This is a genomic window from Acinetobacter sp. ANC 4558, assembly GCF_002135375.1.
Lineage (GTDB): Bacteria > Pseudomonadota > Gammaproteobacteria > Pseudomonadales > Moraxellaceae > Acinetobacter.
Genome location: NZ_NEGH01000006.1, coordinates 57,672 through 115,342 on the forward strand (window position 1 = coordinate 57,672; position 57,671 = coordinate 115,342).

Annotated in this window: 53 protein-coding genes (2 of these 53 cut by a window edge); 41 read left to right on the forward strand and 12 right to left on the reverse strand. The window is 35.5% G+C overall.

What is annotated here, in order from left to right:
- Positions 1 to 252, forward strand: partial view of a transporter gene (locus B9T31_RS08755; protein WP_086181580.1) — the 3' portion only. It extends 657 nt beyond the left edge of the window; 252 of the gene's 909 nt are visible here — the last part of the coding sequence; its start codon lies beyond the left edge, outside the window; the stop codon is at positions 250 to 252.
- An 862-nt stretch (positions 253 to 1,114) separates the two neighbouring features.
- A complete protein-coding gene (locus B9T31_RS08760) occupies positions 1,115 to 1,816 on the forward strand; it encodes a VIT1/CCC1 transporter family protein (RefSeq protein WP_086181581.1) in 702 nt (233 codons plus the stop codon).
- Positions 1,817 to 2,667: 851 nt separating this feature from the next.
- Here B9T31_RS08760 and B9T31_RS08765 read toward each other — a convergent pair.
- Entirely contained in the window at positions 2,668 to 3,150 is a 483-nt protein-coding gene (locus tag B9T31_RS08765; RefSeq protein WP_086181582.1) for an AmiS/UreI family transporter, read from the reverse strand.
- Positions 3,151 to 3,606: 456 nt separating this feature from the next.
- Between B9T31_RS08765 and hutU the strand changes: the two genes are divergently transcribed.
- The 5 genes from hutU to B9T31_RS08790 all read left to right on the forward strand — a co-directional run bounded on the left by hutU (position 3,607) and on the right by B9T31_RS08790 (position 10,841).
- The gene (gene hutU / locus B9T31_RS08770) at positions 3,607 to 5,274 is read left to right on the forward strand and encodes a urocanate hydratase (RefSeq protein ID WP_171264722.1); all 1,668 of its coding nucleotides are present in this window, start codon (positions 3,607 to 3,609) and stop codon (positions 5,272 to 5,274) included.
- A gap of 254 nt (positions 5,275 to 5,528) precedes the next feature.
- Positions 5,529 to 6,740 (forward strand): imidazolonepropionase, encoded by a 1,212-nt coding sequence (hutI, locus tag B9T31_RS08775; protein WP_086181584.1) that lies wholly within the window; start codon positions 5,529 to 5,531, stop codon positions 6,738 to 6,740.
- Positions 6,741 to 6,815: 75 nt separating this feature from the next.
- A complete protein-coding gene (gene hutG / locus B9T31_RS08780) occupies positions 6,816 to 7,736 on the forward strand; it encodes a formimidoylglutamase (RefSeq protein WP_086181585.1) in 921 nt (306 codons plus the stop codon).
- A gap of 107 nt (positions 7,737 to 7,843) precedes the next feature.
- Positions 7,844 to 9,115, forward strand: a complete 1,272-nt coding sequence (locus tag B9T31_RS08785) for a Glu/Leu/Phe/Val family dehydrogenase (protein ID WP_086181586.1) — start codon at positions 7,844 to 7,846, stop codon at positions 9,113 to 9,115.
- A gap of 205 nt (positions 9,116 to 9,320) precedes the next feature.
- Positions 9,321 to 10,841 carry an HAL/PAL/TAL family ammonia-lyase gene (locus B9T31_RS08790; protein WP_086181587.1) on the forward strand — a complete coding sequence of 507 codons (1,521 nt, stop codon included), beginning with the start codon at positions 9,321 to 9,323 and terminating at the stop codon, positions 10,839 to 10,841.
- 183 nt (positions 10,842 to 11,024) lie between these two features.
- On the opposite strand, the gene B9T31_RS08795 is transcribed toward B9T31_RS08790, so the two are convergent.
- On the reverse strand, positions 11,025 to 11,819 hold the full coding sequence (locus tag B9T31_RS08795; RefSeq protein ID WP_086181588.1) for an AraC family transcriptional regulator: 795 nt from the start codon (positions 11,817 to 11,819) through the stop codon (positions 11,025 to 11,027).
- Between the two features lie 100 nt (positions 11,820 to 11,919).
- On the opposite strand from B9T31_RS08795, the gene B9T31_RS08800 reads away from it, so the two are divergent.
- Positions 11,920 to 13,110, forward strand: coding sequence for an MFS transporter (locus tag B9T31_RS08800; protein WP_086181711.1), 1,191 nt, complete (start codon positions 11,920 to 11,922; stop codon positions 13,108 to 13,110).
- Positions 13,111 to 13,319: 209 nt separating this feature from the next.
- On the opposite strand, the gene B9T31_RS08805 is transcribed toward B9T31_RS08800, so the two are convergent.
- Positions 13,320 to 14,192, reverse strand: a complete 873-nt coding sequence (locus B9T31_RS08805; RefSeq protein WP_086181589.1) for a LysR family transcriptional regulator — start codon at positions 14,190 to 14,192, stop codon at positions 13,320 to 13,322.
- A gap of 142 nt (positions 14,193 to 14,334) precedes the next feature.
- Here B9T31_RS08805 and B9T31_RS08810 point away from each other — a divergent pair, with 142 nt between their 5' ends.
- A complete protein-coding gene (locus B9T31_RS08810; protein WP_086181712.1) occupies positions 14,335 to 15,741 on the forward strand; it encodes an aspartate ammonia-lyase in 1,407 nt (468 codons plus the stop codon).
- A gap of 206 nt (positions 15,742 to 15,947) precedes the next feature.
- On the opposite strand, the gene B9T31_RS08815 is transcribed toward B9T31_RS08810, so the two are convergent.
- From B9T31_RS08815 to B9T31_RS08825, 3 genes are all read right to left on the reverse strand, one after another.
- Positions 15,948 to 16,355 (reverse strand): DUF2000 domain-containing protein, encoded by a 408-nt coding sequence (locus B9T31_RS08815; RefSeq protein WP_086181590.1) that lies wholly within the window; start codon positions 16,353 to 16,355, stop codon positions 15,948 to 15,950.
- A gap of 86 nt (positions 16,356 to 16,441) precedes the next feature.
- Positions 16,442 to 17,053 carry a LysE family translocator gene (locus B9T31_RS08820; RefSeq protein ID WP_086181591.1) on the reverse strand — a complete coding sequence of 204 codons (612 nt, stop codon included), beginning with the start codon at positions 17,051 to 17,053 and terminating at the stop codon, positions 16,442 to 16,444.
- 43 nt (positions 17,054 to 17,096) lie between these two features.
- Positions 17,097 to 17,933 carry a helix-turn-helix domain-containing protein gene (locus tag B9T31_RS08825; protein ID WP_086181592.1) on the reverse strand — a complete coding sequence of 279 codons (837 nt, stop codon included), beginning with the start codon at positions 17,931 to 17,933 and terminating at the stop codon, positions 17,097 to 17,099.
- Positions 17,934 to 18,205: 272 nt separating this feature from the next.
- Here B9T31_RS08825 and B9T31_RS08830 point away from each other — a divergent pair, with 272 nt between their 5' ends.
- From B9T31_RS08830 to B9T31_RS08845, 4 genes are all read left to right on the forward strand, one after another.
- Positions 18,206 to 19,036 carry an aldo/keto reductase gene (locus tag B9T31_RS08830; RefSeq protein WP_086181593.1) on the forward strand — a complete coding sequence of 277 codons (831 nt, stop codon included), beginning with the start codon at positions 18,206 to 18,208 and terminating at the stop codon, positions 19,034 to 19,036.
- A 292-nt stretch (positions 19,037 to 19,328) separates the two neighbouring features.
- On the forward strand, positions 19,329 to 19,808 hold the full coding sequence (locus B9T31_RS08835; RefSeq protein ID WP_086181594.1) for a PaaI family thioesterase: 480 nt from the start codon (positions 19,329 to 19,331) through the stop codon (positions 19,806 to 19,808).
- A 397-nt stretch (positions 19,809 to 20,205) separates the two neighbouring features.
- A complete protein-coding gene (mhpT, locus tag B9T31_RS08840) occupies positions 20,206 to 21,453 on the forward strand; it encodes a 3-(3-hydroxy-phenyl)propionate transporter MhpT (protein ID WP_086181595.1) in 1,248 nt (415 codons plus the stop codon).
- 96 nt (positions 21,454 to 21,549) lie between these two features.
- Positions 21,550 to 22,437 carry a LysR substrate-binding domain-containing protein gene (locus B9T31_RS08845; RefSeq protein WP_086181596.1) on the forward strand — a complete coding sequence of 296 codons (888 nt, stop codon included), beginning with the start codon at positions 21,550 to 21,552 and terminating at the stop codon, positions 22,435 to 22,437.
- Between the two features lie 23 nt (positions 22,438 to 22,460).
- Here B9T31_RS08845 and B9T31_RS08850 read toward each other — a convergent pair whose 3' ends face one another.
- From B9T31_RS08850 to hcaR, 3 genes are all read right to left on the reverse strand, one after another.
- The gene (locus tag B9T31_RS08850) at positions 22,461 to 23,714 is read right to left on the reverse strand and encodes an OprD family outer membrane porin (RefSeq protein WP_086181597.1); all 1,254 of its coding nucleotides are present in this window, start codon (positions 23,712 to 23,714) and stop codon (positions 22,461 to 22,463) included.
- A gap of 182 nt (positions 23,715 to 23,896) precedes the next feature.
- The gene (locus tag B9T31_RS08855) at positions 23,897 to 24,757 is read right to left on the reverse strand and encodes an alpha/beta fold hydrolase (RefSeq protein WP_086181598.1); all 861 of its coding nucleotides are present in this window, start codon (positions 24,755 to 24,757) and stop codon (positions 23,897 to 23,899) included.
- Between the two features lie 318 nt (positions 24,758 to 25,075).
- On the reverse strand, positions 25,076 to 25,963 hold the full coding sequence (hcaR, locus tag B9T31_RS08860; protein ID WP_086181599.1) for a DNA-binding transcriptional regulator HcaR: 888 nt from the start codon (positions 25,961 to 25,963) through the stop codon (positions 25,076 to 25,078).
- 298 nt (positions 25,964 to 26,261) lie between these two features.
- On the opposite strand from hcaR, the gene hcaE reads away from it, so the two are divergent.
- The 17 genes from hcaE (at position 26,262) to B9T31_RS08945 (ending at position 43,175) form a co-directional block, all read left to right on the forward strand.
- A complete protein-coding gene (gene hcaE / locus B9T31_RS08865) occupies positions 26,262 to 27,629 on the forward strand; it encodes a 3-phenylpropionate/cinnamic acid dioxygenase subunit alpha (protein WP_086181600.1) in 1,368 nt (455 codons plus the stop codon).
- Positions 27,626 to 28,183 (forward strand): 3-phenylpropionate/cinnamic acid dioxygenase subunit beta, encoded by a 558-nt coding sequence (gene hcaF, locus B9T31_RS08870; protein WP_086181601.1) that lies wholly within the window; start codon positions 27,626 to 27,628, stop codon positions 28,181 to 28,183. Before hcaE ends, hcaF begins: the two co-directional genes overlap by 4 nt.
- Positions 28,183 to 28,500, forward strand: a complete 318-nt coding sequence (gene hcaC / locus B9T31_RS08875) for a 3-phenylpropionate/cinnamic acid dioxygenase ferredoxin subunit (RefSeq protein ID WP_086181602.1) — start codon at positions 28,183 to 28,185, stop codon at positions 28,498 to 28,500. The genes hcaF and hcaC overlap by 1 nt, the downstream gene beginning before the upstream one ends.
- Positions 28,501 to 28,511: 11 nt before the next feature.
- Positions 28,512 to 29,327 (forward strand): 3-phenylpropionate-dihydrodiol/cinnamic acid-dihydrodiol dehydrogenase, encoded by an 816-nt coding sequence (gene hcaB / locus B9T31_RS08880; RefSeq protein ID WP_086181603.1) that lies wholly within the window; start codon positions 28,512 to 28,514, stop codon positions 29,325 to 29,327.
- 36 nt (positions 29,328 to 29,363) lie between these two features.
- Positions 29,364 to 30,338 carry a 3-carboxyethylcatechol 2,3-dioxygenase gene (locus B9T31_RS08885; protein ID WP_086181604.1) on the forward strand — a complete coding sequence of 325 codons (975 nt, stop codon included), beginning with the start codon at positions 29,364 to 29,366 and terminating at the stop codon, positions 30,336 to 30,338.
- Positions 30,335 to 31,528, forward strand: a complete 1,194-nt coding sequence (hcaD, locus tag B9T31_RS08890) for a 3-phenylpropionate/cinnamic acid dioxygenase ferredoxin--NAD(+) reductase subunit (protein WP_086181605.1) — start codon at positions 30,335 to 30,337, stop codon at positions 31,526 to 31,528. Before B9T31_RS08885 ends, hcaD begins: the two co-directional genes overlap by 4 nt.
- A 45-nt stretch (positions 31,529 to 31,573) precedes the next feature.
- Positions 31,574 to 32,368 (forward strand): 2-keto-4-pentenoate hydratase, encoded by a 795-nt coding sequence (locus B9T31_RS08895; RefSeq protein WP_086181606.1) that lies wholly within the window; start codon positions 31,574 to 31,576, stop codon positions 32,366 to 32,368.
- 9 nt (positions 32,369 to 32,377) lie between these two features.
- On the forward strand, positions 32,378 to 33,322 hold the full coding sequence (locus B9T31_RS08900) for an acetaldehyde dehydrogenase (acetylating) (protein WP_322853500.1): 945 nt from the start codon (positions 32,378 to 32,380) through the stop codon (positions 33,320 to 33,322).
- Positions 33,323 to 33,333: 11 nt separating this feature from the next.
- Positions 33,334 to 34,359, forward strand: a complete 1,026-nt coding sequence (gene dmpG, locus B9T31_RS08905) for a 4-hydroxy-2-oxovalerate aldolase (protein ID WP_086181608.1) — start codon at positions 33,334 to 33,336, stop codon at positions 34,357 to 34,359.
- A 506-nt stretch (positions 34,360 to 34,865) separates the two neighbouring features.
- Positions 34,866 to 36,008: an amidase gene (locus B9T31_RS08910; RefSeq protein WP_086181609.1), complete on the forward strand. Its 1,143-nt coding sequence runs from the start codon at positions 34,866 to 34,868 to the stop codon at positions 36,006 to 36,008.
- The gene (locus tag B9T31_RS08915) at positions 36,005 to 36,535 is read left to right on the forward strand and encodes a nuclear transport factor 2 family protein (RefSeq protein ID WP_171264723.1); all 531 of its coding nucleotides are present in this window, start codon (positions 36,005 to 36,007) and stop codon (positions 36,533 to 36,535) included. Before B9T31_RS08910 ends, B9T31_RS08915 begins: the two co-directional genes overlap by 4 nt.
- A gap of 19 nt (positions 36,536 to 36,554) precedes the next feature.
- Positions 36,555 to 37,832: an aromatic ring-hydroxylating oxygenase subunit alpha gene (locus tag B9T31_RS08920; RefSeq protein WP_086181610.1), complete on the forward strand. Its 1,278-nt coding sequence runs from the start codon at positions 36,555 to 36,557 to the stop codon at positions 37,830 to 37,832.
- Positions 37,833 to 37,842: 10 nt separating this feature from the next.
- The gene (locus B9T31_RS08925) at positions 37,843 to 38,328 is read left to right on the forward strand and encodes an aromatic-ring-hydroxylating dioxygenase subunit beta (RefSeq protein WP_086181611.1); all 486 of its coding nucleotides are present in this window, start codon (positions 37,843 to 37,845) and stop codon (positions 38,326 to 38,328) included.
- A gap of 53 nt (positions 38,329 to 38,381) precedes the next feature.
- Positions 38,382 to 39,335, forward strand: a complete 954-nt coding sequence (locus tag B9T31_RS08930) for a PDR/VanB family oxidoreductase (protein ID WP_086181612.1) — start codon at positions 38,382 to 38,384, stop codon at positions 39,333 to 39,335.
- A gap of 98 nt (positions 39,336 to 39,433) precedes the next feature.
- A complete protein-coding gene (locus B9T31_RS08935; protein ID WP_086181613.1) occupies positions 39,434 to 40,690 on the forward strand; it encodes an OprD family outer membrane porin in 1,257 nt (418 codons plus the stop codon).
- Positions 40,691 to 40,721: 31 nt separating this feature from the next.
- Complete coding sequence (locus B9T31_RS08940) at positions 40,722 to 42,128, forward strand: MFS transporter (RefSeq protein WP_086181614.1); 1,407 nt, start codon at positions 40,722 to 40,724, stop codon at positions 42,126 to 42,128.
- A gap of 138 nt (positions 42,129 to 42,266) precedes the next feature.
- The gene (locus tag B9T31_RS08945) at positions 42,267 to 43,175 is read left to right on the forward strand and encodes a LysR family transcriptional regulator (RefSeq protein ID WP_086181615.1); all 909 of its coding nucleotides are present in this window, start codon (positions 42,267 to 42,269) and stop codon (positions 43,173 to 43,175) included.
- Between the two features lie 117 nt (positions 43,176 to 43,292).
- Here B9T31_RS08945 and B9T31_RS08950 read toward each other — a convergent pair whose 3' ends face one another.
- Positions 43,293 to 44,219: a carbon-nitrogen hydrolase family protein gene (locus B9T31_RS08950; protein WP_086181616.1), complete on the reverse strand. Its 927-nt coding sequence runs from the start codon at positions 44,217 to 44,219 to the stop codon at positions 43,293 to 43,295.
- Positions 44,220 to 44,228: 9 nt separating this feature from the next.
- Positions 44,229 to 45,560 carry an MFS transporter gene (locus B9T31_RS08955; RefSeq protein WP_086181617.1) on the reverse strand — a complete coding sequence of 444 codons (1,332 nt, stop codon included), beginning with the start codon at positions 45,558 to 45,560 and terminating at the stop codon, positions 44,229 to 44,231.
- 70 nt (positions 45,561 to 45,630) lie between these two features.
- On the opposite strand from B9T31_RS08955, the gene B9T31_RS08960 reads away from it, so the two are divergent.
- On the forward strand, positions 45,631 to 46,548 hold the full coding sequence (locus B9T31_RS08960) for a LysR family transcriptional regulator (protein WP_086181618.1): 918 nt from the start codon (positions 45,631 to 45,633) through the stop codon (positions 46,546 to 46,548).
- Positions 46,549 to 46,666: 118 nt separating this feature from the next.
- Here B9T31_RS08960 and B9T31_RS08965 read toward each other — a convergent pair whose 3' ends face one another.
- Positions 46,667 to 47,260 carry a CGNR zinc finger domain-containing protein gene (locus B9T31_RS08965; protein WP_171264724.1) on the reverse strand — a complete coding sequence of 198 codons (594 nt, stop codon included), beginning with the start codon at positions 47,258 to 47,260 and terminating at the stop codon, positions 46,667 to 46,669.
- 274 nt (positions 47,261 to 47,534) lie between these two features.
- Between B9T31_RS08965 and B9T31_RS08970 the strand changes: the two genes are divergently transcribed.
- The 10 genes from B9T31_RS08970 to B9T31_RS09015 all read left to right on the forward strand — a co-directional run.
- Entirely contained in the window at positions 47,535 to 48,128 is a 594-nt protein-coding gene (locus B9T31_RS08970) for a biotin transporter BioY (RefSeq protein WP_213033230.1), read from the forward strand.
- A gap of 30 nt (positions 48,129 to 48,158) precedes the next feature.
- Positions 48,159 to 48,869: an energy-coupling factor ABC transporter ATP-binding protein gene (locus B9T31_RS08975; RefSeq protein WP_086181620.1), complete on the forward strand. Its 711-nt coding sequence runs from the start codon at positions 48,159 to 48,161 to the stop codon at positions 48,867 to 48,869.
- Complete coding sequence (locus tag B9T31_RS08980) at positions 48,866 to 49,525, forward strand: energy-coupling factor transporter transmembrane component T family protein (RefSeq protein WP_086181621.1); 660 nt, start codon at positions 48,866 to 48,868, stop codon at positions 49,523 to 49,525. Before B9T31_RS08975 ends, B9T31_RS08980 begins: the two co-directional genes overlap by 4 nt.
- A complete protein-coding gene (locus B9T31_RS08985) occupies positions 49,522 to 50,739 on the forward strand; it encodes an acyl-CoA dehydrogenase family protein (protein ID WP_086181622.1) in 1,218 nt (405 codons plus the stop codon). The genes B9T31_RS08980 and B9T31_RS08985 overlap by 4 nt, the downstream gene beginning before the upstream one ends.
- A 59-nt stretch (positions 50,740 to 50,798) precedes the next feature.
- Positions 50,799 to 51,638 carry an SDR family oxidoreductase gene (locus B9T31_RS08990; protein WP_086181623.1) on the forward strand — a complete coding sequence of 280 codons (840 nt, stop codon included), beginning with the start codon at positions 50,799 to 50,801 and terminating at the stop codon, positions 51,636 to 51,638.
- Entirely contained in the window at positions 51,635 to 52,936 is a 1,302-nt protein-coding gene (locus tag B9T31_RS08995; protein WP_086181624.1) for an NtaA/DmoA family FMN-dependent monooxygenase, read from the forward strand. Before B9T31_RS08990 ends, B9T31_RS08995 begins: the two co-directional genes overlap by 4 nt.
- Before the next feature lie 19 nt (positions 52,937 to 52,955).
- Positions 52,956 to 54,332 (forward strand): LLM class flavin-dependent oxidoreductase, encoded by a 1,377-nt coding sequence (locus tag B9T31_RS09000; RefSeq protein WP_171264725.1) that lies wholly within the window; start codon positions 52,956 to 52,958, stop codon positions 54,330 to 54,332.
- A gap of 15 nt (positions 54,333 to 54,347) precedes the next feature.
- Entirely contained in the window at positions 54,348 to 56,492 is a 2,145-nt protein-coding gene (locus B9T31_RS09005; protein ID WP_086181626.1) for a TonB-dependent receptor family protein, read from the forward strand.
- A gap of 288 nt (positions 56,493 to 56,780) precedes the next feature.
- The gene (locus tag B9T31_RS09010) at positions 56,781 to 57,569 is read left to right on the forward strand and encodes an energy transducer TonB (protein WP_086181627.1); all 789 of its coding nucleotides are present in this window, start codon (positions 56,781 to 56,783) and stop codon (positions 57,567 to 57,569) included.
- A 35-nt stretch (positions 57,570 to 57,604) separates the two neighbouring features.
- Positions 57,605 to 57,671 carry the 5' portion of a MotA/TolQ/ExbB proton channel family protein gene (locus tag B9T31_RS09015; protein WP_086181628.1) on the forward strand. 647 nt of this gene lie beyond the right edge of the window, so the window shows 67 of its 714 coding nt (coding positions 1-67); its start codon is at positions 57,605 to 57,607; the stop codon falls past the right edge of the window.

The following is a 57,671-nucleotide window of genomic DNA, read 5'->3' on the forward strand; positions in this document are numbered from 1 at the left end:
GGGCATTTAACTTATAAAGCAACGGAAAAAACCTCTTTATCTGTTTCGTACTATCATACTTTAGGAGGAGAAACGAAAGTAGATGGGATAAAACAAGATGATAGTAAAAATACCAATCGTTGGTTAGCAACGGCTTCTACTTGGTTTGCACCCGGTTGGAATTTTCAAGTTCAATATGGTCAAGACATCGATGTGAAGAATGGTATTAAGGAAGATCATCGTGTGAATTTAAGATTAGCAAAACTATTTTAATTATTGTTGCTCAATTTTCGCTTATATTTGTCTTTTAAATATAGGCGATTTTTTTGTGGTGAATCATTTTTTGATCGATATTTTATCGAATTACTTTTATAAAATTATAAGATAGGTTTTCACTCTTTACGTAACGTAAATTTCACTTCATTGTAATGTATAGATCATATTGGTATTTTTATTGAAAATTACATATATTTTTCTTTTAATTATGTTGGCAAAATTTTTACAAAAATCTCGAAGGTTAGAATTTCTTTTTTTTCCGATGTATAAAAAACTCGACCAATGTCCAAATTACAATAACAGTCAAAAGCGCAACTGCCACCAATAAGGCAGAAATATAAGTCATTTGTTCACCCCAAATAGATAATATATGTCTTAAAAATATTTAATTTTATAAGACTAAAGTCTAACGTTTTTTATATTTTTTGAATAGCAGTAACAAGTAATTTCATCCATGTTTTATATATAAATAAACTTTTCCCTGAATAGTTGAAGTAAAAATATTGCACATATTATAGATGAATATATACGCATTTTGCAAGTATATTACTGTATTTGCAGGTAAAATTAATGAGTTTGAATGGAGTGAAATAAAATACTAGTTTTTATAATTTGAAATTAAATTTATGATATTTCATCTAAAACATATAACTTTTGGGGGCTGTGTAAATTTAAGTCATAAGTTGTATTTTATGGGGGAGCTTTGTGACAGAGTTTGTTTAATCCTCGATATTTTAAGATATAGAGTGTGAATAATAAATGAAAAAAATAAAGATGAGCATTTTGTATAAAAATAAGTTTATGAAAGATATTGAATCCTTTATATTTTAATTTTTCATAATGATAAAGCGATTTGAACATGCCTCATTCATATCATGTAGAAAAGCATTATACGGAACGTTCTGGGTGGCTACGTGCCGCGGTACTTGGTGCAAATGATGGAATTATTTCAGTGACGAGTCTGGTTGTTGGAATGGCAGCCAGTGGTGCTTCGTCTCAAACTCTTCTTATTGCTTGCGTTGCGGGACTGATCTCTGGTGCAGCATCTATGGCAGCAGGCGAGTATATTTCTGTTAAGTCTCAACAAGATATTGAGAAAAGTGATTTAAAAATGGAAGCTCGTGAATTAAAACTTCATCCTGAGCATGAGTTAAATGAACTTAAACATATTTATATGAAAAGAGGTCTAGAGCCTGATTTAGCAGAAAAAGTTGCGGAGCAACTGACAAAACACAATGCACTAGATGCACATGCACGAGATGAGATTGGTATATTTGCACATACTTCTGCACAACCATTTACGGCAGCATTTTCTTCAGCGCTGGCTTTCACCGTTGGTTCTTTATTTCCATTACTTTCAATTTTATTACTTCCTCAGCCATTCTTAAATCAAGGCGTCATGCTTGTTGGCATTATCAGTTTAGGGATTATGGGAGCTTTAGCAGGTTATGTTGGTGGTGCAAATATTTGGAAAGGTGCATTAAGAGTTATGCTTTGGGGCATTTTAGCCATGTTATTTAGTACATGGATTGGCTCATTATTTCATGTTGCATTGAATTGAAATTAAATTTATTAAAATAATTCAATTTGTTAGTTGTTATATCTAAAATAAACTTTATTTTGGCTTACTATTTGCTTATTTATATTTAGCATAGATTTTATATTTTCAAAAACGGTTCAAATAGCAACGTATATGAGCGTTAAAATAAAATTATTTATATGCTCAGTGTTGAGTTTTTTTATTTGGTTGTGGTCAAAATGATCATTATACGGGTCCTTTGAATGCTAGTGTAAAACGAGACAAGAGGAATGAAGAAATACCACGTTTAGTCTTAATCTCAGAAAAGAGATCCACTTGAGTTCAGTTGTATAAAATACTTTACAGCGCTTTCATCACGTGTTTTAGAAGATGTTCAGTATATTTCTTCTCCAGTGATTTAGGATAACGTTGGACATACATGCTAAAACGAGTCAGGTGATTACAGTGATGTCTTATATAAAGTACCGCATCTAAAGGCAAAAGAATTCCGTTTAGACCTTTTGAAGGAAGGGAGTTTTAAAGGATAAAATCGAAGAATTATTAAATAAGATAAGTATTTCATCAGACGCATTTAAAGGTATTGATTCATTACTACATTAGTAAAATAGTATTTAAGTTTTCTAAGGAATCATGGTTTATAATTATAAATACTAATTTTTATAATCATATTGTGGTTATTTAGAGATAATTGAAATCTAAAATTTATAATTTCGCGATATGAGTTTTAAAATAATCTATATTAATTTTGTTAATATATTTTTTTGTTTTTATTTTAATTTAATTAACTTTATTTTGTATTTATAAAATAATAAAAAACCATTTATAAAGAAGTGGTTTTTTATTTAATAATGAGTTTTTAATTTTATTAATTACTACCAGTAACTTGTTAGCATTAATAATCCTGGAAGCCAACAAGTGGAAACTCCAATGAGAATCGTATAGTATGCTAAAGATTTAATGTTTTTATTAAAACTTAATGAAATAAAGAAAAGAAACCATAAGCTTGACCACAATAACCACATTATGATTAAGCGATAATCATCTGATAATGTTGCAAAGACCAATGCACTAAGCGCTACAAATAAGCAATACCAGCCTAAACCATCACCTTTTAGTTTATACCATTGAATAATAGATAAATATAAATAGGTGAAACAAAATAAAAAACCACCCGCAACTGAAAAATAATCATTAATATTTTCTGCTCGATATAAGCCGATTAAATTTATGATTAAAACTAATAATCCAACTATTAAGTTTAAAGGGGCAGTTTCTTTACTCTCAAGACGCCCTGTTAAACCGATGCCATTTACTAAAAGTACTGAACCGATAAATAAAAGTGAAATTCCAAACATAATATGACTCATTGTTTATATTTTTGAGTTTTTAAGTTATATAATAATAATTATAAACTCAAGTAATAGTTTTTGTAGTCGGATGTATTTATGTAACATGATTATTAAATATTAATGATTTTTACTTTTTAGGTTATGGTTGGGTTTTATTAAATTAATATTTTTTAAATAAATTTAATCAACAATTGAATCTTTATAATATTTAATTAATTTTATTTAAATATTTTAGTGTTTGTTTTATGTTGAAAGTTACATCACTTTATTATTCCAAATTTTAAATTAATTTTGTTCTAATTCAGATGTTTAGATTTATTTTTCATTTTTATTGCAAAGAACTCTTTTCAAATTGAATAAACAGTGCTTAATATGTATATACAAGAATATGTGTGTTTATACATATACTAACTTTCAGTTAGTTGTAATTAAAAAAATATGTGGATTGGAAGGAACCCAATAGTGAAAAAAAGAATTCGTGATATCGAAATCCGTGCACCTCGTGGTACAACATTGAATGCGAAAAGTTGGTTAACTGAAGCACCACTTCGTATGCTAATGAACAATTTAGATCCAGATGTTGCAGAAAACCCAAAAGAATTGGTTGTCTATGGTGGTATTGGCCGTGCAGCACGTGATTGGCAATGTTTTGATAAAATTGTTGAAACATTAAAAAACTTAGAAGATGATGAAACATTATTAGTGCAATCCGGTAAACCTGTGGGTGTATTTAAAACTCATAAAGATGCACCACGCGTTTTAATTGCTAACTCAAATCTTGTACCACATTGGGCAACGTGGGAGCATTTCAACGAACTTGATGCAAAAGGTTTGGCAATGTATGGTCAAATGACTGCAGGCTCTTGGATCTATATTGGGAGCCAAGGCATTGTACAAGGAACATTTGAAACCTTCGTTGAAGCAGGTCGCCAACACTATAATGGCGATTTAACTGGTCGTTGGGTGTTAACTGCGGGTTTAGGTGGTATGGGCGGCGCACAACCATTGGCTGCAACACTTGCAGGTGCATGTTCATTAAATATTGAATGCCAACAAGCCAGCATTGATTTTCGTTTACGCACACGTTATGTCGATGAACAAGCGGATGATTTAGATGATGCTTTAGCGCGGATTGATCAATATACAAAAGAAGGTAAAGCGATTTCGATTGCGCTTCATGGCAACGCAGCTGAAATTCTACCAGAACTTGTACGTCGTGGTGTACGCCCTGATATGGTGACAGACCAGACGAGTGCACATGATCCATTAAATGGTTACTTACCGATTGATTGGACATGGGAAGAGTACAAAGAGCGTGCTAAAACAGAACCACAAGTGGTGGTAAAAGCGGCTAAACAATCCATGGCACAGCACGTACAAGCGATGCTTGACTTCCAAGCACAAGGCATTCCAACATTTGACTATGGAAATAACATTCGTCAAATGGCGCAGGAAGAAGGTGTAGAAAATGCCTTTGATTTCCCTGGCTTTGTTCCTGCTTATATCCGTCCATTGTTCTGTCGTGGTATCGGTCCATTCCGTTGGGTTGCATTGTCTGGTGACCCAGAAGATATTTATAAAACTGATGCAAAAGTTAAAGAGTTAATTCCAGATGATGCACACTTACATCATTGGTTAGATATGGCACGTGAACGAATTAGCTTCCAAGGTTTACCAGCACGTATTTGTTGGGTTGGTTTAGGTTTACGTGCAAAACTTGGCTTGGCCTTTAATGAAATGGTGCGTAGTGGTGAATTATCTGCACCGATTGTAATTGGTCGTGATCACTTAGATTCAGGTTCAGTATCAAGTCCAAACCGTGAAACAGAATCTATGCAAGATGGTTCAGATGCTGTATCTGATTGGCCATTATTGAATGCGTTGCTTAACACGGCTGGTGGAGCAACATGGGTATCTTTACATCATGGCGGTGGTGTAGGCATGGGCTTCTCACAACATTCAGGTGTGGTGATTGTTTGTGATGGTACAGATGAAGCAGCTGCACGTATTGCACGTGTATTAACCAATGATCCAGCAACAGGTGTGATGCGCCATGCGGATGCAGGTTATGAAATTGCAATTGACTGTGCAAAAGAACAAGGTTTGAACTTGCCAATGATTACAGGTTAATTTGGGTTTGAAAAGCAATAATGTTCTGATATGAAGAAAGTGTCATCTGAATTCTATACCTCAGCTCTGAATGCAGACTCACGAAATTCATATTGCTAAAATGCATTGAACATGAATTGTGGAAATACCTAAATAAATAGGCTGCTGTTGATTTATTCAGCAGTAGCCTATTGCAATGAAGAAGCATACTGTTTCTTATAGTGAATAAAGAAAACATATAAAACAAAGTTAGGTGTGAGCCTAAGGTGGATGTTATGAAAAAACTTTGGCACAACTGTCATGTTGCAACGATGCAAAATGGGAAATATTCCATCATAGCGAATGCTGCAATTGTGACCTTAGGAAATATTATTCACTGGATTGGACCAGAGCAGGATTTAGTTTTAGAACAATATGACGAAACTACAGATTTAAATCAAGCTTGGGTAAGCCCTGGTTTTATAGATTGTCATACACATAGTGTATTTGGTGGTAATCGTAGTATTGAATTTGAAAAACGGTTACAAGGCGTGAGTTATGCTGAAATTGCAGCCCAAGGGGGTGGAATTGCCAGTACGGTTAAGGCAACGCGTGAAGCATCTGAAGAAGAATTATTAAAAAGTGCATTAAAACGTGTTAAAAATTTACTTCGTGATGGTGTTACGACCATTGAAATCAAATCGGGTTACGGCTTAGATTATGAAAATGAACGTAAGATGCTACGCGTTATACGTCAAATTTCACAACATTTGCCGATTACAGTAAAAAGTACATGTTTAGCAGCACATGCACTTCCAGCAGAATATGAAGAACAAAGTGATGCTTATATTGAGCATATATGTACGGAAATGTTGCCGAAATTACATCAAGAAGGTTTGATTGATGCGGTTGATGCATTTTGTGAATATTTAGCATTTTCACCTGCACAAGTTGAACGTGTATTTCAGGCTGCAAATAATTTAGGGCTTCCTGTTAAAATTCATGCGGAACAACTTTCTGCCTTGGCAGGTTCAAGCCTTGCCGCACGCTATCATGCATTATCTGCAGATCATTTAGAATATATTACAGAAGACGATGTGAAGGCGATGGCTGCTGCAGGAACGGTTGCAGTGATTTTACCAGGCGCATTTTATTTCTTAAGAGAAACTAAGTTTCCATTGATTGAAGCTTTAAAACAGCATCAAGTTCCGATTGCACTTTCTACAGACTTAAATCCTGGAACATCTCCATGTTTATCCTTACGTTTAGTGTTAAACATGGGGAGTACAATTTTCCGCTTAACCCCAGAGGAAACGCTAGCGGGTGCAACCATTCATGCAGCAAAGGCATTGGGTTTACAACAATCACATGGCAGCTTGGAAGTGGGTAAAGTTGCAGATTTCATTGCTTGGGAAATTGAACATCCATCTGAAATTACCTATTGGTTAGGTGGAGATTTATCCAAACGCATTATTTATCAAGCGCAAGAATTGAAGTTCCTAGGATGAGAAATGTCATGTTGTATTTAGATTAAAACATGACATTTCTTTGAGTTTCATCATTATTTTATATAGAGAATTAAAATGGCTCATTCATTTCATTGGGATGGACGTCATGATGGTACAGCAGCCAATCATCAACGTATTTTCCAAATTATTAATCAGGCTGAAACAACTGAATATGCCTTGATTGGTTTTAGTTCTGATGAAGGTGTACAGCGAAATAAAGGTCGTATTGGTGCAGCAGAGGCACCTAATGCAATACGTAAGCAACTTGCAAACTTGCCAGTCCATCATGCAGTAACGATTGCTGATCGTGGAGATGTAGTTTGTGATGATACTTTGCTCGAGCAAGCACAGGCGGAACTTGCAAATCGTGTTGCTCAATCATTAGTACAAGGTGAAAAACCGATTGTATTAGGGGGAGGGCATGAAGTTGCTTATGGAAGTTTTAGCGGATTATTTCAATATTTACAGGCAAATGAACCTGATAAAAATATTGGTATTATCAACTTTGACGCACATTTTGATTTGAGACAAGCAGATCAAGCATCATCTGGAACTCCTTTTTTACAAGCAGCTCAAACTTCTGAAGAGCATGGGAAACCTTTTCATTATTTATGTATTGGTGTTGCAAAACATTCAAATACCAAAATTTTATTTGAAACGGCAGACCGCTTAAACAGTCAGTATATTTATGACCGAGATGTGCATATTTCACAACTTGAAAGTCTAAAGCAACAGGTACAAAAATTTATAGATCAAGTTGATTATCTTTATGTCACGATTGATATCGATGTTTTTGCATCAAGTATTGCCCCAGGCGTGAGTGCACCTGCAGTAAAAGGAATTGATTTGGCAGTATTTGACCCACTCATTCAATTCATTAAAAATACTGGAAAAATCAGAGTTTTTGATGTTGCTGAGTGTAATCCTAAATATGATTTGGACAATAAAACTGCCAAATTAGCTGCGTATATTATTTTTAACTATATTTTTGACTAAACCATGCAATAAAGTATTTTACATCATGGTTTAGGTCTAGAAATATTGAAAAAAATAGATGAAACATTGGTGTAAAAATCTGCATGAAATGATTGTAAGGATGAATCATGTCTAATTTATCTTATGTTCCAGAAACTAATGGTGCATGGCAAACTTATTTAGCTCAAGTTGATCGTGTTGCCCCCTATCTTGAACATCTAAAAGAGTATATTGATACTTTAAAACGTCCTAAACGTGCGTTAATTGTGGATGTTCCGATTGTCATGGATGATGGTACGATTCGTCATTTTGAAGGCTATCGCGTACAACATAATTTATCACGTGGACCAGGTAAAGGCGGGATTCGTTATCATCCAGATGTAGATTTAAATGAAGTAATGGCTTTATCTGCGTGGATGACGATTAAAACTGCTGCATTAAATTTGCCATTTGGTGGTGCAAAAGGTGGTATTCGTGTAGATCCTCGATCATTATCAAATCGTGAGTTAGAACGTTTAACTCGTCGTTATACCAGTGAAATCGGTCATATTATTGGACCACAAAAAGATATTCCTGCGCCAGATGTTGGTACCAATCCGAATGTTATGGGGTGGATTATGGACACCTATTCATCTGGTCAAGGTTATACTGTCACTGGAGTTGTTACAGGAAAACCAGTTCATTTAGGCGGTTCATTAGGTCGTATTAAAGCCACTGGTCGTGGTGTGTTTATTACAGGTCAGCAAGTTGCCGAAAAAATTAAACTTCCTTTAAATGGTGCAAAAGTTGCAGTACAGGGCTTTGGTAATGTCGGTAGTGAAGCTGCCTATTTATTTGCTGAAGCAAAAGCTAAAATTGTTGCAATTCAAGATCATACGGGTACAATTTTCAACCCTGATGGTATGGATGTAGAGGCTTTAAAGTTACATTTAGCAGAACATCAGGGTGTTGCTGGATTTGCAGGTGCAGTTTCGATAAGTAATGATGACTTTTGGAATGTTGAGATGGATATTTTTATTCCAGCAGCATTAGAAGGTCAAATTACAGAGGAGAGAGCACAAAAACTTTCTGCAAAACTGGTTTTGGAAGGAGCAAATGGTCCAACCTATTTGGCAGCAGATGACATTTTAACAGAACGTGGCATTACCGTGGTTCCAGATGTGATTTGTAATGCTGGTGGTGTGACGGTGAGTTATTTTGAATGGGTTCAAGATATGGCCAGTTACTTCTGGTCTGAAGACGAAATCAATCAACGATTAGATAAGCTGATGGTACAAGCTGTCAATGATGTTTGGCAAACTGCGCATGATAAAAACTGTAGTCTAAGAACGGCCGCATATATTTTGGCGTGTGAGCGAATTTTACGCGCTCGTAAAGAACGTGGAATTTACCCAGGTTAATGGGTGATGTGAATTTATCACGCTAATAACAAATGGAAATATAAAATATTTCCATTTGTTTTTCTGATTTTGTAGTGACTTAAATATGGGTGTTTTACACGATTGGAAATGAGTGAATAACATTAAAAAACTCTTTTTTTAACAGCACATTTAAATCGAAAAAATGAATTTTCTAGACTTAAAATCTGAATATCAGGATGAAGATATGGACATACAATTAGGCGATAAAATTGATATAAATGCATTTATTCAAATTGCTCGCTTTAAAAAAGCGGTCAAATTTTCTGAACAGTATGTGAGCCGTGTTAAAAAATCACGTTCAGTTCTTGAAGAAATGATGGCCAGTGATGAATTAATGTATGGAATAACGACTGGTTTTGGATCATTATGTTCTGAGAAAATTTCATCACAACAAACGGCTGAATTACAAGAAAATTTAATTTTATCACATGCTGTTTCAGTGGGTGATCCACTGAATGAAGAACAAGCACGTGCTTGTATGCTCATGATATTACAAAATTTAGGGCAAGGTTATAGTGGTGTCCGTTTTGAAATTTTAGACAAAATTCGCGAGTTTTTAAATTTAAATCTTATTCCGTGGATGCCAAAAGAAGGTTCAGTGGGCTATTTGGCACCTGAAGCTCACTTAGCGCTAACACTCACTGGGCGAGGGCAACTTTATTATCATGGTGAATTACGGGCGACAGCAGAAGTTTTATTGGCAGAAAATATTCAACCCATTCAACTACAAGCCAAAGAAGGGTTGGCATTAATTTCAGGAACTACTTCAACGACTGCATTGGCGGCATTAGCATTGTATGATATGCAAAATGCGGCAAAATCTGCTGATATTATTGCGGCTTTAACGCTTGAATCTTTAGAGGGAATTTTAGTTGCATTTGATGAACGAGTAATGCATGTTCGACCTCATTCAGATCAAGCAAAAACTGCATCTAATGTTCGTCGTTTACTACAAAATTCTGAATTGGCTTTGCAGCGTCATCCTACAAAATTACAAGATGCATTATCTTTAAGATGTATTCCGCAATTACATGGCGCTGTTAAAAAGATCTTAAATGATGCGCTGGTAACGATTGAAATAGAAATGAATTCTTGTTGTGATAATCCGATTGTTTGGCATGATCAAGATTTACAAGAAATTATTTCTGCCTGTAATCCAGACTCATCTTATGTGGGGCTAGCAATGGATAGTGCAGCAATTGCTGCAACGAATTTAGCTAAAATGTCAGAACGTAGAAACAATCGTTTAATTGATGGAAACTTATCAGGATTTCCATCCTTTTTAATTCAACAACCAGGTCTGAATTCGGGTTTAATGATTCCACAATATACGCAAGCAGCATTATTAAATGATATGCGTATTTTGTCTCATCCTGCTACGGTCGATAATACACCAACATGTGGCAATCAAGAAGATTACGTGGCAATGGGTTATAATGCTTCGAAGAAAGCCATTTCAATCGTTGATAAATTAGAATATATTTTAGCAATAGAATTACTTTCTGCGTATTCAAGTCATCAATTTATTACAACGGATAAACAACGTAGTCCTGCGGTACAAGAAGTAATTCTTGAATTAAAAAAACGTATTCCATTATCAGATAAAGATACTTATATATTTGCATTTATTAATGAAATGAAAGCATTAATACATCGTGGTGAACTTGTAAGTATTATTGAAAATAAAATTGGTCAGTTGGACTAATTGAATTAAAGCGATAGGGTAGAGTAAATTATAGATTGGTATCACCACGTATTTATAGTGTTTTATTTGCAATCAATATTTTCTTTATTTTATCGTTTTTATTGATGATCGATATAGTTTTAAATTTCTCAATATTTTACCCATCTCCAGCACATATAAATGATATAAAACTTGGTTTAATCTTTAATGTAACTTAGCAAAATACTGTGTTGGTGTACATCCAAGAGATTTCTTAAACATGGTAATAAATGCGGTTACTGAGTCATAACCAAGATTTCCAGCCACTTGTTGAACATTTAATCCTGTTGAAAGTTGGTTAAGCGCAATAAGAATATGTAATTGTTGTCTCCAACGACCAAATGTTAAGCCTGTTTCATGTTTAATTAAACGTGCAAGTGTTCGCTCAGTCATTGCTAAAAATGTGGCCCATTGACGAAGGGTAAAACGATTTGACGGATCTTGCGTGAGTTCATCTGCAATATAACGAATTTTAGGATGCTCAGACATTGGAAGAGATAACGCTTGTATGGGCGCAATAGTGAGTTGTTCTAATAAAACATTGACTAATCTAGAGATTGGGGTATTACATTCATATCTTTGATCTTGTTTAGCTAAATATTGAATGAGTTCTCGCAATAATGGACTAATCGCTAAAGTACAACATTTCTTTGGTAAATCAATTACATTTTCGTCAATAAATAAAAAATAGAGTTGCGCATTATCTGTAGCACGATTGCTGTGAAACATTTGACTTGGGATCCAAATTGCGTGTTGAGGTGGAGCAATCCAAACAGCATCTGTCACTTTACATACAACACCACCTGTCATGGCAATTAACAATTGTCCTTTTTCATGTTGATGAACGGGCTGTTCAACATTATTGTCTTGAACATTTATTTTAAGGGCGATTGCAGGCTGTTCAAACTGATCGGGATTAAAGTCTAGTACTGAACAACTTAATGCGGTGTGATTTGTCATAATTTAGAGATTAACTGTCATTATAGATATATTGTACACAAATTATTCTGATTAGAATAAATGCCATGGTCTGTACTGAGTAAAAAATATGGTATTTGCAATGAATGGTAAAAGTAAAAAAAGCATGATTTTTTTAATCATTGGAATTTTACTGATCGCCGCTAATTTACGCGCTCCTTTTACTGGATTACCACCATTATTAGGTATTTTAAGTCATGACTATGATTTAACTACGGTTGCAGCAGGCGTGTTAACAATTGTACCGTTATTGGCTTTTGCAATTATTTCACCATTTGGTGGTTTTTTTGCTCAAAAATATGGTTTAGAACGCAGTCTATTTGGCGCTTTAATTATTATCGCCTTAGGCATTCTTTTTAGGTCTTTAGAAAGTATTTGGTGTTTATATTTAGGTAGCTGGTTGATTGGCATGGGAATCGCTATTGGAAATGTGCTATTACCAAGTTTAGTAAAGCGCGATTTTCCCGATAAAATTGCTTTAGTGACCAGTGCTTATGCCTTGACAATGGGAATTGCAGCAGCCATATGTTCAGCCATTGCGATTCCTTTAGCTAATAGTTTTGGGTGGCGTGGTGCTTTAGGTATTTTTCTTATTTTACCTGTAGTGGCAATGCTTTTTTGGTTCCAACAGTTGGGTTCGAAAACTCAACCGATAACGACCACTGTGAACTCATCTTATGAAGGGAAAATTTGGCGTTCAAGTATTGCATGGCAAGTGACATCATTTGTCGGATTAATTTCTGCAATTTACTATATTATTATAGGATGGCTTCCGATGATTCTAATCGAAGCAGGAATGACCCCAGTCGAAGCAGGCACACAACATGGTATTTTGCAACTGGCGACCGCAATACCAGGTTTAATTCTAGCTCCAATTATCTCAAAAATGGATAACCAACGCCTGCCAGCGGCAATGAGCTGCATACTTTCAGGGATTGCCTTATTGGGTATCTTATGGTTTCCAGCATTAAGTTTTGTTTGGTCTATTTTATTTGGAATAGGCATTGGTGCAGGATTTATTCTTGGTTTAACATTTATTGGATTACGAACTCAAAATGCTCAGCAAGCTGTTGCGCTTTCTGGAATGTCTCAATGTATTGGATATTTGTTAGCAGCAATAGGTCCAATTGCTATGGGGGCTTTACATGATGTGTTAAATAGCTGGACAATTCCATTGTATATTGCAATTTTATTGACAGTTATTGCGGCAATTATGGGCACATTTGCTGGACGAAATATTCATATTAATTATGAAAATAATTCAAAAAATTAAAAAAGTATTCATGAATAAATTATTTCAATGATCAACAATTAAGAAAATTGCGAGAATAAATACATTTGTGGATTTGAAAAAAATCCACAGATTATTATGCTGTATAAGCAACTTGAATGAGGTCTATTCAAGTTGAAAAATAGATCATTTATTATTAAATTTTAATATTTGGTGATAGTTAAGCCTTTTTCATTAGATTCTAATTTAAATTAATGTATGAGGAAGTTCCAAATATTATTAATTCGTTCTGATAAGATAACTTTACTTCGAATTAAATAAACATCCTGAAAAAAATTATAGCCATCTAATATTTTTAATTTTTTTTCTGATAATTCATCTTCAACAAGTAAACGGGGAAGCCAAGCAACACCTAAGCCTTGTAAAACCAATGCTTTTAAATCTCCAGCATTATCTGTTTCATAAAGTGTTCTATAATTGAGTTTTTCCTCAATGATGGCATCAACACACTTTCTTAAATAAGCTTGTTTACTATATGCCAAGAGAGGGAAAAATTGTTCTAGCGTATATTGGGGATATTTATCGAATGCTGTTGTAACGGGTAATATTTCCATACGGGTAATTTTATGAAATGCAAAATATGCATGATCTAACTGTTGTAGAGTTTGTTGATCGCAGTAACAAATCAAAAAATCACAAGAACCATCTTTGAGTAAACGCATGCCATGCTGTAAATTTGATGCAATTATTTCTAATTTTAGGTCTTCGTAATGTGTTGAGAGTTCATGAATATATTGTGGAAAAAATTGACTGACCAATGAATGAGAAACTGCAAATTTTATAGATAGCTCATTGTTCTTAATATTTTTTTCTAAATACTTGATGGTCATATCAAGTTGATTTTGAATATTTTTGCATGATGCAATTAACACCTGTCCTGCATCAGTAAAATCGATACTTTTACTATATCTTTTTAAAATCTGAAATCCGAGTGCCTCTTCAATATTTTGAACTCTGCGAGTAAATGCAGATTGCGTGATATGACGTATTTCCGCAGCTTTTGAAATTGATTTTTCATGTTCTAGCGCGAGCAAGTCTTCGATCCATCGAATTTCTAACGTCATTGTGCTTTCTCAGCCAAGATTTAATTTAAGTATTATAACAAGTGATATGCAAAAAATGCATACAGATATATTTTTTTACATTAGCCAATGATGTTTCCTTTACCTAAGATAAATTCACTCTCTAGCTTGAATGACATGGCAAATGAATATTGAAATTAAGACACGGACTGAAAAAGATTTATTAGGATTTAAGGAAATTCCATTTCATTGTTATTATGGGGTTCAGACACTACGTGCACTGGAAAATTTTAATTTAAGTCCAAATAAGCTAAGTCATTTTCCAACATTTATTCAAGCGCTGGCAATGGTGAAATTAGCGTGTGCTGAGGCAAACTTTAAATTAGAAAAATTAGATGAAAATAAATATCAGGCAATACAATATGCTTGTCAGCAATTAATGCAAAAACAATATCATGAACAATTTCCTATTGATATGATTCAAGGGGGTGCTGGTACCTCAACCAATATGAATGCCAATGAAGTGATTGCAAATATTGGTTTAGAATTTTTAAATCATGCTAAGGGCGAATATCAATATTTACACCCAAATAATGATGTTAATATGTCGCAGTCAACCAATGATGTGTATCCAAGCGCGATAAAAATTGGTTTGTTATTTGCACTTGATCAGCTCAATTTACCATTTCAAAGTCTGATTCAAAGTTTTAATCATAAAAAAGATGAATTTTCTGATATTTTAAAAATGGGGCGTACTCAATTACAAGATGCAGTTCCAATGACTTTAGGGCAAGAGTTTGGCGCATTTGCCAATACTCTACAAAATGATTTAGATAAGTTAAATCAAATTATGCCAGATGCCTTAAATGTTATAAATTTAGGTGGAACAGCAATTGGGACTGGAATAAACACAGAAGTTGCATATCGTATTCATGCAATTCAAGCATTATCTGAAATTACAAATAAAACAATCAAAAGTTCACCCGATTTAATTGAAGCGACGTCTGATATGGGAGACTTTGTTCTTTTATCAAGCTTATTAAAACGCACTGCTACTAAATTATCTAAAATCGCAAATGATTTACGTTTATTATCAAGTGGACCACGGACTGGGATTAATGAAATTCACTTAGAAGCGCGCCAACCAGGCAGTTCAATTATGCCAGGTAAAGTAAATCCTGTAATACCTGAAGCAATGAATTTAGCATGCTATCAGATTATTGCGAACGATTTAGCCATTACTTTAGCTGCAGAAGCAGGACAATTACAGTTGAATGCGATGGAACCTCTTATCGCATTTAAATTGTTTGAATCTATTGATTTATTAGGTAAAGCAATGCAAATGTTTGAACAAAAATGCATTCAAACAATTCGTGCTAATGCAGACCATTGCCAACATTTAGTTGATCATTCTATTGGTATTATTACCGTTTTAAATCCATATTTAGGCTATGAAGCAACAACTCGAATTGCAAAACAAGCAAATGAAACAGGTGAAAGTATTTTAAGCTTAATTAAAGTTGAACAATTACTGTCTGATGAGGTTTTAGCAGATGTTCTTTCTGTAAAGAACATGGTTCACCCTAAGTAAATCAATGGATTGATGAATAGAAAAGATGGATATTTTTGAAAGATCTTTTCTATGGGGTAATGAACTTATGTTTACTTGTTTCTTTTAAAAAGAGCAGGACAATCATCATACGGATGATCGTCCTGCTATTCTATTGCACAATTCAAATAATTATTTAAGTTTTTATATTCGATATATCAATATGACAGAATAAAACTACACGTTTATTAAGGATGAAGCTTTAGATTTTTAATGGCTTTATCTACAGACTTTTTGTGACCAACCAGTGCTAAACCAACTAAATTAAGCTTATTTGCATCTTCTGCAAAAAATACTTGACGGTTGTCTACGTCATTTTTTGTTGTAAACATTGCTTCTACATATGGAATGATGGTGAGTTCGAGCTCCAAAGCTTTTCGATGTGATTTTTGAAGCTCCATTAAATTTGCTGTAAATATTAACATTGGCAATCCCAGTATTTTGCCATAATGCTGATGGTTTGAATCAATATAAGTTTCACCTATTGCTTCAGGCGTTTCAGAAGCAATACCAGTTGCTAAAAATGCGACAACATTCAGTTTTTGCCACATTGCAAGATCATGACGAACAATTAACGCAATTTTAGTGTCTGACATAAATTTACTTTCCATGGATTAAAATGGCATCATCATGCATTCATTGGTGTTGATTCTAGAAGATTTGTGAATTTGAACTTTATCGCTTAATTCATTTGCATTGCGAATATTGGATACCATACACAGATGAATAGGCTCATGGCTAATATCCGATTGAATATGATGATTTGCTGATTTGAGTTTAATAATTGTTTTGTGACAATACCTAACCAAGCCCAAGCAAATAAACAAGGAATGGAAATAAGCATGAATATTCCAGAAAGCATAAATAAAAAGTGAAGATAATTGGGGGTATTTGATAAATATATCGTAATGACAGACATTGCCATAATCCAAGATTTTGGATTGATGAGCTGTAATAAAAAACCATGAAGAAAACCAATTTTTTGTGATTTTTTTTCTAGATTGACTTGAATATTCGGCTGATATTTATATATTTTCCATGCTAAAGATGAAAGCCATACTCCACCAATAATACTTAAAAATAGCTTTAAAGTCGGGTGATGATTGATGCTTTGACCTAAACCAACACCAAGTAGTAAGACGAGTAACGCTGCTCCAATGCTTGCTCCTAAAATAATAGAAAAAGATTTATTTAATCCATATTGATGACTTGTACTTAAAATAAGAAAATTTGTCGGCCCAGGAGTGATGGATGCAACAAATGCAAAAATACAAAATGCCCAAATACTTTCCATAACATTTCTCAAAAAATAGACAACGCTATTTTTAAAAAAATGGCTAATCTAAATATAGAATATTTGTGCAGGATTTTTGGTATTGATATAAAGTCATACCATAGCAACGTCTAAACCAACGGCCCAAATGACTTTGATCTGAAAAGCATAAATTTGTTGCAATTGTAGCCAATGAAAAACCTTGTTTAATGAGTTCTTTTGCTTTATCTAAGCGTAATCGAATGAGATATTGATGTGGTGCTGAATTAAAAGATTGTTTAAAAACACGATTAATATAAAAGCGGTCTATGCCTACCATTTGGGCTAATTCATCTAAACTAATTTCCTTAAATATATTCTCATGTAAAATATCACGTATTTCTAAAGCAATATCGGGTAAGGATTGAATGGCATTTTCACGAAATTTAATAGATTGAGTATCAACTAATTTTTCTAATAAAAAATCAAGTTTAGTATCAATTAAAAGTTGTGGCTCTTTATGCTGAATTGCATGAAAAGTTGTGAGTACGAGGTTCGCAATTTGATGATCAGATTTTAGTGTCGACTCAATAGATAGTTCATATGTTTTAGACTTTTTCTCAAATAAACCATCATAGCGATGTTTAATCCACTGAGGATCAATATGTAACATTTTATACGTAAAACCAAAAGGTTCTGGTGCATATCCATCGTGAACTTCGCCAGGTTCAAGCATAAAAACTTGACCTTGATGGCTTTGGATGAGTTTTTTTCGACAATGAAATTGTTGAATACCTGATTCAGTGACACCCATTAAATAGCTTGAGTGAAAATGAGGATCGTAAGCATGACCTTTGAAATGAGCGTGAATGAGCTCTATTCCAGTTTTTTTATCTTGCTCAACATTGACCCAATTACTCATTGAAACCTAACATGAACACTAAATGAATTTATATGATTTTATTTTACATAAAAAGATCATACGTAACGAAAGTTTATTTATATTTAATGTGTTTTATATAATTATTGTTTCATTACGCTTCATCATACTGATAAAAAGGAATGAACTCCATCTATAGAAATAATGCTAAATTAATCAAAATTTATTACTTGATTGATGATTATATTCTTTGCAATATCATGAAGAGAAAGAATAAATATCTTGATGACGATAAAATGATTTAGGAGTTGCAGATGAGTAAACAATTCAAAGAGCAAGTTACATTAAATGATGGTTATCATATTCCAAAGCTTGGTTTAGGCGTTTGGCAAGCAACAAATGAACAAGCAAGTGTTTCTGTAAGAGAAGCGTTACTTCATGGTTACCGCTTAATTGATACAGCATCTATTTATGGTAATGAAGAAGGTGTCGGTTTAGGGATTAAAGACAGTGGTTTAGATCGCAAAAAGATTTTTATTACCACAAAAGTTTGGAATGATGCTCAAGGTGAAAAGGCAACAACTTTAGCATTGGAGCAAAGTTTGGAGCGATTAAATTTAAATTATATTGATTTATATTTAATTCATTGGCCTGCTGCACAAAAGGACAAATATGTTGAAACGTGGAATACATTAATTCAATTAAAGGCACAAGGATTGATTCGTTCTATTGGCGTTGCAAATTTTCATGAAGAACATCTAAAAAAACTCATACATGAAACCAATGTTGTGCCCACAATTAATCAAATAGAAGTCCATCCATATTTGCAACAGCATGAATTACGCAAAGTAAATCAAGCATTAAATATACAAACACAGTCTTGGAGTCCATTGGCACAAAATAAAGCAATTAACGATGGTGTTATTGAAGAAATTGCAAAGAAACATCATAAAACTCCAGCACAAATTATCATTCGTTGGCATTTACAAAATGATCTCATCTTAATTCCAAAGACGACGAACACCTTAAGAATTAAAGAAAACTTTGATGTCTTTAATTTTGAATTAGATCAAAATGATTTGGTGAAAATTACATCGTTAGATAGAGGGGAGCGTTTGGGTCCAGATCCAGACAGCTTTGAATAATCGTTGCGACTTACAAAGCTATATATCGAGTTAAATATAGCTTTGTAATAAATTATTTTTAGAAGAATAATTTAAATAATCAGGTTATATCTGTTTTATTACTGGTTGATCAAACTTGAGTATATTGGCTAAATAAAAAAGATTAAGTCGGTTTTACTATTAAAATAATAATGAACTAAAGTCTATATAAAATAAACCTTGTTTTGATTTATGATTTTCTTTTCTAAATGTTGAATAAGTCGTTCAACTGATTCAGTTAGCTTAGTCTATTCATATAAAAACAAGGGGTAATATGCAAAAACAATACTTATCAATTTTAGAGTATCTTCAACGTCAATTAAAGGGTACATTAAGTGAATATGAATATACACATATGAATTATCCGACACCTGTTTCTCAATTATTAGGATTTAAATTAGTCGAAATTGAGCGAGGAATGGCGGTGCTTGAATTTCATGCTAACGCTGAAATTCATGGAAATCAACAAGGGACGGTTCATGGCGGAATGCTTTGTGAGCTTGCAGATGCAACCATTGGAACAGCACATTCTACCGTAATGAATGAGGGTGAAAGTTTTACCAGTATAGATCTGAAAATGACATTCTTGCGTCCTGTTTGGAAATCAATCTTAACAGCATCTGCATATCCAACTCATTCGGGTAGAACGATCAGTCATTATTGTTGCGAAATAAAAAATGAAGAGGGAAAGGTTGTTGCGGTTGCGCACAGTGCTGTTATGACATTACGTGGAGATCAAGCGAAAGGACGTTGATCAAATAAGTGGCGTTGGTGTTTGGATCACGTAGAGCCAAATATGTAATATGTTTTGCGCTAAAAATATGTGATGAGTGTAATAGCGTAAAGTTCATTGGTAAAACAGCCAATTAAGTTATCAGTTGATTGTCACATTTCTATCTTACATTCATACATTTTTTAGATACTAATAATGTAATTATGATAATTAGGTGACAGTCAAAATTTGAATTAATATTTTTTATAGATCAAAAACAGCATAAAAAAGAATAAATACAATTTTTAACATATTGATTTTCTGATTTCTTTGTTAAATTATATAAATTTTAAAAGTCAATTAAACTTTAGTCTATGATTAATTATCAGGCAAGATAGTGAAAATTAGGAATGATTTTAGACAACGGAAAGTCTCGCGCATGGAAAGAAAATCCAATGGTACACAAGCTACATCAGTGATAACAATTTTTTTATGTTTTGTTATTGCGGTGATTGAAGGCTTAGATTTACAGGCTGCTGGCATAGCAGCATCAGGAATTAAAGAATATTTTTCATTATCTCCGGAACAACTCGGTATATTTTTTAGTGCGGGTATTTTAGGTTTATTACCTGGAACGCTTTTTGGTGGACGGTATGCTGATAAAGTAGGGCGTAAAATTGTATTAATTTGGTCAGTTGCTATTTTTGCTGTTTTTACCCTTATGACCGTTTGGGTTGAGTCATTTACACAACTATTAATTGTTAGGTTTTTGGCAGGAATGGGTTTAGGTGCAGCTTTACCAAACTTAATTACTTTGGCATCTGAAGCAACAACATCTGAAAATAGAGGAAAATCAGTTGGATTGATGTACTGCGGATTACCCGTTGGTGCAATTTTATTGTCATTCTGGGCGGCATATGATCCAACAGGAAACTGGAAATCGATTTTTTATATTGGTGGAATTCTTCCACTGCTTGTCATTCCATTTATGATTAAGTTTTTACCTGAATCTAAGGAATATTTAGCAACTAAATCTCAAACTGATCAAGAAGGGCAACAAAGCAGTTTTAAAGATTTATTTAATAAACAATATGCAGGACGTACATTATTGTTATGGGTAAGTTATTTCTTTACCTTGATGGTGGTTTACATCATGTTGAGCTGGTTACCATCTTTATTTATGGAACTTGGCTTTAGCAGAAAAGATGGCAGCATGGCGCAAGTATGTTTCATGATCGGTGCTTTCTTCGGAACAATTATATTGGGCATGTTGATTGATCGTTGGAATAAAGTTGCTGTTATTATTCTCATGTACATTGGTATTTTAGCGGGTTTGGTATGCTTAAATTCTGCAACCACATTAACTTCGATTTATTTAGCAGCGGCATTAACAGGAACATTTACAATTGGTGGTCAAGGTGTACTTTATACCTACGGTAGCTATATATATCCTGCACATTTAAGAGGTACAGGAGTTGGTGCTGCTTCTGCAATGGGACGTGTAGGTGCGATGTTGGGACCAACAATTGCAGGGTTTATTTTAGCTGCAGGTGCAGGCGCTTCTGGTGTATTTACCGCAGCAATTCCAGGAATCGTTTTATCTGCGATTATTATGGTTATTCTTTCAAAGAAATTGGCAAAAAGTGAAAAAGAAACCAATGCGCGTTCAGAAGCTGCACATACGTAATTAAATATAATTTCTCAATTTAAGGTTATTCACATATTATGTAAATAATATGTGCTAACCTTTTTTTACTTGAGGTAATTTAAAAGGATTTAATTTATGATGAGTTTTAGACATTTAAAATATTTTATAGTGATTAGTGAAGAAAAAAGCTTTGTTTCAGCAGCAAAAAAACTAAATACTGTTCAGTCTTCTTTAAGCCAGCAGATGAAAGATTTAGAGGATTATATTGGTGTTAATTTATATGAAAGAGGTCGTAGGGTTATTACTTTGACTGCAGCTGGTGAGGTGTTTTTAGAACAAGCTAAGAAAACATTAGATGAAGCTGAAAAAACATATCAAGTTGCTAAAAATTTAAATACAAGTAATAAAGCAACATTGAAAGTAGGTGTCTTAGTTGGCGCAGAGGTGAAACTGCCTAAAGAAATACTGGAAAGTTTAAGTGAAGAAGCATTATTTGGTAATATTGAAATCATAAGTGGCACATGTCCAGAATTGATTGAAAAGTTAAATAAAGGCTTGGTTGATTTAGCTTTTACGCGCGCTGATATTAATAATGCTGATATTAATAGTATAAAATATATTGAAGAAGAGTTATTGTTATTACATCCTAAAAACCATTTTTTAAGTCGATATCCTTATATTCCGATTAAAGAGCTAAATGGTGTTGATTTTATTATTCCATCTGAAGTGAATGCACCTCAGTTAAATAAAAAAATAAATGAATTTTTTAAAAAAAATAATATTAATATAAATATGGTTTTGGAAACAGAAAATGCATTTTCAACGATGAGCTATGTGAATATGGGGCTAGGGTGTGCTATTTTACCAGATTACATTTCTACAATATTAACTGAAAGTGTAGTAGCAAAAAAGTTTTTTAACTTAACACCAAGTATTTCATTATATATTAATTATCGAAAATTTCATCAAACTGAGTTTTTAGATAAACTGGTGAGTTATTTTAAAAATGAAAGATCTATATAGATCTTTCATTCATTTTTATTGATTTAGAATTTCCAAGTATAATCAATATTAATGCGAGTTTCTTTTGCAGGTTTAAAGCTCGCACTTTGATGGAAGTTATTATCAGATATCATATGGCGTGCGCGTAAACTCAAACCTTTTAACTGACCTGTTTGTAGGATGTATTGAATATCAAAGTCTAAAGAATCTTCTTTGAGATTATTACCACCTAAATGAGGTAAATTGATATCAATACCTTTGGTATATCGGGTCATAAAGCGTAAACCAGGTAAATAATCTTTGAAGTCATAATCATATCGAAGACCATAGACTTTTTCTTTGGGGTTGAGAAAGTCGACACTCCAGCCATCAATAAACAGCAACACTTCTCCGCCTGTGAGGTAGGGATGCGCAGTATCACCAATATTCTGCATGGTGCTAAATGTGAGTGTATGATTTTTATAACCAACACCTAAATTACCTGTTAATAAGGTGTTATCAATTCGTCCAGATGTCGATTTACCATCATCTTTACTGTGCCAAAAACGTAGGTCTGTCAATAGTTTAGTGTCTTCTGCTACTTTGTAATTATTTTTAAATGTGAATGCAGATTGATGGTAAATATCACGAATAATACCGTGATATAACCCGACTTGAGTTGCTGGAGAGTAGCTATATTTTGTTCCTATATAAGATAGGCTATCGGTTTTAGAAACTTTAAAACGACCATTTGCACCCACAATGGCCATATCTTCGTAGTTGGTCGAATCTCGGTGATTGACTTGATCAATATAACCCGCGATAAAGTCAAATTTTTCAATATCTTTGGAGTCAAATAGCACACCACGGTAAGTTTGGGGGAGGAGGCGTGTTGGTGAACTAAATACAATTGGGTTCCACGGTTGTACAGTACCGAATTTTAATTCAGATTTCTGATATTTTATTTTTCCAGTTGCCCCAATTTCACTGGCAGTTTTAGTGCGTTGGCGTGTAATTGGATCGGTTGGTAATAAACCAGTGCTTAAATATTTATCACTACCATGTAGTTTAATGGAAGACATTGCAATAATATCAAGACCGAAACCTACAGGACCTTCTGTATAGCCAGAATTTAGATTTAAAATAAAACCTTGTGCCCAATCTTTTGCACCTGGAATGGCTTTAAAATCTGTAAATTCTCGATCTAAATAATAGTTTCTAGCAGTTAAGCTACCATTGGCATCTTTAAAAAAGTCGCTTGCAAATACAGTTGAGTTAATTAAGCATAGAGGTAATAAAACCCCTTTGATGATATTCATAATATTTCCTTTTAAATCAAATTTAGATAAATATTCCTTTTATCTAATATTTTTATTTTATTTATTTTTGATTAATAAGAAAAATTCAAATAATAGTTTTTAAGTTTTATAATTTATATAAGTTTGGGCTATATATTAAAAAATAAATATTGATTTTAATATATAGCCAGTGGTTTTAAACTTTATTTAATCCCATGATGAATTAAATAATTTTTAATAACTTGGTTGAATTCTTTATGTTTTTCAACTTGCGACCAATGACCACATTGATTAAAGATATGGGCATCTGAGTTGGGTACAGTGTTTAAAATGTCCCAAGAGCGGCTTACAGGAATAACCACATCTTGAACGCCATGTATGAGTAAAACTGGCATTTCAATATTTTTCATTTTTTCAAAATCGAGTGGAAATTCGAAACGATCACGATCACGCGCACCAACGACTTCTAAGATGCGGTCAGAGGCACAATCATTTTCAGCGGCTTCTAAACGAACTTTAACTAATTCATCTGTAACCAATGATTTATCAACAACGAACATTTCTAGTGTTTTACGAATACCTTCAAGAGATAAAACAGGATTTGAATGTTGTTTTAAGGCAGCAGTTTGTTTGGCACCACCTGTTCCCATAGATACAATACCTAATAGGCGCTCAGGGTAGTCTAATGCCATTTGGAATGCTAACCAACCACCTAATGAATTACCGACAATCCATGCTTTTTCAATGCCAGCTTTGTCTAAGAAGCGAATGGCGTGATCTACCCATTCACGAATTCCGTATGGAGTACCATCTGCAACGACAGTTTGTCCATATCCAATAGAATCAATCGCATAGCAATGACCAACTTCGGATAGTTCTTGTAAGTTTAACCACCAGTTTGCTGCTGCTGATACACCTGTACCAGAGCCATGTAAGAATAAAATTGGTGTACCAGAGCCAACTTCATGGTAATGCGTAAGTTCGCCTTCAGCCGTTTCTAACCATTTATCTTCTAATCCAAAAAATGCGTCAGTTTTATAATTTGGAATTTCTACAGTTGACATATCAAGTTCCTTGAGTCATTGAAGAGAGTGGAGATGGTTCATCTTTAAATCAGATCAAAAGATGTATAACGATTTCTAAAATATTTGTAGAGGTTTTAGGTACGAGACAAGCTTTTAGAAGCTTTATTTCAATGATGATTTGAACTTTTTTATCCATAGAAAAGTTATCAATCATCTACAGCAAAACTCTGTACCAGAATGATTATGGTGGAGAATTATTAATTGTTAGACCAATATTATTTTTATACCTTACTATCTATCATTTCTATTATTTGATAGTAATTGTTTGATTTATATTGTTATTTTTAGATTTATGCGTTAGGGGAGTTTTTTAAATAAGGTATCCAAAAATTGTTTTATATTTCGTTGATTATTTTTTCTATGATAACAAACAAACAAGTCAATTAATGGTAAATCTATTTCTAAACGTCGTGTTGTAATACGATCATTTGTTTTTAAAATAGGCTCAATATAGTTAGGTAAAATAGCGCACCCCAATCCCATGCTAACCGAGTTAATATTAAAAAGTATATTTTCTGCATGTTGTATGATGTTGAAATTTAAATTATTTTTTTTGGAAAAGTTCATTACCGTCAGATGTAAAGCAGGGGAACGCTCGATAGATGGAATGATCATGTTGATATTTTTAAGTGCTTGTAACGGAATTTGATGGTACTGCGCTAAAGGGTGATCTTTCGGTAAAATAAAAATCATTTTTTCCCGTAAAATAAGTTGGCTTGTTAAATTTTCATCTTCTTTATTTTCTCGAATAAAGCCAATATCGATCTCTTCGTCTTTGAGCGCTTCAATTTGCTTAATGTCGTTCATACTGCGTAATGCTAATTTTAATTCAGGGTGTTCAAAGCGAAAACTTGGTAAAATATGTGGAAATACTTTAATTTCAACTACGGGAACATAACCAATTTTAAGAATATTTTTTTGTGCTTTTGCAGCTTCTCTGGTTAAGTGAATCGCTTGATCAGCTTGAGCCACGGTTGTGCGTGCATAATCTAAAAATATTCTCCCTTCTTCGGTTAATTCTACTTTTCTTTTGGTACGATTAAAGAGTTTTAAGTTTAAACGATCTTCTAGATCTTTGATTTGTTGGCTCAATGACGGTTGTGCAGTAAATAGTTTTTGCGCAGCTTTACTAAAATTAAGTTCTTCTGAAACAGTAATAAAATAACGTAAATGACGAAGTTCCATCAGACAATCCTTGTACAAAAGAGCAAAAGTAGGACGTATAATTGCAGTAAAATTATAATTAAATTATAGGAAATTAATTTATTTTACGACCATATCAGTGTATAGACATCAGATATTGTTATGCAAGTTTTTAATTTATTTTGTTATATATCAATGGATAATTATTTTTTTAATGGATTAATTGGCAAAATATATAGATGAACATATAAAAAATATTTCACTTAAGTCATCACAAAACTCACTATGGCGCTATGTATTCCAGCTTCGATTTTTGAAGTTATGGCTAAGGAGAGATATGATGAATAAGAAAATTGATTTTCTTGAAATTGATAGATTGGTCGATGTTAAAAATGGGCGAATTGTACCATCTATCTATACAGACCCTGAAATATATGAATTAGAGTTAGAACGTATATTTGGGAGAACTTGGTTATTCCTTTGTCATGAAAGCCAAATTCCAAAATCGGGTGATTTTTTTAATACTTACATGGGTGAAGACCCAATTATTGTGACTCGTCAAAAAGATGGCTCAATTAAAGCATTGTTGAATCAATGTCGTCATCGTTCAATGCGTGTCAGCTATGCAGACTGCGGCAATACACGTGCTTTTACTTGTCCATATCATGGGTGGTCATATGGTATTGATGGTGCAATTAAAGATATTCCTCTAGAAGATTTAGCTTATCCACATGGCGCTTGTAAAGAGAAATGGGGTTTAGTTCAAGTTAATCGTGTTGAATCTTATAAAGGTTTGGTTTTTGGATGCTGGGATGATGAAACGCCAGATTTAATTGACTACATGGGTGATATTGCTTGGTATTTAGATGGTGTCTTGGATCGTCGAGAAGGTGGTTCAGAAATCGTTGGTGGTGTGCAAAAGTGGGTTATTGACTGTAACTGGAAGTTTGCAGCAGAACAATTTGCATCAGACCAATACCATACACTGGTTTCACATGCTTCAGCAGTACAAGTTTTAGGTGGAAAGCCTGGTGATAATGATACCAATCAACTGGGTCAAGCACAGACCGCTCGCCCAATTTGGGAAACGGCAAAAGATAATATTCAATTTGGTCAAAATGGACACGGTTCTGGGTTCTTCTTTACAGAAAAGCCAGACGCTAACTTTTGGGTTGATGGCGAAGTTGCAAATTACTTCCGTGAAACTTTCGAAGAAGCAAAAAGCCGTTTAGGTGATGTCCGTGCTTTACGTCTTGCTGGACATAACAATATGTTCCCAACCATGTCATGGTTGAATGGTACGGCAACATTACGCGTATGGCATCCGCGTGGACCAAATAAAACAGAAGTTTGGGCATTTTGTATTACCGATAAAGCAGCATCAGATGAAGTGAAAGAAGCTTTTGAACGTTCTGCAACACGTGCTTTTGGTCCAGCAGGTTTTGCTGAAGCAGATGATGGCGAAAACTGGATTGAAATTCAAAAAGTTTTACGTGGTTATAAAGCAAGACAAAACAAGCTTATTGTAGAAATGGGAATTGGCAATGAGCGACGTCGAGATGATGGAATTCCAGGCATCACAAATCATATTTTTTCAGAAACTGCAGCTCGAAGTATGTACAAATATTGGGCAGACTTGTTAATTCATGAAAAATGGGAAGATGTAATTAAAGCATCAGAAGCATACGAGAAGGAGCTTGTAAAATGAATCAATTAGTTGATCAGCCATCTGTGCAAAAGCCGTGGAATAAAATTAGCTTAGAGCTTTATCATGATATTAGCCAATTCATGTATGCAGAAGCACAATTATTAGATGATTGGGATTTTCGTGCTTGGTTGGATATTTTGGCAGAGGATATGTTGTATCGTTTAAAAACGACCACCAATGCTCAAACGCGTGACCGTAGAAAAAGCATTTCTCCACCATCGACTTGGATTTATAACGACTCAAAACATGTACTTGAACGTCGAGTTGCAAAGTTAGAAACGGGAATGTCTTGGTCAGAAGAACCTCCTTCACGGACGCGTCATTTAATTACCAATATTCGTGTTGAGCTAACTGAAAATTCAAATGAATATTTGGTTCATACAAACTACTTATTGTACCGCTCTCAAAAAGAAACAGACATTATGATTTACGCAGGTAAACGTATTGATGTTTTACGTAAGACGGATCAGGGAATGGGGTGGTTAATTGCTAAGCGTGACATCACCTTAGACCAAGCCACAGTGACTTCACATAACATTACAGTGTTCCTCTAATGAATAAGATTTTTGTTTGTCAAATTGAAGACTTAGATGAAGGTGAAGCACTTAAGGTTGATTGTAATGTTGATGGAATCAATGCAATTGCCGTCTTCAACTTTAATGGAGAGTTTTTTGCCATGAATGACAAATGCAGTCATGGCAATGCCTCAATGTCTGAAGGGTATTTGGAAGATGATGGAACAGTGGAATGTCCATTGCATGCTTCTCGATTTTGCTTAAAAACAGGTGTCCCACAGTGTGTACCTGCAACAGATGCAATTCGTACATTTCCAGTCAGTATTGAAAATGGTTCGTTGTACGTAGAACTATAAAAGGAGTGGTTATGGGTTGGTTAAAGGATGAAGTTGCGCTCATTACAGGTGGTGGTTCTGGTTTAGGACTTGCGCTGGTTGAACGTTTCATTGAGGAAGGAGCGCATGTTGCAGTATTACAGCGCTCTGCTGCTAAAGCTGCAGCATTAAAAGAAAAATTTGGTGACAAAGTGGTTGTCATTGAGGGCGATGTTGCTAAATATGCAGACAATGTTCGTGCTGTGGAAGCCACTGTAGCACGTTTTGGAAAGTTGGATTGTTTTGTCGGTAATGCTGGAATTTGGGATCACTACGCAGACATAGTCAATATGTCTGGAGAGCAGTTAGATCAAGCATTTGATGAAATTATGGGTATTAATACCAAAGCATTTATTTTGGGTGCAAAAGCAGCTTTAGATGAGTTGATTAAATCGGAAGGTTCTATCATTTTCACTTTGTCTAACTCGGCATTGTATTCAGCAGGTGGTGGACCCGTATATACCGCATCTAAACATGCAGGTGTTGGCATTATGAAGGAGCTGGCATATGAACTTGCTCCAAAAATTCGGGTAAATGCAGTAGCGCCATCGGGTATGAATGTCAATATTAAAGGTGCTGCATCTTTAGGACAGGAAAACTTAGGTCTGTTAGATGCACGTGATCCTGAAAAGATAGCAAGAGGCATGCCACTTGATTTTCTACCAGAGCCAGAAGATATGACAGGTGCTTATGTCTTACTTGCATCTCGTCAAAATAATCGACCATTAAGTGGTGTATTAATTAACGCTGATTGTGGTTTAGGAATTCGTGGTTTAAGACAACCCAGAGCAGAATTGTTAAACAATTAAAAGAAGGTTGGAAAGCTTTTAATAGAAGGATTGATTATGGCTGTAAAATTGATATGTGCTTCACATAGCCCATTGATGGAATTCGCATCTCCTCAAGATCAAACACAAGAGAAAAACGTTCGTGATACGTTTAAACGACTAGCAGAAGAAGTTAAACACTATAATCCAACTTTAATTATTGCATATGGCCCAGATCATTTTAATGGTTTCTTTTATGATTTGATGCCAAGTTTTTGTGTTGGAATACGTGCTTCTGCTGCAGGTGATTGGAACTATGGTCCAGGTGAGTTGAATGTACCTGAAGAACGTAGTAAAGATTTAATTCGCCAAGTTTTAGATGAAGGTGTTGATCTTGCGTATTCATACAGAATGCAGGCAGATCATGGGGTGACTCAACCATTACATTTTTTATGTGACGGACAACTTGATCGTTATGCAACGATTCCAGTATTTATCAATGCAGCGGCTGTTCCTCTCCCAACAGTAAAAAGAACAGTCAAACTGGGTCAAGCGATTGCAGCGTATTTAAAAACTTTAGATCTGGAAAATGAACGCGTTCTTATTCTTGGTACAGGCGGGTTATCGCATGATCCACCGACGCCACAAATTGGTTCAGTGCCACCAGAAGTTGAAGAGTTTTTAATTGCAGGACGAAATCCAACAGTAGAAGCTAGAAATATTCGCCAGTCCAAAGTGATTGCTGTGGGAGAAAAACTTGCAGCAGGTGATAAGTCTGTTGCTGTGCCACTGAATTCTGAATGGGATTTAAAAGTTTTAGAATTGTTTAAAAACGCAGATTTTGATGCTTTGATTGCCATGACAGAAGATGATATTCGACAGCAAGGTGGTCGAGGTGGGCAAGAAATTCGGTGTTGGATCGCGGCTTTAGCAACAATGCATGCATTAGGTGAATATGAAATGCAGGTACATTGTTATGAAGCAATTGATGAATGGATTGCTGGATTTAGCATTATTTCTGCTGAATTTAAAGCGAAGGAGCTCAATCTATGACTATAAATACCATTGTCATTATTGGTGCAGGGCAGGCAGGTGCAAGTGCAATTTTAGAACTTCGCCAACATCAGTATGAAGGACAAATTATTCTGATTGGCGATGAAGCACATTTGCCTTATGAGCGACCTCCATTATCTAAAGATGTCATTTTAAATCCAGATTCAACAAAAGTAGAAATACTGTCTGAACAGAAGTTACAGGATTTAAATGTTGAAGTCATTTTAAATAATCCTGTGCAAAAAATTCATCGTCTGGAACATTGTGTTGAGTTAAGTCAGGGTGAAAAAATTCACTATGACAAATTATTAATTGCGACAGGTGCGGCACCAAGACGTTTACCCGTATTAGATGCTTTAGGTCAACATGTATATACCTTACGTAATTTAGAAGATTCACATGCATTAATTTCGGTATTGCAGCCAGAACGTCGCTTAATTTTAGTGGGGGGCGGTGTTATTGGTTTAGAACTCGCTTCATCTGCAACAGCGAAACAGGCTCACGTGACGGTGCTTGAGGTTGGTCCTTCTTTGATGGGGCGTTCTTCACCACGGTTTTTAAGTGAATTTTTATTAGCACAACATCGCCAAGCAGGCATAGATATTCGTTTTGAAGCACAAATTTCTGCTGTAAAGCTTGAAAGTGATCAGGTGGTGTTAACTCTCCAGTCTGGTGAAGTACTACAAGCAGATGCCATCATTTATGGAATTGGCGTTATACCGAATGCACAGCTTGCTTTAGATGCTGACTTGGCAGTTGATGGTGCTATTCAAGTCAATGAAAATTGTCAAACATCTGATGCTGATATTTATGCGGCAGGAGATGTTGCGACTCAGTTACGTGAAGATGGTCAATATCGTCGTGTCGAAACGTGGGAAAATGCCAACCTTCAAGCTGGAATTTTTGCACGACATGTTATGAATGTTGAACATCCTAAAGCTAATCCAGCATGGTTTTGGACAGATCAATTAGGTTTAAATATTCAATTTGCTGGAGATATGACAGTCAGCGATTGGCGTATTAGTAATATTGAAGACGCAAAAACATCGGCTCCCTCATTTATTGCGTATGGATTAAAAGATGGGATTGTCATGGCTGGCGTTACAGTCAATGCCGCTAGAAAAATGCGTGCAATTAAAAAGCTGATTAGTAGCCAAGCAGTATTTGAAAGTATTGCAGATACAGCTTAAGACGTATTTTTCTAGATTTTAGTATTTACTGAAATGGAACAGATGATGAGTATTGAAAATTTAATCGCATCAATTGCGAAATCCTTGACAGATGCAGAACGCAATGCCGTTGCAATTTCACCTATTCGTAGCACACTTGAAGGCAATCATGCCAATGTTGATGTGGCATATGCCATACAAGAAATCAACACATTACAGGCTTTGGCACAAGGGCGTCGTTTAGTTGGTCGTAAAATTGGTTTAACCTCAAAAGTTGTACAAACACAATTGGGAGTAGATCAACCAGATTTTGGTATGTTATTTGCCGATATGGCCTATGGTGATGGTGCAACAATTCCTTTTGAGCGTTTTATCCAGCCGAAAGTTGAAGCAGAAATTGCTTTGGTTCTACAGCATGATTTAAATAAAGAACAACATAATTATGCAGACATTATTTCTGCAACAGCTTATGCCTTACCAGCAATTGAAATTGTAGATAGTCGGATTGAAAATTGGAAAATTAGTTTGCTTGATACTGTGGCAGATAATGCATCATCTGCGGCATTTGTATTGGGTTCACAGCCTGTCAAACTTGAAAATTTAGACTTAGTCAATTGCACTATGCGGATGTTACGTGATGAGAAAGTTGTTTCTCAAGGGCAGGGCAAGGCATGTTTAGCAAATCCACTGAATGCAGCAGTATGGCTTGCTGATGAAATGGTTCGCAGAGGTCGCCCACTTTTGGCAGGTGATATTGTACTCACAGGTGCTTTAGGACCAATGGTCGTCGTGCAATCAGGTGATGAATTTACTGTAGAAATTGATGGATTTACCGCAGTTACTGCAACTTTTGGAAAATAGGAAGTACGCATTATGGAAAAAATTAAAACAGCAATTATAGGATCAGGAAATATTGGTACTGATCTCATGATTAAAATTATGCGTAATTCAAAGCATTTAGAAATGGGTGCTATGGTGGGGGTTGATCCAAATTCAGATGGGCTTGCTCGCGCCGCTCGATTTGGTTTTGAAACAACGGCTGAAAGTATAGAAGGCTTAGTTAAACTTCCAAGTTTTAAAGACATCAAAATTGTTTTTGATGCAACTTCTGCAGGTGCACACGCACATCATAATCAAGTTTTACAGCAGTACGGTATTCAAGTTATTGATTTAACACCAGCAGCAATTGGTCCTTATGTAATTCCTGTAGTTAATCTAGACCAGCATTTAGATGCAACCAATATTAATATGGTGACATGTGGCGGACAAGCAACCATTCCAATGGTACATGCAGTCTCTAAAGTTGCACATGTATATTATGCTGAAATTATTGCTTCTATTGCGAGTAAATCAGCAGGTCCAGGTACTCGTGCCAATATTGATGAGTTTACTGAAACCACTTCAAGAGCAATTGTTGAAGTGGGTGGGGCGCAAAAAGGAAAAGCAATTATTGTTTTAAACCCCGCTGAACCACCATTAATTATGCGTGATACGGTGTATTGTTTTGCTGAACTTGATGCAGACCAAGAAAAGATCCGTGAATCGATTAAAGAGATGGCAGATGCTGTGAATGCTTACGTACCAGGCTATCGCTTAAAGCAAGAAGTACAATTTGAACGTTTTGATGCAGATCGTCCATTGAATATTCCAGGTCTAGGTCAACTTGCAGGGCTTAAAGTTTCTATATTTTTAGAGGTTGAAGGTGCTGCACATTATTTACCTGCCTATGCAGGCAACCTTGACATTATGACCAGTGCTGCTTTGGCTGCTGCTGAACGATTTGCTGAAGCTCATTTGATACGTAAAACTGCATAAGGACATTAACAATGATCAATAAAGACAGAAAAATTTATGTTTCGGATGTCACTTTACGTGATGGGATGCATGCGGTACGACATCAATATTCATTAAATGAGGTTCGACAAATTGCACGTGCTTTAGATGAAGCTGGTGTAGACAGTATTGAAGTTGCGCATGGCGATGGACTACAAGGGTCAAGTTTTAACTATGGCTTTGGTGCACATACAGATTTAGAGTGGATTGAAGCAGTTGCAAGTGAAGTAAAACAAGCCAAAGTTGCGACTTTATTACTTCCTGGAATTGGAACAGTTCATGATTTAAAAGCAGCATATGATGCTGGTGCTAGAGTTGTACGTGTTGCAACACATTGCACCGAAGCGGATGTTTCACGTCAACATATCGAATATGCTCGTGAATTAGGCATGGACACGGTTGGCTTTCTCATGATGAGTCACATGAATACACCTCAAGGTTTAGCCGAACAAGGTCGCCTCATGGAAAGCTATGGTGCACAGTGTATTTATGTCGTTGACTCTGGTGGTGCAATGAATATGTATGATATTGCAGAGCGTTTTAAAGCAATGAAAGATATTCTCAAACCAGAAACAGAAACTGGGATGCATGCACATCATAATTTAAGTTTAGGTGTTGCCAACAGTTTAGTTGCACTTGAGCATGGTTGTAATCGTATTGATGCTAGTTTGACTGGGATGGGTGCTGGTGCAGGAAATGCGCCACTCGAAGTATTCATTGCAGCGGCAGAACGGATGGGATTAAAGCACGGCTGCGATGTTAAACGCCTGATTGATGCTGCTGAAGATATCGTTCGCCCATTACAAGAACGTCCAGTACGTGTTGACCGTGAGACTTTAGCACTTGGTTATGCTGGGGTTTATTCAAGCTTCCTTCGCCATACAGAAGTTGCAGCTGAAAAATATGGTTTATCAGCGTTTGATATTTTAGTTGAATTGGGTAAACGCCGTATGGTGGGTGGTCAAGAAGATATGATTGTTGATGTTGCTTTGACCATGCTAGAGGCTCAAAAAGCTTAAAATTTATATTTTAACTTTTCGTTCAAAACAGCAAATAATTCCTGTTGTTTTGAACGATCATTAAAAATTAAATCGAAATTATATAGATTTAAAGCAATCTTACCGATGTTATTTGTCAATGTATGTTGAGCATTTTTAGTTCTCGAATCATCTTAATCATTCAATTTTCTTCACTAATGATTTGTTATTATCATAAAAACTATAAAATATTTCATACTATTTAATCTTCTGATTTATCTACTAAAATTTGATATTCATAAATGGATTTTTAAGTGTTTCTTATTGTTGTTTTTTATCAATGATTAAAGTATTAAAAATAAAAACTGTAATTTGGTTAATTTATCACTTAAAAACATCTACAAACCTTGAGCTAAATTTGAAGTATTTATAGTGCTATGCATTGTATAAGTTGTGGTTATTTGTTTGATTAATTTGATCGGTATACAGTGGCTCTGAAGATATAACCAACATCAATATGGATGATGAAAGGTCTATAAGGAGTCGTCATGGTTAGCATTGTAGAACATCTAAATTTAGGGAATGGTCAATTAAAAGTCTTAGTGAAGGATAGCATTGATATTCAAGGAACGGTTTGCAAAGCAGGAAGTCAAGCTTTAGAAAATAATGTTGAAGCAGAGCAGCATGCAGACATTATTGAGCAGATTCTAAAAAATGATTGTTCTATTATTGGTAAAACAAATTTACACGAACTTGCATTTGGTATTACAGGCATTAACCATTTTACTGGGACACCAATAAACCCGAAATATCCAGCATTCATATGTGGTGGTTCATCAAGTGGTTCTGCAGTTGCAGTTGCTGAAAATTTGTGTGATTTTTCTATAGGAACAGATACGGGTGGTTCTATTCGTATGCCATCGGCATGTTGTGGAATTTATGGATTAAAACCAACTTTTGGACGTATAAGTCGACAAGGTGTTTTACCAGCATTTTCAACATTAGATTGTGTTGGTCCAATGGCAAATACACCTTCTATGTTGATTCAAGCCATGAAAATCATTGATCCGACATTTAATGTAGAAGATAAGCTGGATATTTCAACGTTAAAATTTGTATTTTTAGACGTGCCTGCACAGACTGAAATATGGCAAACAATACAAGATTTTTTTCATGATGTAGGTATTAAAAATATAGAAAAAACGACATCATCTTATATGCAAAATGCATTTGATGCAGGCATGCAAGTTATTAATTATGAAACATCTAAAGCATTTGCTCATTTACTCGAAAGTAACAAGCTTGGTCAAGATATTCAAGCACGTTTAAAAATTGCAACTTTGACAACTTTGGCAGATGTGGACATTGCAAATAAGATTCGTGAACAATTTACAGAAGAAATAAATCAAATTTTATCTAATTTTGATGTCTTGGCTTTACCTACTTTGCCATCAATTCCGCCTAAAGTACTGGAGGTGGAAAATAGTAAAGCTGTATTGAACTTAACTGCTTTAATTCGTCCATTTAATTTATCAGGGCATCCCGCGTTAAATATTCCACTTGAGACGAGCCATGGTTTACCAGTTGGTTTACAGCTCATTGCAAAGCATGGACAAGATGAAAAACTGTGTTTTCTTGCTAAGGCATTGTTAGATAGATTGAATTCTAATCAGAATAGAACAGTTGAATGATGAATTTAGATGTTATTTTTCAACGCTTAAACAAGCTTGAAGCGGAATCAGCGATTCGTAATTGCATTAACCGTTATATGGAAATTTGCGATGCGTTAAATGCAGATACTAACTTAGATGAGTTAATGGCACTGTTTGATCCCGACAGTATCTGGGAAGGAATTGGTGAAAAGTACGCCAAATCTTTTGGTTGTTATACATCATGGCAAGCCATTTACGATATGTTCAAAACCTACACTCAAAAAGAATCTCATTTTGTTATGAATGCTCATTTTGTGAATTCAGAGCAAATTTATGTAAATGGTGAAGAGGCACAAGCCTCTTGGTTGATGTTGCAAAGTTCTACCTTTAGAGATGGAAATAGCCATTTAAATGCAGCCAAGTTAAGTGTGACCTTTAAACAGCAACAGGACGGTTGCTGGAAAATAAAGCATTTTCAAACCGAAAATATCTTTAGTCGTCCTATATCTCACTGGAATAGTACAGCGATATTGCCAGTACCATCTCAGTCATACACCCAAGGATAAATTGAAAAGGATAATTGACATGAACAGCATCATTCCAATGCAAAACATAGAAATTGATTACAACGAGCTGGTTCAAAGTGACCGTGCCCATACATCTTTATATAAAGATGAACAAATTTTTGAAGATGAAATGGAAAAAATTTACTACAGCACTTGGGTTTGGGTAGCACATGCTAGCGAAATTCCAGAAGCAGGTAGTTATAAAACCATTAATATTGGTAAACAACCTGTGGTGGTTGTACGCGATCGTAAAAAGAAAGTTCATGTTTTATTAAACCGCTGCCGTCACCGTGCAGCGACGGTATGTGAACATAAAAAAGGTAAAACCAATAGCTTTGTCTGTCCATATCATGGTTGGAGCTATGCACTTGATGGCAGTTTACGTGGTGTTCCATCCCCAGGTAGCTATGGTGAATGCTTAGACAAAGCAGAGTTTCCATTAATTAGTCTGCGCGTTGAAGAATACAACGGCATGATCTTTGCGACCTTTAAAGAAGATATTGAACCATTAGAAGATTTCTTAGGCGCTGCGAAAAAGTGGATTGATTTATTCATGAAACAAGGTGCCGGTTATCCAATTAAAGTCTTGGGTGAACACCGTTTCCGTTTCCCAGGAAACTGGAAAATTCAGCTAGAAAACACCACCGATGCTTATCACTTCCCATTGGTGCATAAATCATTCTTAAGTTCTGTCGATGAAAAAACGGAAGAGCTATTTAACTTTGAAAATCAACCTGGTTTTGTTGAAGACTTAGGCAATGGTCACAGTGTGATGGTGATGATTCCTGAATTAGTTGATCTTGAAGAAGAGTTAATGGAGCGTCCAATTCAAGAACGTTTTGAAGAGTTAGCGCAAGCGTTACGCGATGAAGGGCATGAAGAGTTAGAAGTTCGTCGTATTGTGCGTGCTGTCGGTGGATCTGGTTTTAACCTCAACCTTTTCCCGAACATTGCTTGTTCAATGGCTTTCTTCCGAGTTATGCAACCGATTTCAGTGAATGAAACAGAAATTCATCACTCTGTGATTACGATGGATGGTGGTCCGCAAATTGCCAACCAATATCGTCTCCGTTTACATGAACATTTCCAAGGTCCATTTGGTTTTGGTACGCCAGATGATTCAGAAGCATGGGAACGTGTACAACACGGTGCAAATGCAGGCAATGATTTGTGGATTATGTTGAACCGCGGTTTACCTGGCGAAGTTGAAACAGAAGATGGTTTAAAAAGTGATGTGAGTGCTGAGACAGGCATGCGCGCTGCGTATCAGCAGTGGAAAAAGTTGATGACGGCTTAAGGAGAGAGCAATGAAACTGGATTTAAATTTATTAAATGAAGTGACGGCTTTTATATGGGCTGAAGCAGACATGCTAGATCATTTAGAGCATGAGTCATGGTTGAACTTATGGAATAAAGATGGTGTGTATATTATTCCGATTGATCCAAGTTTGACAGATTATGAAAATAACTTGAATTATGCTTATGACAACCATCATATGCGTCAATTACGAGTGAATCGTTTGGAAAATGGTGAAGCGATTTCAGCAACGCCACGCGCAAATACGGTTCGTAGCGTATCTCGTGTACGTATACTAAAAGATGAAGATGGTGAGATTGTTTTACGTTGTGCGCAGAATTTACGAGAGTTTCGTAAAGAGAGTTTAAAGCATTATACGGCCGATGTGACCTTTCATTTAGTGCGTGATGAAGAACAGGGTTTTAAGATTAACCGTAAGATTATCAATTTAGTGAACTCGACAGATACATTAGCGGGTATCAGTTATATTCTTTAATCGTATGCAAGTTAAGCGTGCATATTTCATAATTTTTTGATGATTTGAAATTTATGACCATTTTATATGATGTAAAAGTCACTGATAGATATATGGATGGAGAGAATATCTCCATCATTGCACTGCAATCATCTTCGGATCAAATTCTCCCTGTTTTTGATGCCGGCGCACATATTGATCTACATTTACCGAATGGTATGGTTAGACAGTATTCTTTATGCCAAAACCCAACAGAAAATTCATTTTATCGGCTTGGAATTTTAAGAGATGAAAATTCAAGAGGAGGATCAGAATGTGTATATGAGCAGTTGCATCAAGGCGTTGAATTAAAAATTAGTGCACCCCAAAATCTATTTCCATTGGCTGAAGCGCATCATTCCATCTTAATTGGTGGCGGAATTGGAATTACGCCACTCATTACGATGGCATACCAGCTTCATCATGAAAATCGATCTTTTGAATTACATTATTGTGGTAGTAGTGCAGAAAGATCAGCATTTTTGGTTGAATTGCAAGATGGTATTTTAGCACCATATACTCATTTTCATTTTAAAAATGATGGTGCGAATCACCGTGCATATTTTCAAGATCATTTTCCAGCATTTCAAAAATCAAGTCATATTTATACCTGTGGCCCAAATGCGTTTATGGATTGGGTAGAGCATTTAGCAAAGCAACATCAATTTCATTCAAAACATATACATAAAGAAGTATTCCAAGCAGAAGTTGATTTAACAGGTGATTCATTTGAAGTTATTGCAAAAAAAAGCAATAAAACAATACAAGTATTTGCTCATGAAACAATTTTGACTGCCTTGGCAAGAGAAGGAATTACGATTGAAAAGTCATGTGAACAAGGAATTTGCGGAACATGTTTATGTGATGTGCTGGAAGGAGAACCAGAACATCGAGATGTTTATTTAACAGATGATGAGAAGCAAGATAATGATCAAATAATCTTGTGTTGCTCACGTTCAAAGTCAAAACAACTCGTGCTTGATATTTAAGCGATATCGGCACGCATCATTTCAATTTTCATTTGATAGCCAAAATTTCATGTATTTAAAGGAAAAATACGTGGAAATAGTGAGTATTTGAGAAAAGTATGGATACACGTTTTAAGTTGAAACAAATAAGTTTGGGTGCTCTCTCTTTAATATTGGGAACAGGGAGTGCTTTTGCAGGTTTTATTCAGGATGATCGTTTTTCATTGAATTTAAGGAATTTTTATTTTGATCGACATTTTTCTGACCCAAAGTCAAAAGATGTTGGAAGTTGGTCTCAAGGTATTACTGCGCGTTATGAGTCAGGTTACACAGATAGTATTGTTCAAGTAGGTGTAGATGCAAGTGTTAAATATGCGTTTCGTTTAAATCATCATAATGAAGAACGGCCAGATACCAATTTCCCCTATGATTTTGAGCAAAATAAACTTGCTAAAGATTATTCAAAATATGGCTTAACACTAAAACTGAAATATAAAAATACTGATCTAAAAATCGGTGAACTCTCACCAAAAACACCCGTGGTTTATATTGACGATGCAAGACAACTTCCGACATCTTATGCTGGTATTTTGCTTGAATCTTCAGATGTTAAAGATTTAAAAATTACAGCAGGACGAATTACGCGCATTAATGCGAGAAATGATGATCATTATGAAAAGTTGAGTTTATATACCGCAGGTCCACGTTATGAAAGTAATGGCTTAAATTTAATTGGGTTAGATTACTCCATATTACCCAATTTAAAAACCTCATATTGGTTTGGTCAGTTGGAGGATATTTACCAGCAAAATTATTTTGGACTCTCATATAACAAAGATTTTTCAGATTTTAAAATTAAACTTGATAGTAGCTATTTTTATAATCGAGCAGATGGTAAAGAGCTGTATGGAAAAATAGACAGTCAAGCGGTTGGATTAATGGGAAGTCTTTTTCATGGCGGTCATTTTTTTAATCTAGGTATACAAAAAAATATGGGGGAGAGTATTTTCCCAACATTAGCTGGTTATCCACCGCAGCCATTTTTACAGGCATGGTCGAATGTAGCATTTATTCAGCCTGAAGAATTTATCTGGCATTTCACCTATGTTTATGACTTTAAAGATGTAGGTATTAATGGTCTTAAAACTCGCATGAGTTATCACCATGGAGATCATATTAAACGAGTTGGATTATCGAATAATAAAGAAACAGAAAAAATTATAGGGTTGGTTTATTCAGTACCCACTGGAAAATTAAAAGGTCTCGGCTTTGAATGGAGATATACCGAAACTGATGTGAAATATGGTGCAGGACATAACCCAGGAAACGGTTTTAAAGAAAACCGTTTGATTACGACATATACCATTAATTTTTAATCAATGACATTCTTAAATTAAGGAAGATAGAATGAATATGCAAGTAGAAAGTCCAGAGATAGATGCAAATCGCATCAATTCAAAGAAAATAATGAGACGTGCATGGTTGATTACTGTGCTATTAATTATATTTCAGATGGTGAACTTTGCTGATAAAGCAGTACTTGGACTGGTTGCAGAATCTGTCATGTCTGAATTAGGGATGACAAGCACTGAGTTTGGCTTTATTGGAAGTTCATTTTTCTTTTTATTTGCGATTTCAGGCATTATTGTTGGATTCATTGCGGAGAAAGTTCAAACACGCTGGTTAATTTTATTGATGGGATTGAGTTGGGCAATTTTACAATTTCCAATGCTTTTAGGTGGCGGAGCAATGGCGCTTTTGGTCACTCGAATTGTTTTGGGCGCAGCAGAAGGACCTGCATCATCAATTTCTTTAACGCATGTTCAAGGATGGTTTGAGCCTACATCACGTGGGTTTCCAAGTAGCTTAGTTGCATCAGGTACAACATTAGGACCAGTTATTGCAGCACCAATTTTGGCATATATCATTGCACATCCAGATTTAGGTTGGAGATGGGCATTTGGTTTCCTTGGTTTAGTTGGGGTTGTTTGGACAATTCTATGGGCTTTAGTGTTTAAAGAAGGGCCTTATAGTCATTTCAACAAAGCTCAAGAAAATGTCGAAACATCAGTGAAAACTGTTGTATATGATCCTAATAGTAAAAGTATTGCATCGAGTGTTGATGCTTTAAAACCAGTGGCGATTCGTAAAATTTTATTATCTAAAATGTTTTTAGCAGCGTTTCTTGCAGGGTTGGGGTGTTTTTGGTCACTTGGTTTTTTAACCACATGGGCACCGAAATATATTGCAGCGTTGGGTTCTTTCTCACCTGAAATTATTGCAACCGTTTCTAGTTTACCTTGGATTTTAGGTGCTGTAAGTTTAGCGGGTGCAGGTTTTATTTCTAGACTATTGATGAAACGTCAAGCGACAGTTCATGTTTCATTAGGTGTTGTTTTTGGTCTATTGGTCTTAATTTCCGGTATTGCATTTTATTTGATCCCATTATTAAGTGGTTGGGTTTGTATTTTACTGATTACAATTGCCGCTGGATTTGCTATGTGTTTCCCACTGGCAACTATGGCGGTTGGATTTAGTGTCTGTTCAAAGCAACGAGCGGCTGTTATGGCAACTTTAGTTGCAACAGCTTCTATTGGCGGAATGGTATCTCCAACAATGGTCGGATATTTAATGGATACAGCAGGCTATGTACAACCTCCAAAAGGTGTTCCAATGTCCGCACAAATGGCAGAGAATTTAATTACAGGTATTCATCATGGGTTTGAGTATATTGGTTTGTATATGATTGTGGCTGGAATCATTACAATTTTATTTTTAAATCCTGATCAACTTGCTAAAAAATTAATTAAATAAAACCAGAGGTAAAGCCTAAAATTATTTAGGCTTTACTCTAAATTGAGATTTAAACTCTATAACAAGCATAAAATAAGCTATTCGATATATAAATAGTTTGTTAGTATCAAAATATTCCATTTATAAAAGGATTTTTTAATGGGTAAGTTTGACTATAATTTAATTAAATTATTTTGTACTTTATATGATACAAAGAGCTTAACATTAACTGCTAATTTATTAAATATTAGTCAACCTGCGGTGAGTCAAGCGTTAAAAAAACTTAGAGCTGCTTATGGTGATTTATTATTTATTCGCTCATTTGGAAAAATGGAACCTACATTATTTAGTGAAAAAATTATTCAAAATCTAAAAAAATCGATTGAATTAATTGAGCTTTCATTAAACCATCAAGGATTTAATAATAATTTGGCTCAAAAGAAAAACTTTAATATTACCATGTCTGATGTTGCACAATCTTATTTCATTCCACCTTTATGTATGTTGTTAGAAGATTCAAATTTAAAAACTGATATTAATGTTATTCAGTTAGTACAAGATGAAATTGAAATGAGTATGCGAGATGGAAAACTTGATTTTGCAATTGGAAATTTTCCCACTTTAAAAAAACATAATGTTAATATAATTTCAGAGCGACTTTTTAATGATTATTTTGTTCTCATGGTCAGAGATGGACACCCTTATATTAAAAATGAAGAAAATAAAATAGATTTTGACCAATTAAAATTAATTACAATTAATACCAATATAACAGGTCATTCTGAGATTATTGATGAGATATTAAAAAAGTTTAAATTTGATTGTAAAATTTCAATTCCTTATTATAGTGCTGCACCAGATATCGTAAATAAAACAGATTATGCGGTAATTATTCCAAACTCAATTGCTCAGAAATATAATTTTTATCAACAATTTAAAATATTTCCAATTCAAAGTGATTCAAATTTCATTGAAGTTAATATTTTTTATCATCAATTATTTAAAAATGATTCAGCAATTAATTGGATGAAAAACATTTTAATTGAAAACTTTTCATTTAATGAGTAATGGTTAAATTTATTTTTAGAATATCATAAAAGATAAAATATGATGAAAACTATGGGGTTTAATTACAATGGCACTGTATTAAGTGCCATTGTATATCAATAGAAATTTATTCAATCTTTAATCAAATATGACACTTTTTTGTGGCTTTGAATTAACATTAAGCGTAAAGATATCTGGTCTTGAATAGTGACCATTCACATCGAAATCTAAGTTTGAAGCTTCTAAAATTGAAAGATCAAGATCGACATAAATTTCTGTTTCTTGATCATAAACAGGACCTGCTAGAATTTCACCTAAAGGCGAAATGACCACACTACCGCCATGCATAATGTAATCATTCACATTCGCATTAAGTTCATACTGTTCAATAAATTCTGTTGGATATTCATTAAGCTTAATGGCTTGGCAAGCAGAAATTACAAATACTCGACCTTCTAAAGCAATATGAACCATAGAATTTATCCAAGTCGGTCGATCATCTGCCGTTGGGGTACAATACAATTCTACATGCTGTGCATACATGGCTTGTCTTAAGGCTGGCATATAGTTTTCCCAGCAGATGACAGTTCCAATTTTTCCAACAGCGGTTGATGTGACAGGAATTGTAGATCCATCACCAAAGCCCCAAATGAGACGTTCTTGTCCTGTTGGCATGAGTTTTCGATGGAAACCTGTTAGACCTTTTTGTGGTTCTAGGGTAATACTTGTGCAGTATAAAGTCCGCCCCAATTTTTCAATAATTCCCATCACAATAATAGTATTGTATGTAGTGGACGCTTCAATTAATGATGCGATTTCATCACCGTTAATTTCAACGGCACCTTCGACATATTTTTGATATAAGTTTCGACCTTCATCAGATCGATTACCCACAACAGAACCAAATTTAACGCCTTTGGGATAACCACCTAAAAATGCTTCTGGAAAAACTGCAAGCTGGGCACCTTTTTGAGAGACTCTTGATAATATTTCAATTGCCTTAGCGACGGTTTTTTGTGGTTCAAAGGGGATAGCCGAAGCTTGTATCACTGCTATTTTAACCATAAGAATCTCCTATCCTTTTGTGATATCAACATTGATGGTTTCAGGAAGTTTTTTCCAAAGAATAATGAATGCAATAAATGCCACAGCACTTAAATACCATGCTGGTACATTTGGATTATGAGTGACTTGTATTAAGTAAGCTGCAATAAATGGACCTGGTCCTGCGAGAATTGCCAAAGCTAAATTATGACCGAGTGCTGCGCTGGTTGAACGTGTTGATGCTGGAAAAATTTCGACCAATAAAACAACATCACATACAGCGGTGATCGCAACCAATAGCCCTAAAATGATTAAAGCAATACTAATGGCAAAAAATGAACCTGTATTAATCAGTAAGAAAAGTGGATAAGCAAGGATTGCTAATAAAAATGCGGCACATAAGAGGATTTTACGTCGACCAAACTTATCTAAAGCAAGGGCGACAAGTGGGTTGAAAATGACATAAAAAATGAGTGCTATACTGCAAATAATTAAAGAAATTGTTGGAGAAAGTTGAACGGTTTTTACCAAATGATTATTCATATAGGTAATAAAGTAATAGAGCGATACACCAAATAAAGCAGAAAATGCAAAGGTAACTATGAAACCTTCTCGTTTACTTAAATATTCACGTTGTTCTTCAATCACAGAACCTTTTTTATGTAATTCTTCAAATATAGGAGTATCTGAAAGTTTACGTCGAATGTAGAGTGCAATAATGGTCATGAATAAAGAGAGAATAAAGGGAATACGCCATCCCCATGTCATCAGTTCATGTTCAGTCAGTGTTGCATTAATCCACGCAGCCGTGGCTGTACCAATAAGAAAGGCAAGCCCAGCTGTTGTTGTAATGATACTTGCCGCTAATGCACGACGATTCTGTTTCGCACTTTCGACTAAAAAGATACCTGCGCTAGACCATTCACCACCCACCATCATTCCTTGAAAAAATCGAAATGTAATCAGTAAAATAGGGGCCCAAATACCAATCGATGCGTAACTTGGTAATAAACCAATTAATGTGGTGAATACACCCATTCCAAAAACAGTAATAATTAATACGACTTTTCGCCCCAGTTTATCTCCGATCGGCCCTAGAAGCGCTGCACCGAATGGTCGTGCTACAAAACCGACTGCAAATACGGCAAGTGCCGATAAGAAAGAGACACCTGGTGCATTTGAAGGGAAAAAGAGCATGCCAATGACAGCTGCAAAATAACCATAAATTGCGAAGTCAAACCATTCCATAAAGTTACCAATACCGACAGCAATGGTCCTTTTTGCTGTAGATTGTTCAGGTTTATTTTCATTCAATATTTCACTTGTTGGTGAGGGGGATGAATGATTTACTATTCTTTCCATAATCAAATCCTTGATGTGAGTAAGATTTAGACTATGGAAAATTTATTGATTAAACAAACTATGAATTTTAATGACTATGATTAATTTGATTAATATTGCTCGTCTTGATTTAAATTTATTAATTGTCTTTCATTGTTTAATGAATGAACGAAGTGTTACTCGTACCGCTGTGATTTTATGTGTTTCGCAAGGTGCAATTAGTTCATCATTAAAGCGATTAAGAGATATTTTTAATGATGAATTATTTATTAGAACGAATCAGTGTATGGTTCCTACAAATTATGCAATGGAATTAGCACCTAAAATTTCATTGGCACTTAATACGATTTCATTAATTTCACCTGAGCAAGAAAAGTTTGATCCAAAAACATCAAATCGCGTATTTAAAATAGCTTTATCTGATGATCTGGAAGGCGTACTTTCAAAATCCTTACTTAAATTAATCACTAAAAATAATTTACACGTGACATTTTCTTTTTATCAAACCAGTAGTCAAATTTTTCTACAGACTTATGAGCAACATGATTGTGATTTATTAATCTGTGCAGAACCTAATTTTATTAATCATAACTTCAAAGCAGAAACACTATTTTCTTCGTCATATTCATGTTTATATGATCCTGAATTTCATTCAGCATCTGCATTTTCACAAGAAGATTACTTTAATTGTAATCATGTGCGTATTTCTTATGATGCAAGGAGGGGATTTATTGATGACATTTTTGAAAGTAATAATGTGATTCGGAAAGTTAAAGCTTCTTTTACCCATTTTTCTGGTGCAATGACAGCCATTATTGATACAGATATTGTGGCCACAATTCCAACGTTTGCTGCAAAATATTATGCAAGTATTAGTAAATTAGATTATTGCCCAGTGCCTATTCATGTTCCATCCTTTCGTGTCTTTATGGTGTGGAATACCAATAAAGGCAAAGATCAAGATTTAATTTGGTTAAGAAATTTTATTTCAGATATTCAGTTTGTTTAAATATTCAAAATAAGTTTTAAAAGTTTATAGCAGTTATTTCAGCCTGATTATTATTTGATTAACTTACGAGTAAAAAATTACTCGTAAGTTAAGTGAAATGGCGATTGAAAGAATAAGTTTAACAGTCTTTGAGTTTCTCTCTATATTTAGCTGTAGCATGCCGTGCGCCACAGTTTGTTGAACACCATTGACGATCTCCGCGACGTGACTTATCGACAAATACAACTGGACAAATATGGCTTTTGCATTCACGAATACGATTTGAAAACTCTCCTGAAAATAACTGAATGGCATCTCGTGCAAAGAGAGACAAAATTTGTTCTTGGCTAATTCCGAGTGAATATTCGCATTGATCACCGCTTTTACTCAGTTGTATTTGAGGTGTTGGAAAAGAGGCGAAATGATTGATTACTTGTATATCTGTTTCCAATGGCGGTAAATTTTTGACAGTTGATTGCCCCATTCCATAGATCGCTCTACGTAATTCTGCCATTTTTGTTAGATCTTTAGTGGTTGCTGTATGTGTTGGTGTTGGAAAGTCAATTAATTTTAACCATGTATTCCATACTTCCCCATTGAGAATTCTGTCATAACGTCGCCTAGTCCACTCCCCAAAAGTTTCAACTAAATAAAGACAGGGCATTCCACTTCTAAAATTGAACTTTAAATCTTGTTCAGATAATGGTGGATTATATTCGCATTGGTTATCCAAGATTGCATCCCTAAGCATGAATTTAAGCATGCATCATGATACACATTTTTATGAATGAATAAATAGTTGGTAGGTTATTGGTTATATATATAACATATGTTGAAAATAATATAAGTCAATTTATTAAGATTATTTAGCTACATTGATTAATTTGGTGCAAACAATATTCAAATAAGTGATATTTATATTCATAATAATTATTTTTTGTATAAAAAAATATATGCGATATTGCTATTCGTTATGTAATTAACTCATAACATGATGAGGTGATGAATTGAATGCTACACACATTTCCCAATATCCAAGAGATCATAAGTTGCCATTATTGCCTAGAGATTTGGCACTCATTGCATTATTCGCTGCCTTTATTGCAGTCTTGGGTATGTTAGGAATGATTCCGTTAGGGCCAGTTGCAATTACATTACAGTCCATGGGTGTCATGATGACAGGCAGCCTCTTAGGCGCGCGAAGATCATTGAATGTGATCGTGACATTTATCGCTTTAGTTCTAGCTGGGCTTCCATTATTAGCAGGTGGTCGGGGCGGAGTAGGAATTTTATTTAGCCCAAGCATTGGATATTTATTTGGGTGGATTCCTGGTGTTTTAACAATTGCATGGTTGGCACCTAAACAGCCCACTCGTTTTTTATTTATTAGGTTTTTAATTGCAAATTTAGTTGGTGGCATCGTTGTTATATATGCCATAGGGCTGCCTATTGCAGCATGGCGTTTAGATAATGGTTTACTTGCCATTATGCTTTCAGCAATCGAGTTTCTTCCTGGAGATATTGTGAAAGCAATTATCGTTTCTTTGGTCGCAGCCTCATTGCTTCGGGCTTATCGGATCCCAAAAGCTGGGCTGAGATAAAGAGTCGTTTTAAATCAGGAGAGATAAGTCATGATTTCAGTTCAGAATATTAGCCACAGTTTTGGTAGTTGGGTTGCCTTACGTAATATATCGTTAGAATTGACAGAGAAGCGAATTGCCATTATTGGTGCAAACGGGGGAGGAAAATCGACTTTAGCAAGAATGTTAAATGGATTATTGGTTCCAGACCAAGGTCATGTTCTTGTCAATGGAATTAATACAAAGTTAAAGCCGATTGAAGCCAGAAGACATGTTGGTTTTATTTTCTCAGATGCAGATAGTCAAATTATTATGCCAACGGTGCAAGAAGATGTGGCATTAGGATTACGCTGGAAAAAGCTGAAAAAAGAAGTCGTTCATGCTGAAGTTTTGCAAATATTAAAGCGTTTTAATTTGCATAAACATGCAGATCATCCTGCACATTCACTTTCAGGTGGACAAAAGCAAATGTTGGCGCTGGCATCAGTTTTGGTCACAGATCCGAAAATTTTAATTTGTGATGAACCAACGACGTTATTAGATTTTCATAATGTGAATGTTTTTGTTAAAACCATTCGGAATTTGGAACAGCAAGTGATTCTGTTGACGCATCAATTAGAAATCATTGAAGACTTTGATCGTGTATTAGTGGTAGATCAAGGACAAATATATTTTGATGGAGCACCAGCAGAAGCCGTTAAACAGTACAAAACTTTGGTTGAAAGCAGATTGGCTGATTTTGAACAGGAGTCGGCTGCATGATTGAGTTATATGTCAAAGAACATTCTTGGTTACATCAACTTTCTGCTCGATGGAAGTTTTTAGGGTTAATTGTTTTTGTTACAGCCTTAAGCCTAAGCCCTAATCTTCTTTCTTATATCGGTTTTTGGGTTGTTCTTGTTGCTGTTTACTGGAGTGCATCGTTAGGATTTAAGCATATTTTCAAAATCTTTATTCGCTTACTTCCTTTTATTGTGCTGATTGTATCGGCACAAGCATTAACCATTGGCTGGGAGCATGGCGTTCGTTTATCTGCACAGCTTTATATTGCAGTTTTAGCCGCAGGTCTTTTAACGCTAACAACGAATATTTCAGAAATGTTAGACACATTTGAATGGGCATTAAGCCCTTTAGAGAAATTAGGAATAGATACATGGCGTATCTGCTTAGTTTTGACATTAACGCTACGTTCTATTCCCACGGTATCAAGAGCATTCCAAGTGTCAAATGATGCATGGAAAGCAAGAGGATTTGGTCGAGCAAGACATCATATTATTTTACCAACGTTAATTCGAATGTTTAGAAGCAGTGAGAAAATTGGTGATGCAATTTCTGCACGAAATATGGATGTTTCTCCTCCCAAAGAGCCTGAAGACACCGTACAAAAGATTAAGATTGTGAATGAGTACAAAGTATGACAGCGGTACATGTGATTAAGAGTGAATCGGAAATTAGCTATATTTTAAATCGTATTGTTCCTAGAATTGCTCAACATGCGATAGATCGTGATTTCCAAGGTCTAATTGCAAATGAGGCAATAGAATTGATTGCTCAAAGTGGTTTGTTGGCACTGAATGTACCAAAGGAATTTGGCGGCGTTGATGCAAGTGCAGTGAGTATTGCAAATGTATGCCAGAAAATTGCTGAAGCAGATCCTTCAGTATCTCAATTATTTCAACCACATTTTGCCGCAGTGGATGCTTTAAGTCGTGTCGGAACAGTAGAACAACAACAGAAGTTTTTTCATGAAGTATTGGATGGTGCGTGGATTGGTAATGGAACCAATGAAATTGGTGTTCCACGCGGAGAGAAACACTTACTGACAAAACTTCAAGCTTTGGACGATGGCTCTGGTTATGTGCTAAATGGTAAAAAATTCTATAGTACTGGTGCAAGTATTGCGCGTTGGATTGCTGTTATGGCAAAAGATCCGCATGATCGACTTGGTGTTGCTTATGTACATCGTGATGCCATTGGTTTAACCATTGAGCAAGACTGGAATAGTTTTGGTCAGAGAGGAACATCCAGTGGTACTACAGAATTCAAAGATGTCTTTATTTCAAAGGAAAACTTTGTCGAGCGATGGAGAATCTTTGAACAACCTCAATGTCATGGTGCTTTTGGGCAATTACATCATATTGCTTTAGATTTAGGCATTATGGATGCAGCATTAAAAGATGCGGTAACATTTGTTCGTGATAAATCTCGCCCATCTGCTGAGTCGCCTTATACACGAAATACTGAAGATCCTGTGGTGATTCGGAACTTTGGTGAATTTGATATTCAACGTCGTGCAGCACAAGCTTTATTAGAGACGGCAGCACGAACATATGATTTATATGATGCTGAAATTCGAAATCCAAGTTCAAAAGAAGCAGCAGAACAAGCCGCTGCTGAAGTATCACTTGCGATTGCCGCAGCAAAAACATTTACGGCTCAAAATGCCTTAACTATATCAAGTCATATTTTTGAACATATGGGTGCTAGTGGCACAGATCGTAGGTTTGCTTATGATCGACATTGGCGTAATACACGGACGCATTCTTTACATGATCCAATTAGATGGAAAATTCATCATTTGGGTAACTTTCGCTTAAATGGGATTTTACCACCGAATAGCGGCATCCTTTAACACGTTTTAATTTCTTCCTTAAATTTTTTACACTCTTGAATGGGTGGGAGCTCTTACACATGGCAGTTTGGTTTATTACAGGTACAAGTCGCGGTTTAGGTCATTTTTTAGTTAAAAACTTATTGGATCAAGGACATCAAGTTGTATCGTTAAGTCGTCATTCAGATATCGGAATTCAACATGCACAGTTATTGAATGTGCAGGTGGATTTACTGAATGCTGAGAGTGTTCAAAATGCAGTACAGCAAACGGTTGCGCGTTTTGGTCATATTGATTATGTAGTTAACAATGCGGGACGTGGCTTATTAGGTGCAATTGAGGAAGCAAGTCCTGAAGAAATTTCACAAGTTTTTGATTTAAACGTCAATGCTGTTATTAACGTCATTCAGCAAGTATTGCCTGTACTACGTGAGCAAAAATCAGGTGTCGTTATTAATGTGAGTTCTTTAGCAGGTATTACAGGTGCGCAGTCATGGGGCGTATATTCTGCAAGTAAATTTGCTGTAGAAGGTTTAAGTGAAGCCTTAGCAAAAGAAGTGGGTGCTTTTGGTATTAAAGTATTAATTGTTGAGCCTGGTATTTTAAGAACTGAGTTTTTGAATGATGCATCATTATTGGTGAGTAAAAAGCAATTAGATGCCTACGCAGAAACAGTGGGTGTTGCACGCCAGCAACTATCAACAAATCGTAATCAACAACCTGGAAATCCAGATTTAGCAGCGCAATATATTATTCAACATGTAGAAAATAATTTATCTACAGCGGGTATTGCAGAGCGTTTAATTGTTGGTGCAGACGCGAAAAAATTCATTCACAATAAGTTTTTAATTTTAGAAAAACAAATTCAGCAAAATTTAAAAGCTGATTTTGCAATCGAATATGAAGAGGCACTCACATGAGTGTTTCACGCTCCATGCATTTAGCCTTAGTGATTGGCGATGTTGGATTCCATCAAGCTGCTTGGCGGCTTGATGGGAGCCATGCTGATCAATTGGCTCGTTTAGATGTATTTAAAAGTATTGCTCAACGTGCAGAACAGGCAAATTTAGACAGTTTATTTGTAGCCGATGTTTTGGGGTTTGATGTGGCATCGGTCGAAAGTTGGCCAACCAATCAATTAGAACCATTGACGTTATTAAGTGCGTTGTCAGCAGTGACGCAAAAGATCGGATTAATTGGTACGCAGTCGAGTACCTTTAATGAAGCGTATAGCATTGCAAGACAATTTTTATCTTTAGATCATTTAAGTAATGGGCGTGCTGGATGGAATGTCGTGACATCACGCTCTGGACAGCAACACTATGGCTTGGAGCACTTACCCTCACATGACGACCGCTATGAACGTGCTGAAGAAGTCGCGATTGCTGTAAAGAAATTGTGGGAAAGCTGGCAACCAGATGCGATTGTTTTAAATAAACACACTGGTATATATGCAACAGCAGAAAAAATTCAAGAAGTTGAGTTCAATGGTCAGCACATCAAGTTAAAAGGTGCATTACCTAGTCCACGTTCTATACAAAATCGACCAGTGATTGTTCAGGCAGGATCGTCGGAAGAGGGTCGAAATTTTGCAGCACAACACGCAGACATTGTGTTTACCATGCAACCATCGGCTTCAGATGCAAAAGCATTTTATCAAGATGTAAAACGTAGAGCAGTGAGTTTTGGTCGAAATGCAGATGATTTAAAAGTATTCCAAGGCATTACGCCATTTGTTGCAGAGACGATAGATGAAGCAGTCCGTATTAAAAATGAATTAGATGAACTGACAGATTATACCTATGCATTAGCCAGATTTCAGCTCATTTTTAAAACATTGTCTGTGACAATAGAACAGTTAAATCAAGGCTTTACTACTAAACAGTTACAGCAGATGCAAGAAACTGAAAAAAGTACAACGGCACTGAAACTATATCAACTTGCATCCTCTAGAGCGACGCTTAAAGCGGTTTTGAATGCATTGGTCACTGCACGAGGACATTGGACACCTGTTGGCACAATTATTGATATCTCTAATCAGATGCAACAACGAGTGAATGAGTATTGTACTGATGGATTCATTATTTTGCCGTCCGACTTACATCATGGACTCAATGGTTTTTTAGATGGCATTGTGCCTCATTTAAAGCGTAACCACGCATTTAGAGATGCGTATACGGGCGAGACCCTTCGGGCTCATCTCGGATTGAAATATTAAAGATTGAATGGGATTAATCATGTCACAAAGTAAAAATCATATCGGTAACAATGAGCTGTTTTTTAATGCTTTTGAACAGAATTGTGTATCATTAGCATACCACGGTGTTTGGGCACATCCAGAGTCACAGCGATTTGATTATACGCAACCAGAATTTTGGATTGACTTAGCAAAAACGCTAGAAAGAGGTGGGTTTGATAGCATATTTTTAGCAGATGTTGTTGGCGTACATGATCTTTATAAAGGGGGTTATCAGACATCACTTGAACAAGCGATGCAAACACCCGGTGGCGACCCAAGTGTGCTTATTCCTTTAATGAGCGCTGTAACAGAGCATTTAGGCTTCATTTTTACACAATCAATTTTGCAAGAGCCTCCTTTTAATTTTGCACGTCGTATTTCAACGTTAGATCATATTACGAAAGGTCGTGTAGGTTGGAATATTGTGACCTCCCATTTAGCAAGTGCCGCTAAAAATTTAGGTTGGGATGATTTACCAGAACATGATACGCGTTATGCGATGGCTTCTGAATATTTAGAAGCATGTGGTGCTTTATGGGAAAAAAGTTGGGAAGATGGTGCGGTTTTAAGAGATAAGCAAAATCGTAAATATGTAGATGGATCAAAGGTTCATCGTATTAATTATGAAGGGAAATACTATAAAGTTCCAGGTCCACATTTATCTGAGCCATCTCCACAACGATCTCCTGTATTATTTCAAGCAGGTTCGTCCGAGGCTGGTCGTCAATTTGCAGCGGCCAATGCTGAAGCAATTTTCTTAGATTCATCTACACCTCTTGGTGCACAGCAAATTATTGCAGATGTTCGTAAGCGTGCAAAAGCATTAGGACGAAACCCTGAAGATATTTTATTTTTCCAAGGCTTAACTTTTGTGGTTGGGGGAAGCGATGAAGAAGCTCAGCGTAAAGATAAAAGTTATCGTGAATATCTGCATGAAGAAGCATTTGCTGCACAGTTAAGTAGTGCCGCAGGACAAGATATTTCGGCTGTGGATTTAAATACGCCTTTGGAAAAAATTAAAACCAATACGCAGCAGGGTTGGTTAAATAGTCTTCGACAATCTGCACCTGATCAAAGTTGGACTTTGGGCAAAGTTTTACTGTGGCGCCGTAATAGACAACTTGTGGGTAGTCCTGAGCGCTTAGCAGATGTAATACAAACATGGAAAGACGCAGGTGTGGATGGAATTAATGTCACACATGTAATTTCCCCAGGAAGTTATGAAGATTTTGCAGATGGTCTTGCACCAGAGTTAAGACGCAGAGGTTTATTGAAAACGGAATATCGTCCTGGAACATTGCGGGAAAAATTATACGGAAAAGGAGATCGTTTAGCGGCGGATCATCCTATTTCTAAACGTAAATTAAGTTATTAATGTAAATGGTTAAATATGGAAAATAAGTTAAGTCAGTTTAATCGGAAAGTATTGGTTGTGATGATTGCATTCGCCAGTACTGGAGCGATCAGTGCGGCTGAAATTAAATCATCTGATAAAGAAGAAGATGTGATTCAGCTGGATACAATATTGATCACTGCTGAAAAGAAATCAAGTCTACAAGCAGCAAAGCAAGCACTTGGGAAGGTTGCAGGTGGAACCAACTTAGTCAGTGCAGCGCAATTTGAAAAAGGGAAATCTGGGACAGCTGAAGAAATATTTGCCCTTCAACCAGGGATTTATGCAAAATCACCAGGCAATGAAGGTGCGAAAGTATCTATTCGTGGTTCAGGGGTTAATCGTGCACCTGGTGCGCATGCATCGGGCATACATGTGTTATTGGATGATATTCCTTTCACTGGACCAGGTGGAACACCGTATGAATTATTAGAACCTTTATGGATCAGTCGTGCTGATGTATTAAGAGGTGCCAATGGCTTTGATGTTGGTTCTTTAGCATTAGGTGGCGCCGTTAATTATGTGACGAAAACAGGGCGAGATGCAGAACGTTTACAATTAAGATATGAAGTAGGAAGTCGTGGTTTTCAGAAATATGCATTAAGTTCTGGGCAACAAATCGATAAACTTGATTATTACGTTTCTATTAATGGCTCAACGTATAATGGTTATCAAGTTCACGGTTCTGGCGATAGTAAAGGGATTGCTGCAAATGTAGGTTACCAAATTACACCAGATCTAGAAACTCGATTTTATTTACGTTATCGTGAAACGGAGCATGAAACACCTGGACGTTTAACGAAAAAACAAATTAAAGATGATCCAAGAGCTGCCAATCCATTTAATTTACAATATGATGCACAGCGAACCCAACCTGGTAGTACGTGGGTAGCGAATAAAACCACATTGAGCTTGGACAGTGGTGGAAAAATTCAGGCAAGTTTCGCATACCATCATTATCCAATGGATTTAAAAGAAAGTTTATATCGAACTGATGTGAAATATAGTGATGTCACTGCAAGCTTGTCTTATTCACAGCCTTACGAATTATTTGGTTTAAACAGTGTTGCTAAAACTTCTATTCGAAGTACCACTCATCGACCTAATTCTGGGGTAAAAGAAACGCTACGTTTTAATGCCAATGGTTATGATGCAGGGACAGTCACCCGACGATATACCTATCGTGGTTCAGATAATGTGATTCAATTGAGTAATGATTCTGAGCTTAAAGAGAATTTATGGTTAACATTGGGCGTTGCAGGGGTATATACCAAGCGTGAAAGTGAAGTGTATTATCCAGTTACGGGTGAAAAGTTAAGCGAAGATAAATGGGATTTTGCACCTAGAATTGGTTTACGTTATGAGGTGAATCCAGAGCTTCATTTATATAGTAATCTTAGCAAGAGTGTTGAACCCCCACATCCTTGGTCACTGATTTGGGGGTCAAATAAATATTTCCCTCAAGGAAGCGGACCTGCAGCAGGACGTCATCGTGCTCCAATTCATTTAGATAATCAGGAAGCACAGACATTTGAATTCGGTGGTCGTGGAGAATTTGTACTCGGTTCTTGGGATGCCAGCTATTATTATTCAAAAGTTAAAAATGAATTATTGCTGGTTGAAATTTCACCAATGCCAAACTTGGTTGTTGCTGAATCTAATGCCAGTCGAACAATTCACCAAGGGGTTGAATTAGGACTGCATAGCTTATTGTTTAGTCATGACAGTTGGGGGGATTTATCGTTGCGTCAATCTTATACCTACAGTGATTTTAGATATAAGGATGATCCTGTCTTTGGTAAAAATCAGCTACCAGGTTTACCTAAACATTTTTATCAAGCACAGTTACGTATGGACTTTTATAGTGGTTGGTTTGCAAGTTTAAATACAGAATATGCATCTAAAGTTGCTGTAGATTATGCCAATACTTTCTATGCAGATGCTTTTAATATTTGGGGTTTAAGTATTGGTTATCAACCAGAAAGTAAGAAGTGGAATACATGGATTGATTTCAAGAATATAGGTGATAAACATTATGCATCTACAATTTCACCTGGATATAACGATAAAGGGCAAGATGTTGCACGATCATCGCCAGGAGAGGGTTTTTCAACGTATGCTGGAATATCGATAAACTTCTAATCTACTGCTAACGCCTTTACAGGTGTTATTTAAAGTCATATGAATTGCTTTATACGATTAACACACATCTTTGCTAGGTTGAATTAAATCAATTAAATCTTAATGTCTATGTGTAAGTCGTAAAAAGCAATCATCATTTTAGTTGCTATTGTTTTGTTCGATTGCGTGAAAGCAGTCGATTGAGCAATTCATTTCCTTGAGTTAAACGCACATGATTTCAGTTCATTTGAATTGGAAGGGATTGTTGTGTGCATTTTTTAAATCATTCCATTTTAAAGTAGCAAGATTATGAATGATGAAAAACGCCCGATCTATAAACATGCGGTCTTTGTACAGCAAGATTTAGTATCAGTAACAGCGGTCAATATTAACTTTTCTGTTATCCAAGATCGACAGCCAAAATGGGGACATCAACGAAGTTTCATTATTTTAAGCTTGATGATCATTGTTGGGTTTCATCTTGGTTTTTATCATTTTACAAAACATGATCAACCTGAACCAATAAATGATAAGCCAGAAGTACCCATTATTGTGGAAATGATTAAACCAGAAATTCCTCAAGTTATTGCGCCTAAAATTCCACCTGTTACGGTACAACCAAAACCACAGCCTTTAGAGAAGCCACAACCAACAAAAGTAATGAAACAGCTCTCTCAATTACCCAAGCCAGCTCAAGCCATGACATCTGCACCTGTGCTTGTTGCAAAAGATGATTCTTCTGATACGAAGCATGTAGTGACACCGCAACCAGAACCCTTGGTAGAGCAAAAAGTAACATCAGAGAATCTTCCAATTACGGAAGCAAGAGGCTATGCAGGTTATTTAAGTAATCCTGCTCCAAAATATCCTGAGATGGCATTAGAACGGGAATGGGAGGGGCGTGTAGTTTTTCGAATTTTGGTCTCTGTGACAGGAATACCCATTGAGATTAATTTAAAACAAAGTAGTGGTAAAAAACTTTTGGATGATGCTGCACTTCGCACAGTAAAGCAGTGGAAATTTGCACCAGCTAAAAGAGGATCTACGCCAATAGAAGGGTGGGTAGATGTTCCTCTTGATTTTAAATTACCCAAATAAAATGTATTCAATTTAATTGATGAAGGAAAGAATTTATGGCTGATCTTACGAATTTAATTCACGATATGACCGTTTGGCTTTTGATTGGACTTTCCATCCTGA

Bases quoted from the DNA above. Each gene is read 5' to 3' on its own strand.
- B9T31_RS08830 (WP_086181593.1), top strand. From the start codon at position 18,206: ATGAGTAAACAATTCAAAGAGCAAGTTACATTAAATGATGGTTATCAT.
- B9T31_RS08990 (WP_086181623.1), top strand. From the start codon at position 50,799: ATGGCAGTTTGGTTTATTACAGGTACAAGTCGCGGTTTAGGTCATTTT.
- B9T31_RS08920 (WP_086181610.1), top strand. From the start codon at position 36,555: ATGAACAGCATCATTCCAATGCAAAACATAGAAATTGATTACAACGAG.
- B9T31_RS08805 (WP_086181589.1), bottom strand. From the start codon at position 14,192: ATGACGTTAGAAATTCGATGGATCGAAGACTTGCTCGCGCTAGAACAT.
- hcaD (WP_086181605.1), top strand. From the start codon at position 30,335: ATGACTATAAATACCATTGTCATTATTGGTGCAGGGCAGGCAGGTGCA.
- B9T31_RS08895 (WP_086181606.1), top strand. From the start codon at position 31,574: ATGAGTATTGAAAATTTAATCGCATCAATTGCGAAATCCTTGACAGAT.
- B9T31_RS08765 (WP_086181582.1), bottom strand. From the start codon at position 3,150: ATGTTTGGAATTTCACTTTTATTTATCGGTTCAGTACTTTTAGTAAAT.
- dmpG (WP_086181608.1), top strand. From the start codon at position 33,334: ATGATCAATAAAGACAGAAAAATTTATGTTTCGGATGTCACTTTACGT.
- hcaE (WP_086181600.1), top strand. From the start codon at position 26,262: ATGAATAAGAAAATTGATTTTCTTGAAATTGATAGATTGGTCGATGTT.
- hutG (WP_086181585.1), top strand. From the start codon at position 6,816: ATGGCTCATTCATTTCATTGGGATGGACGTCATGATGGTACAGCAGCC.
- B9T31_RS08845 (WP_086181596.1), top strand. From the start codon at position 21,550: ATGATGAGTTTTAGACATTTAAAATATTTTATAGTGATTAGTGAAGAA.
- B9T31_RS08945 (WP_086181615.1), top strand. From the start codon at position 42,267: ATGGGTAAGTTTGACTATAATTTAATTAAATTATTTTGTACTTTATAT.
- B9T31_RS08935 (WP_086181613.1), top strand. From the start codon at position 39,434: ATGGATACACGTTTTAAGTTGAAACAAATAAGTTTGGGTGCTCTCTCT.
- B9T31_RS08760 (WP_086181581.1), top strand. From the start codon at position 1,115: ATGCCTCATTCATATCATGTAGAAAAGCATTATACGGAACGTTCTGGG.
- hcaB (WP_086181603.1), top strand. From the start codon at position 28,512: ATGGGTTGGTTAAAGGATGAAGTTGCGCTCATTACAGGTGGTGGTTCT.
- B9T31_RS08855 (WP_086181598.1), bottom strand. From the start codon at position 24,757: ATGTCAACTGTAGAAATTCCAAATTATAAAACTGACGCATTTTTTGGA.
- B9T31_RS09010 (WP_086181627.1), top strand. From the start codon at position 56,781: ATGAATGATGAAAAACGCCCGATCTATAAACATGCGGTCTTTGTACAG.
- B9T31_RS08795 (WP_086181588.1), bottom strand. From the start codon at position 11,819: ATGACAAATCACACCGCATTAAGTTGTTCAGTACTAGACTTTAATCCC.
- B9T31_RS09005 (WP_086181626.1), top strand. From the start codon at position 54,348: ATGGAAAATAAGTTAAGTCAGTTTAATCGGAAAGTATTGGTTGTGATG.
- B9T31_RS08925 (WP_086181611.1), top strand. From the start codon at position 37,843: ATGAAACTGGATTTAAATTTATTAAATGAAGTGACGGCTTTTATATGG.
- B9T31_RS08910 (WP_086181609.1), top strand. From the start codon at position 34,866: ATGGTTAGCATTGTAGAACATCTAAATTTAGGGAATGGTCAATTAAAA.
- B9T31_RS08955 (WP_086181617.1), bottom strand. From the start codon at position 45,560: ATGGAAAGAATAGTAAATCATTCATCCCCCTCACCAACAAGTGAAATA.
- B9T31_RS08950 (WP_086181616.1), bottom strand. From the start codon at position 44,219: ATGGTTAAAATAGCAGTGATACAAGCTTCGGCTATCCCCTTTGAACCA.
- mhpT (WP_086181595.1), top strand. From the start codon at position 20,206: ATGGAAAGAAAATCCAATGGTACACAAGCTACATCAGTGATAACAATT.
- B9T31_RS08785 (WP_086181586.1), top strand. From the start codon at position 7,844: ATGTCTAATTTATCTTATGTTCCAGAAACTAATGGTGCATGGCAAACT.
- B9T31_RS08885 (WP_086181604.1), top strand. From the start codon at position 29,364: ATGGCTGTAAAATTGATATGTGCTTCACATAGCCCATTGATGGAATTC.
- B9T31_RS08850 (WP_086181597.1), bottom strand. From the start codon at position 23,714: ATGAATATCATCAAAGGGGTTTTATTACCTCTATGCTTAATTAACTCA.
- B9T31_RS08790 (WP_086181587.1), top strand. From the start codon at position 9,321: ATGGACATACAATTAGGCGATAAAATTGATATAAATGCATTTATTCAA.
- B9T31_RS08800 (WP_086181711.1), top strand. From the start codon at position 11,920: ATGAATGGTAAAAGTAAAAAAAGCATGATTTTTTTAATCATTGGAATT.
- B9T31_RS08820 (WP_086181591.1), bottom strand. From the start codon at position 17,053: ATGGAAAGTATTTGGGCATTTTGTATTTTTGCATTTGTTGCATCCATC.
- B9T31_RS08810 (WP_086181712.1), top strand. From the start codon at position 14,335: ATGAATATTGAAATTAAGACACGGACTGAAAAAGATTTATTAGGATTT.
- hcaC (WP_086181602.1), top strand. From the start codon at position 28,183: ATGAATAAGATTTTTGTTTGTCAAATTGAAGACTTAGATGAAGGTGAA.
- hutI (WP_086181584.1), top strand. From the start codon at position 5,529: ATGAAAAAACTTTGGCACAACTGTCATGTTGCAACGATGCAAAATGGG.
- B9T31_RS08940 (WP_086181614.1), top strand. From the start codon at position 40,722: ATGAATATGCAAGTAGAAAGTCCAGAGATAGATGCAAATCGCATCAAT.
- B9T31_RS08915 (WP_171264723.1), top strand. From the start codon at position 36,005: ATGATGAATTTAGATGTTATTTTTCAACGCTTAAACAAGCTTGAAGCG.
- B9T31_RS08975 (WP_086181620.1), top strand. From the start codon at position 48,159: ATGATTTCAGTTCAGAATATTAGCCACAGTTTTGGTAGTTGGGTTGCC.
- B9T31_RS08980 (WP_086181621.1), top strand. From the start codon at position 48,866: ATGATTGAGTTATATGTCAAAGAACATTCTTGGTTACATCAACTTTCT.
- hcaF (WP_086181601.1), top strand. From the start codon at position 27,626: ATGAATCAATTAGTTGATCAGCCATCTGTGCAAAAGCCGTGGAATAAA.
- B9T31_RS08825 (WP_086181592.1), bottom strand. From the start codon at position 17,933: ATGAGTAATTGGGTCAATGTTGAGCAAGATAAAAAAACTGGAATAGAG.
- B9T31_RS08960 (WP_086181618.1), top strand. From the start codon at position 45,631: ATGACTATGATTAATTTGATTAATATTGCTCGTCTTGATTTAAATTTA.
- B9T31_RS09000 (WP_171264725.1), top strand. From the start codon at position 52,956: ATGTCACAAAGTAAAAATCATATCGGTAACAATGAGCTGTTTTTTAAT.
- B9T31_RS08815 (WP_086181590.1), bottom strand. From the start codon at position 16,355: ATGTCAGACACTAAAATTGCGTTAATTGTTCGTCATGATCTTGCAATG.
- B9T31_RS08835 (WP_086181594.1), top strand. From the start codon at position 19,329: ATGCAAAAACAATACTTATCAATTTTAGAGTATCTTCAACGTCAATTA.
- B9T31_RS08930 (WP_086181612.1), top strand. From the start codon at position 38,382: ATGACCATTTTATATGATGTAAAAGTCACTGATAGATATATGGATGGA.
- hcaR (WP_086181599.1), bottom strand. From the start codon at position 25,963: ATGGAACTTCGTCATTTACGTTATTTTATTACTGTTTCAGAAGAACTT.
- B9T31_RS08995 (WP_086181624.1), top strand. From the start codon at position 51,635: ATGAGTGTTTCACGCTCCATGCATTTAGCCTTAGTGATTGGCGATGTT.
- B9T31_RS08985 (WP_086181622.1), top strand. From the start codon at position 49,522: ATGACAGCGGTACATGTGATTAAGAGTGAATCGGAAATTAGCTATATT.